This is a genomic window from Pseudomonas sp. R2-37-08W, assembly GCF_003851705.1.
Classification (GTDB): Bacteria; Pseudomonadota; Gammaproteobacteria; order Pseudomonadales; family Pseudomonadaceae; genus Aquipseudomonas.
The window spans coordinates 354688-412358 of sequence record NZ_CP027728.1; the positions used below are offsets into that span (position 1 = coordinate 354688).

Genomic DNA, 57671 nt, shown 5'->3' on the forward strand with positions numbered 1-57671 from the left:
TGAAGAAGCAGTACGTCAACGTCAACTATGTGCTGGCGCTGCCAGAGAAACAGTCGCTGACCTTTGACTTCAACGGCTACAAAACCAAGCTGGACCGCAGCTTCGCCCTGGAAAACCAGAAAGACGCCGACGCTCGCGACAACAAAATCTGGAGCCTGGGCGCTACCTGGGCCGTTGGCGCGCACAGCTTCACCATCGCGCACCAGCGCAGCACCGGTGACACCGGCTACCTGTACGGCGGCTACCGCAACGCTGGCGGCATTGGCGACGGCGGCAACACCATCTTGCTGGCCAACTCCTACTGGTCCGACTTCAACGGCAAGGACGAGCGCTCCTGGCAAGCGGGCTACGGCATCGACTTCACCACCTTCGGTGTACCGGGCCTGACCTACAACATTGCCTATGTACGCGGCACCAACATCGACGACGGCACTGGCCGTGGCGATGGCACCGAGCGTGAAATCTGGAACCAGTTCAAGTACGTGGTCCAGAGCGGCCCGGCCAAAGACCTGAGCCTGCGCGCTCGCGCCTCGTGGTTGCGCGTTTCCAACAACGCCAGCGAATATAATGTTGGCGGTAACGAAATCCGCCTGTTCGCCGACTACCCGATCAATGTTTTCTGATTGATCGCAGGTCGCGCCTGATGCCAGGCGAGAAAAACCCCGACTGGTTCGTAATGCTGTTCACTTAAGCATTTGAGTCCAAGCCGGGCTTTCTAGAGAATCCGATGTCAGACCCCTGGCATCGGATTTTTTTATGCCCATTCAGCAGCAGTTGCTCGACCTCGGCGATCTCTTCAATTTTTCTGACCTGAGCACCTTCACTCAGAACATCCCTATCGAGTGGGTAGCGAGTGCGCTGAACCTCTCGGCGCAAGCTACGATACGACGGCGCCGTTTGCCGAGCGATCAAGTTCTTTGGCTAGTTTTGGGCATGGCTCTGTTCCGCGATGAGCCTGTTCATGAGGTCGCCAGGCGTTTGAATATCTGCGCGCAAGGCTTGGCTTCTGATCAGTTGCTGGCCCGAAGCGGGGTAACTGAAGCTCGCAAAAGGCTGGGCGCTGACCCAGTTGAATCGCTGTTCCGTCAGACCGGTAAACATTGGGGCAACGAGCGCTACGAGGGAGATGACTGGAACGGTCTACAGGTCTTCGCGGTGGACGGTGCACTACTGCGAACTGCTGACTCACCTGAGCTCAGAGAACATTTTGGCTCCGGTAATACCGGCACCGACCGTCAGACCCCGTTTCCGATGCTGCGGCTCGTTGCGCTGATGAATGTCCGTTCGCATGTCATCCTCGATGCGCAGCTCAGCCCTTATCGGGGCAGTGAAATGCGGTTGGCCGGAACGTTTCTGGGGCAAATTCCGGACAATTCGATCACCTTGTTCGACAAAGGCTTCTGGGGCGCGGATCTACTGCTAAGCGTGGTGGGCGGCGGCGCGAACCGACACTGGCTGACACCTGCTCGCAAGAATTTGGTCATGGAGGAAGTAGAGCGCTACGGCGAGCACGACCGTCTCGTCCGGATGAAGGTTTCCCCTCAGGCACGTAAACGAAATCCTGAGTTGCCCCTGAGTTGGGAAGTGCGTGAAGTTAGCTATGAAAGCCATGGAAAAGTCAGATCGCTGCTTACCTCTTTGCCTGTCGAGGACTACGACACCGCAGCTGTGGCTGAGCTGTACCTGGAGCGATGGGAGATTGAGCTGGGCTTCAGGGATATCAAAAGCTCGATGCAACAGAACGCGGTAACGCTGCGCAGTAAGAAAGTCGAGCTGATTTATCAGGAGGTCTGGGGGCTTTTGCTGGCTTATAACATTATTCGTCGAGAGGCCAGCCAAGCCGCTGTAGCGTTCGGCCGCGCACCTTCGGATATACGGTTCAAGCCTGCCTGCCAGTACATAGCGGTGCAGTTGATAGTGATGGCAGCCGCTAATCCGGTATCGGCAACAGGAAGGAGGCTAAGCGAGCTGAGGGGAGGAGTAGGAGGAATGTTTCTGGATCACCGCCCAAGGCCGGGAAGGCCAAGGACGGTGAAGATTTCCAAAACCCGGTACCCAGTGGACCGTAAGGCTGCTCCGCTTAAGTGAACAGCATTACGACTGGTTCGGGGTTTTTTTATTTCTGACGACGAGCATTTCCCGCTAGGCGGTGAGCATCGAACGTCAGGCCTTGATCGGCGCGAGCTTCTTGCAGTTTTCCTTGCGTGTCGGGTATTGCTCACACTTGCGCAGCACGGTTTGCACCTGCTGCACATTCTGCAGTTGCTGGTTGGCCAACAGTTTTTCTGTGATGAACAGTTCCTCCGAGCCCAGATTGCGTTCGGCCTTGTCGATCATCTCCAGTGCCGATTGCCCGTCGCCCCGCTTGAGGTGGTAGCTGATCATCAAGTCATAGGTGGAAGGGCCGGCCAGGGACCAGTCCTTGATCGCTTGCAACTCTCTCACCGCCTCGCTGTTTTTACCCTGGGCCAGGCGCAGGGTATAGGCAGTGCGCCGAATGCTCGGTTGGTCCTTGACGGGCGAGGCCAGGGCCTTGCGAACAAACCTTTCGGCATCCGGTACCTTGTTTTTCTCCAGGGCATCGATTGCGAAGTACGCGTCTTTGTAGCCCTGCAAGGCCTCCGCCACTTTGGGCGTAGCCTTCATCTTCGACCAGCTTTGCGGGTTGACCCGGGCGCGGCGTTCCTGACGATATTCGCGCTGCAAGTATTGGCGCAGCTCGGTGTCGCGGTCCGTGGCCGACATATGCGAGCGGTTGAAGTACTGCGTGGTTGCGGTGATGCCGGTGGTCAAGCCGTCCTTGACCAGTACATCCAACTCCTTGGTGAACTGGTTGAGATTGAACTGTTGCAGCGAATCCTGCATGGCATTCTTACGCGCCGTGAGGAACCCAGTGAGCAAGGGTTTCTGTTTGCCCTGGAAGTCGTTGAGACGCTCCAGACTATGGGTGGCGGCGCGCGGCGCGTAGCCGGCGCGGATCATCAAGTCGGTGCCAAGCAGGTCGGCCTGGTCTTCCTGGCTACGGCCCCAGGCGGTGCTCCACACTTGGTCGGAAAAGGTATTGGCCAGCGCGGTGTACAGCACTGTGTTGCCGATGGTCTTCTGGGTACCGGCCGGGTCTTTGCTGAACAGCTTCATGGTACCGGCGCTACGGTCGACGCCAGTATCGGCAGCCATGGTAGCCAAGGCGACCGTGGAGGCGACGGTGGTAAACATGTCTTTCTGCTGCTGGAAGGCCGCCATGCGGTCATGGTGATGCAGCAGCACATGGCTCATTTCGTGACCAAGCATCGCCGCGATTTCGTCTTCGCTGGCAACGTTGTCCAGCATGCCCAGCGGTACGAACAGGTTGCCGTAAGGATCTGCCGACGGTCCGAACCCATAACTGTCGGTGATCTTCACCTGTAGCGGCGGCACTTCGCCCGGCCAGCCCTTGGACAAGCGCGTGACAATGCCCTGCAAGTAGCCTTGCAGCATAGGGATATCCACCAGGTTCTGCTGGCGCGCTTCGGCAGCGGGCACCGCCCGCCCGTCGTAGCTCAAGCGCTGTTGGCTCTGGCGTTGGGGGTCCAGCTTGTAGTACTGGCGCACGTCGATGTTGTCCACGTAGTGGCCTTGGATCCGCGACTGGGTCGACGGCCCTACCAGATTCAGGAACGCCTGGTCTGCGCCCTTCAAGGTGGCGCAACCACTGAGCACCGAACTGGCCAATAGGCTGGCTGCTACTAGATATTCCCTCACCGCAACGCTCCCTTTATTGATTGCAACCGGCACCAAAACCTATGGTGGAATTATTGCGGGCGTCCCTGGCCTGGCTTTTCGTCAGGCCAAGGCACGGCAGGTCGACCACGTTCAGCGGCGGTTCGATGCGCAGGTCCATGGTGTCCAGCCAGACTTTCTGGCCTGCCAGTTCTACCTGCACCAGGTCCAACGCCTGGTTGTACTGCAGCACCGGCATGGGCTGGGTAGGCGCATCTTTTTTCGCCAACTCGCGCTGTGGCTTGCCCTGCTCGTCGAGCACCGTCACCGGGTCGGCGAGGAACGCCTGAATACTGTGGGTTTCCGCCCAGGCACCCTGGGTGAAGAGGGCTGCGAGCAAGACGATGAGGCTTCTGTTCATCCTTGAGTTCCTTGAGACAAATGGCAAAGCGGCACGCTCAGCGATCGCGGTCGAAGAAGGCTTCGATCCGCTCGCTGAACAACACCAACGACAGCAATACAATGCCCAGCACGTTGACCGGGGTAATGTCATTGAGGCTCAGCAGCACACTGACCACCCCCAACATTGACATCACCAACAGCCACGATGGGCACGGCGAGGTAAAAAACCAGATTTCCTGGCGCCGCCACCGGCTCCAGGTGCGATGGCCCGCCAGGCGTCGTGCGTGCAGCGCCTTGAGCACAGCGATCAACGCCAGCAGCCCGAGCTCCAGCAGGTCCAGCCAATTGAAAGGCAGGTGGGGGAAGTCGGCGGGTTCATGGTCATAGTTCATACCTGCATTGATCAGGTTATCCAGGGCCATGGCGTGCAGGTAAACGCCGGGGAGCTGGCCGTGTACCGGCGACTCCACCAGGTCCCCCGTGGACGCGATATTGGCGCCGATCAGCACCAGGCGGTCGTGGAGTAACTCGGCGATCAAGGCTTGGTCGTCCGGGTCACTGACTTCCAGGTCACTGGCCGATAACGTCAGCGTATAAGGGCACTGCGCCTGGGCGGAGTCATCCAGCTTCCAGAACACGGCTTGGAAGAACTGTGCCACTCCGTCCAGAAAGAAATGCCGCGCCGCTGCGCAGTGGCGGATATCGGCAATACGCGCCTGGTCCGCTGCCAGCTTCAGCCCCCATTGCACGGCGATGGGCTGGCGCTGAGCAGCAGTTTGCGCATCCACTGGCGGCGACGTGCAGTCTTGCGTGGCACAGAACACCCGGTACAGTGCCAAGGCGGGGGTTTCCATCAGCCCGGCCTGTGTGTGCTTAGCCAGTGGGTACTTGTCGTCCACCCCTTCCCACGCCACCAGTGCTGGCCGGCTGACCTGCATAAAAGGCGCCAGCGTATTGGCCTGGCCCGCCTCTGCTCGCGTCAGCCCAGTATTGGCCAACCACAGCGGGATGCCCTGGCGTTGATAACGCTCAAATACATTTGCCAGCAACTGACTGCCCCGCGCTGGGTCGCCGAACGAGTGGTCGTGGCTGTAAAGCAAATCCACAAACACAGCCCGTGGCTTGTATGCCAGCAAACGCTTGAACAATTTGCTCTGGTCGCTGTACGGCATTGGCCATGGGCTGTCATTGCGCATCAGGTAGGCATCATCAATCAACACCACTGCCACCTGCTGCTGTCCGAGGCTTGGGTAGTGGCTGGCGAACATACGATTGAGCCACTGCGCCGACGCCTTGTCGCTGGAACTGGCCAGGCCGAAAGGATCAAGAATCGCCAGCAACACGATGATGGCCGCCAGCCAATAGCGGCGGTATTTGAACAGCGGGGGGTTGGACGACATCCATGTCTCGATTAAATGCATAGCAAGGCGGGGTTTTTAACGGAGTAGAGAAGGGGTGTCAATCAAAGAGATGGCTAAGTGCCACATTCTTCGTGCGCTTGGATCGCCTTTCGCAAAAAAACTATCGGAGCGTAATGGTGACCTTGCCTTTTGCTCTGCTCTGCTCGACGTACCGCAACGCCTCTGCGGTCGATGTAAACGGGAAGGAGCGATCAATGACCGGTTTGATGACGCCGGCCTCGATCAGCGAGGTGATTTTTTGCAGCTGTACCCCGTCGGCATGCATGAACAAAAACGCATAGCTCACCCCCTGTTTGCGGGCCTTTCTGCGAATGCCGCTGCTGAGCAGGCGCATGACCTGCCCCAGCACCCAGGGCAGGCCTTGGGCTTGGGCAAATTGCGCAGTCGGCGGCCCCGACAGGGAAATTAGCTGGCCGCCAGGCTTGAGAACCTTGACCGATTTCTCCAGTACATCAGTGCCGAGGCTGTTCAACACCACGTCGAAATCGCGCAACTCGTTGGCAAAGTCCTGCTGTTTGTAATCGATGACCACGTCCGCCCCAAGTGCTTTCACCCATTCGACATTGGGCGTGCTGGTGGTGGTGGCAACGAAGGCGCCGAGGTGTTTGGCGAGCTGGATGGCAAGCGTGCCGACACCGCCGGAGCCGGCATGGATCAACACCTTCTGGCCTTTTTTCAACTGGGCGGTTTCAACCAGCGCCTGCCAGGCCGTCAAGGCGGCCAAGGGGATGGACGCCGCCTGGGCCATGTCGAGATTCGACGGTTTCAGCGCCAGCGCGTCTTCGTTCACGGCGATCAGTTCAGCGAAGGTCCCGATCTGCGCGTCGGGAGGCCGAGCGTACACTTCGTCTCCCGGCTTGAATCGCGTCACCGCCGCACCCGTGCGAACCACCACGCCAGCCAGGTCATTGCCCAATATCAAGGGAAGTTTATAGGGCAGGATCAGTTTGAACGCCCCCGCCCTTATCTTCGAATCCAACGGGTTCACGCTCGTTGCATGCACTTGGACCAGCACGTCATGCACACCGACCGCAGGGTCGGGCACTTCGCCAATCATTCCGTTCTGCTTACCGTAGCGGTCGATAAAAAATGCTTTCATGGTGCAACTGCTCTTGTCGGTGGAATGAGCGAGGCGCGGCCCCGGCAACGTCAAGCCGTTCAGGCTTGAGTCAAATAGCGCTGCGCCACCGTGGACTGCTTGATCTGCCCCAACAACCCCCCACGCGCGGCTTGCAGCGCATCCCAACGCTCGCCTTCCTGCAGCGCAGGAATAGTCACCAATTCGCGTCGGTCGAAACCAAGCAGTGCCGCATCGACCAACTCACCCACTTCCATGATTTCGCTCAGGGTGTTGATGTCGATACCGGCGCGGTCCCAAATCTCCGTGCGGGTGGCGGCGGGCAGTACGGCTTGTACGTAAACACCCTGGGGCGACAGTTCCAGGCTCAGGCCTTGGGAAAGGAACAGCACAAACGCCTTGGTCGCCCCATAGACCGACATGCCGAACTCAGGCGCCAGCCCCACCACCGAACCGATGTTGATGATAGAGCCTTCACCTGCTTTGGCCAGGCGTGGCGCTATGGCGCTTGCGAGCCGCACCAGCGCGGTGGTGTTGAGGGCCACCAGTTGCGCAACGCTCTCGGTGCTTTGCTCGATGAACGTGCCGGATTGTGCGGCGCCGGCATTGTTGACGAGGATGCCGATGCGCGCGTCATCGCGCAGGCGCGCTTCAACGCTGTGCAGGTCGCTGAGTTGCGTCAGGTCGGCCTGAAGCACATCAATGGCGACGTTGTGTTCGTCCTGCAACTTCGCGGCGAGCGTTTCCAGGCGTGCGTGGTCGCGGGCGACCAGCACCAGATCATGCCCGCGTTGGGCGAAACGTTCGGCGTACACCGCGCCGATGCCAGTGGAAGCGCCAGTGATGAGAACAGTAGGGCGGGTAGTCATGATGTCAGCTCTTTATCAGGGATTGGGATTGAGGCACGCGTAGAACCAGGCTCGATCAGCCGACGCCTAGTTCGCGACAGCGCTTGATTCGGCAAGCGTCGGGTAGTCGATGTAACCTGCCGCACCGCCGCCATAGAGCGTGGCGGGGTCGAAGGCGGACAGTGGCGCGCCGGTCTTGAGCCGCTCTACCAGATCGGGGTTGCCGATAAATGGCCGACCAAAGGCGACCAGATCGGCCTTGTCATGCGCCACGCGTGCCTCGGCCAGGTCCAGGTCGTAGCCGTTGTTGGCGATGTAGGTGTTCTTGAAGCGCTGGCGCAAGGCCTCGAAATCAAAGGGCGCGACGTCCCGTGGGCCGCCGGTCGCGCCTTCGACGACGTGCAGATACACGATGCTCAGCGCATTGAGTTGGTCGACGACGTAATCGAACTGAGCCTGTGGATCGCTGCTCGATACACCATTGGCTGGCGACACAGGCGAAAGGCGAATGCCGGTGCGATCAGCACCAATCTCGTCGACCACGGCCGCCGTCACTTCCAGCAGCAGACGCGCCCGGTTCGCGATCGAACCACCGTAGGCATCCGTACGCTGGTTGGCGCCGTCCTTGATGAACTGATCCAGCAGATAGCCGTTTGCACCGTGGATTTCCACGCCGTCGAAGCCCGCCGCAATCGCGTTCGCCGCTGCCTGGCGGAAGTCGTTAACGATGCCCGGCAGCTCGTCGGCCTCCAGCGCTCGCGGCTCGGAAGCATCCTCGAAGCGGTTATTGACGAACACCTTGGTCGCGGCACGAAGCGCGGAAGGGGCAACCGGCGCTGCGCCTTGCTGCTGCAGATCCACATGAGACACACGCCCCACATGCCACAGCTGCAGGAAAATTTTCCCACCCTTGGCGTGCACAGCATCGGTCACCGTGCGCCATCCTTCTATCTGCGGCTGCGTGTAAATGCCCGGGGTGTCTTGATAACCCTGGCCCTGCTGCGAAATCTGCGAGGCTTCGGAAATCAACAAGCCTGCGCTGGCCCGTTGGCTGTAATAGGCAGCAGCAAACTCACTCGGCACAAAACCTTTGCCCGCGCGATTGCGTGTCAGTGGCGCGAGAACCACACGGTTCGCCAGCGTCAGATTGCCAAGTGTGTAGGGAGTAAACAGATTCAGATCGCTCATGGATGTTGGTTCCGTGGCCGTGGATAGAGGTCATGTCGCTTGCGATTAGGATGATGATCGAAATCTAAACTGTCAACGGTTTTGATTATGAACGACATCTATGTATCATCAGCCCATGAATTCAGCGGTAGAGAGGTAGCGAACATGCGCGTGTCCAAGGCCCAGGCCCAAGCAAACCGGGAGCACGTCGTCGAAACGGCTTCAGTGGTATTTCGCGAGCGCGGTTTTGACGGCGTCGGCGTGGCCGATCTGATGGCCGCCGCCGGCTTCACCCATGGCGGTTTCTACAAACATTTCGGTTCCAAGGCCGACCTGATGGCCGAAGCCTCGGCCTGCAGTCTTTCGCAGTCCCTGGCCAGCGCCGAAACATTGAGCGTGAAGGACTTCATCGACCTGTACGTGTCCAGGGCTCATCGCGACAACCGCGCCACGGGCTGCACCATGGCGGCGTTGTGCGGCGACGCGGCGCGTCAGTCGGGCGATTTGAAATCGACCTTCGCTGAAGGCATCGAGCAGATGCTGCAAACCCTTGGCGAAAAATACCCAACCGGCCCGGATGCGGCGCCGGATGCGGCGAGGGTAAAGATGATTGATCTGTTGGCAAGAGCGGTTGGTGCGATTGTGTTGTCGCGCGCTTGTCCAGAGGATTCGGCGTTGGCGGATGAGATTTTGGCGGTGTGTCGGGGAGAGATGACGGAGTCGTTGTCGGGTAAGGCTTAAAGAGGGTGGGGGCTGCCGCGCTGTGCAGGCGCGCATTCCCCACACACCAATCACTCGTTCAAGGCGCTGTTGAATAACTGGCTGTGCATAAAGTCTATGAAGACTCGCAGTCTCAACGAAAGATGTTTGCTGGAAGGCCACACCAGCCTGAATACTCCGGTATGGACCGTATAGTCCGCCAACACCTGAACCAATTCGCCGTTCTTGATCGACTGAGCCGTCATGAAGTCAGGCAGGCACGCAACTCCCAGGCCTGAGCGAGCCACATCGACAATCACCTCTGTCGTGTTGCACACCATGGTCTGAGGTAGCTCGAAATCCGGCTCCCCTGGTGCAATACGTAACGGCCAGGGCTCCACTTTTCCCGTCGAAGGAAACTTATGTAACAGGCATGAATGCGTGGCGAGATCCGCTGGGTGTTTGGGTATACCGTACTCTGCGAGATAGTCCGCAGACGCCACGATCTGGAGCTGGAAGCCTCCCAGTCGTTTGGAAATCAATCTCGAGTCAGTGGGCTCGCCTGTGCGTAATACGGCGTCAAACCCTTCCTCGATAACGTCGACCATGCGATCAGAAAAATCGATATCGAGTTCTATTTCGGGATAGGTGCGCATGAACTCGATGATGGCCGGCATGACGAGTCCGCTGACGAGAGGCAAGCTGATCCTCAATTTGCCCCGCGGTTTTTCACGCGCGTTGCTCAGCTCCATTTCTGCAGCTTCAAGCTCTGAAAGTATCCGTCGACAGCGTTCAAGAAACAGTGAGCCTTCCAGCGTCAGGGCGATACTTCGTGTATTGCGCTGGAAAAGGCGTACACCGAGCCTGTCCTCCAGCCGGCCAATACTTTTGCCGACGCCCGACGAAGAAATCCCCAGTCTTTTTCCCGCCTCGGTAAAGCTTCGAGTCTCAGCCACCAATACAAATAATGAAATGCTGCCAAGCGATTCCAATGGACGGACCTCACTGCGGACACCAGGGTCCGATATGTTCGGATTATAGGCCTGTTTTTGTTTGCCGACGCAAGCCCTAACCTCTCGATGGGCCGATCACCGCAGACAACTGTGCGCGAGGGACCACACCTGCGCACGCCAATGAAGGAACCATTCAGATGAACTCAACATATAGCGCTCAGACGGCTCCCCCGTTATTGAAGTGGATACAGCTTTTTGCAGCTTGCCTGACAGGCGTGCTCATCCCGCTTTGCTTTACCGGGCCTGCCGTAGTGCTCTCGTCCATCAGCGCGGCCATGGGTGGCTCTGCTGTGGAGCTCAGTTGGGTGGTCAACGCTTATATCCTCACCTATGGCAGCGCCATGATGGCGGCGGGAAGCCTGACGGATATCTATGGGCGTAAGCGGGTCTGGCTGATTGGCCTGGTCATCTTCGTGTTGTCTACCGTGGTTATTCCCTTTTCTTCGACTGTATTGCAGATCGATATCCTGCGCCTTGTGCAGGGGTTGGGCGGAGCAGCCGCATTCGCCGGCGCCATGTCGTCATTGGCTCAGGTATTCCATGGCGCAGAGCGCACCAAGGTATTCAGTCTGCTCGGTACGACTTTCGGCATTGGGCTAGCCTTCGGCCCACTGGCCGCCGGGGTGTTGGTCGACTCGGCAGGTTGGAAATGGACGTTCCACGCGACTGCATTAATAGGCATCGCGGGGTTCTTGCTCGTGTGCGTGAGTGCGACGGATTCCAAAGACCCGGCTAACAACGGTATGGATTGGCCAGGCGCTCTGAGTTTCACGGCCGCGCTGACGTTGTTCACTTATGGCATTCTCCTCGCGCCAGAGGATGGTTGGGCCAGCCCGGTCGTTTTGGGGAGTGTCGCCGCCGCGATCGTGCTGTTCATGATTTTCGTGATGATTGAGCGCCGTACCAGTAGCCCGATGCTCGACCTTTCGTTGTTTAAACAATCCAAATTCGTCGGCGTGCAGATCCTTGCAGCGAGCCCAGCATTCTTTTTCGTGGTCCTGATTATCATGCTGCCGGCGCGATTCATCGGGGTCGATGGGCTCAGTGCCATGCAAACCGGAAAGATGATGATTGCGTTGGCCGCGCCGTTGTTGTTCGTACCGTTCCTGGCGGCTCAGCTCGCGCGACACTACACCTCAGGGATGCTCTCGGCAGTCGGACTGGTGCTGGTGGCTGCCGGGTTGTTCTGGCTGGCCGTTGTGCTCGATAGCGGTGCCAGCAATGCCGTAATGCCCATGGCGCTGGTCGGCATCGGTATTGGCCTGCCGTGGGGGTTGATGGATGGCATGGCCGTCAGCGTGGTGGAAAAAGAACGTGCGGGTATGGCTACTGGCATTTTCAACGCAGTTCGCGTTTCTGCCGACGGGATAGCGATCGCCGTGGCCGGGGCATTACTGGCGACGTTCATTCAATGGGGGTTGTTCGACGGCGTCACCCATTTTGCAGCGCATCAGATAATGGAGGCCTCCAGCCGGGCAGCGCTCGGCGATTTGCAGAGCGCAGGCATTCAACTGCCAGGGCAGTCGGACCTGTTGCGCCTCGAGTACGCGAGTGCGTTTCGGCATCTGCTTTTCATCCTGGCTGCTGGCAGCGTGCTCACGGCCATTGCTGTGTACGCAACACTGGGTCGAGTCAGCGCGCATGATCATCAGCCGGTGGAAGCCGTTCGCCCGGTGATCGTCGGTGACGGAGAGTGATCGGGCGGACACGAACGGGCGACGATTCCTATCGAGCTCACCCGGCGTCGATGTTAGGTCTTGAGTAGGATCTATGTGCATCGAAAGTGTCGTATCGTAAAGGACAAAACTGTCCGATATTTTCGTGGGGCGCAACGTAGATCACCGAGATATGAAGACCGAGCGCTTACTTGGTTGCGCCACGTTTCGCTTTAGAACTAAAGACGACAAATTTCATTTTCTTATCCTACCGCCCCTCAATCAACGCCCGCTCCTCCAACCAAGTCTCCTGAACAAACTGATCCGTAATCGCGTAAATCCCATGCCCGCGCCGCATGATGATGTTCTCCGCCACCAGCGCAATCACCACGGGTTGAATTTCTTCAACCCGTACTTCGCGACCTACCGTTTTCGAATATTCCGCGGCTGCATCGGTAGAGAAAATCCCCCGAGCATCGCCTTCCGTAGCCGCGATCTTATTGAAAACCGCCTGAGCCAGGCTGCCCAGTTGTTCGACTTTTTCTAGCTCAATACTTGCCGCTGCTGAGCGTAAGGTACTGGCAATCACGGGGAGGAAAAGATCAGGCTCGCCGTCCTGCTGCAGTAACTGACGCAATGCCTTGAGCATTTCCTCAGGTCGATTGCCCAAGGTATTGAAGGCCTCGATGGCGGCTTCAAGTGAGGGGAGCTTTTCTTTCTTCACCGTCATTGCCAGTCGGTTGAGCAGGAATTCAACGTAATCACCCTTTAGCAGTGGATACGCGGCCGATGTCGCGCCGGAAAATGCTTGGTTACGTTTGGCGGTCAACTCGCTTACTTGGGCCCTGTGAGAGCCCGTGCCGATAAAGAGGAAGTAGCCCGGCGTATTCGGGCGTGGGTTGATTGCATCACGAGCAGCCTTGAGTGCCAGGAGCAGTTGGTTGCCATCGTCGGAGGAAATGGCGTGTTGCACCTCGTCGATGATCAGCACGAGATGGGTTTTCGCTTGGTCGACAACCTCTGTGAGTGCCTGCGCCAATGTGGGGCCGTCGGCGTTGCCGATGCTGTCGAGTTTGAAGCCGAACTTGAATCCTGCTGCACCTAGATCGACATGGCTGACTCGCGTGAGCGTTTCCAGGACTGAAGAGCCCGGCGTTTGCAGTTCTTTCAAGGTCTTGTGGATGGCGTTGTGCACGAGCGTTGCCGGGTTGGCCAGCGTGTCGCTCCAGAGGTCGACGTAAATCACCAATGCGCCTGCTGCCTCCAGGGCCGGGATGAGGTCGTTGCGCAAGAACGTCGTTTTACCTGTACGACGCAGTCCAGACAAAAAAAGACCCGAGCGCAGACCTTCATCTAATACGCCTGGGTTAAGAAGCTGGTTTGCCATCGATTCAGCCAATTCAGGACGCTGGAATATGCTGCTCATGCAATTACCCCTTTTTATGGATAAGCCATAATTATTGCCAATCCATAATTTAGCATAAAGAGTGAATCTGGAATCTGGGCGCGCAAAGAGGTGATTCAAAAGGAGAGGAGACTGGGGATGAATAGCCATGAGATCAACCCTGCAGCAATCGTGAAGGTCGATAAAGTCTCGGCCCCTGTCGAACGAGCCTTGTCTGATTCAGAGCTGAAGCAATTCTGGAAGACGGTTGAGGATACTGACGGGAAAAACGGGGTCAGACCCTGAGAAATCCCCACAAAAACTTCCTTGCAGGTCAGTCAGATAGCTTGAACTGGCCTGCATGAGTCGGGCAGTTTGGTAGTCGCCAAACAAACCAATCACCCGAGACTCATGCAGGCCGTACGATTCTTACACAAGGCATTTTCCCAAGCACTCCCCACTCTGCACCGCAAGCGCCTGAGCGCCCTGATGACCTGCGTCAGCGCTTTGCTGTAGGGGCGCCGTCTGACGCTGACCGATCTGGGCAGAGCTATGCCCAGCAGAGCTTACGTCAAGCATTCGATCAAACGTGTGGATCGCCTGCTCGGCAACGTTCAGCTGCAACATGAACGTCCGCTGTTCTACTGGAAAATGCTCACGGCACTGATTGGCTCCTTACGCCATCCCTTGATTTTGGTGGATTGGTCGCCGATCAATGCCGCTTCTGATCTTTACCTGCTGCGGGCGTCAATTCCGCTGGCTGGCCGAGCGTTCCCTATTTACGAAAGCGTGCATGATCGTGAAGGTTGCCCCAAGCAGCAGCGGCGGTTGCTCGATGCGCTTGAACTTATGCTTCCCGAGCAGTGCGTACTGATCCTGGTGACGGATGCCGGGTTTCGTCGTCCCTGGTTCCAGGCCGTCGAAGCCAAAGGCTGGTATTACGTGGGACGTGTGCGCAATCGTGATCTCTATCGTAACGAGCAAGGTCAATGGCAACCGATAAAGCAGCTCTACCGGCAGACAACATCGACCGCACGTTCGCTTGGCCAAATTGAGATGACGCGTAGCGCACCGTACCGGGTTGCGCTGTACGGCATTCACCAACCGCCCAAGGGGAGAAAACATCGGCGAGTGACGGGTAGCATCGCGCGCAGCAAACTCAGCCGACAGAACGCTCGCCGTGAACAAGAACCCTGGCTGCTCGCCAGCAATTTTCCGCAACCGCAATGGATGGCTCGGAAAATTGTCGGTATTTACCGCAAGCGGATGCAGATTGAGGAAGGTTTTCGGGACATGAAGAGTCTGCGTTTCGGCTTTGCCTTTGACCTGCATCGAACGCGCTGCCCACGGCGTATCGAGATCCTGCTGCTGATCGCCGCGTTGGCCTGTTATGCACTGTATCTGGCCGGTCTTCAGGCTCGAACGACAGGGCGGTCACGTCACTTCCAGAGCAACAGCATCAGGCATAAACCGGTGCTCTCACTCTGGCGTCTTGGCCTCGAATACTTGAGATGCTCCACCACCGGATTGTCCTGCTCGAGATTGGCGGATATGGAGCTATTGCTGCGCGATGAAGTGCACCGGCAAGCTCAGAGGCTGGAGTAGATTTGTGGGGATTCCTCAGGGTCAGACCACAACTTCCGTTATGAATTGAAAACATAATCTGCCCCAAAATCCGTCCCCTTTTTAGGGTTTGGGGATGTGGAGAAGATTGATCGGGTGTACACCAAAAATGAAATTTAGCCGATTAATCAACTGTTTCTGCAGGTTAATTATCACTTGCGCAGTGAGCGGCGGATTGAATGGCGAAAATTAAATGCTGAACGCTAGAAGGTTTCGGGCGAATAAAAACTATCGAGCTTATGCGAAATAAGTATTTGTACCTGTCAATTTTGACAGTTATGGAGAGGTTTGATTTAGTTTATATTCTAATATCATACACATCAGAGAGTAACTGATCATGGCTTCTAAAGCACTTTTAAAGATTTATTTTGGCATTGCACGATATGAGCTTTTGTCTCCATACAATAGAGCAAATGAGAATCTCAAAAGCCTAGGTGTGATTGGTGAAATTATCGATGTGACGAGCGGCGCGGCGAGTGATTTGCAAGTTCTAGGGGATCCTGTTGATGAGTTTTTTCAGGTGTTGAACGATGACGGCGTCATATTTGATTGGCAGTCCTTTTCTAGTAGCAACGCTTCAGCAACCAACAGTAAATTTGTGGAGAAGGCTGAGTCACTAAAAGAGGCAAAAATAAGTTCTCAAAAATTAATGAGGACTGAATCTCAAAAAAAATTCTATGCGATTATTATAACTTGTCCAGATAGCATCTCTAATAAAGCATACTTTGTAGATGGTACTTTTTATGAAGATCGCGATTCATTTGCAAAGTGGGCAAATGATTTTGTAGGGGTTTCGTAATTGTAGAAAACAATCATTTCTTAAACGTCCAATATAAAAGCTAATGCTGAATTGGTGGCTGGCCTTCGAGCAGGTGTTTGATAAATGTAGCAAACACCTGTTTCGCTTCCAAGTTTATCCCTCGATAACTTGCCTGCGGATGAGTCTTGCGCTGTCGGGGAGTATGCGGGAAAAGCGGCGTGGTCGACGTATAGAATGGAAGAAGTCGAAAAATCGTTTGCCTCTCCAGCGGCGCCGTTTTAGATGCCGCCCTTGGACGTTTCCGAGGTAAGGGCGTCGTACCGTCCACAAGGCGTACTGGCCGTCCCATCCAGCGCCACGACGAGGGTGCTTTTTCACTTATCGAAGCACCGGTGTGCCTGACCAGCGTGGAAACCATCTCAACAGGCAGCCGCTCTCTGGCTTTACAGTAGGCGCCCGTGCGAGTGCTATTGGGCTTCATGCCGCCACAAGACCGTTTGATGGACAAGTCATTGACGGCGTTCTGGCAGGAACGGTCGGCACTCATCGCTTGAGCCAGGAACATAGACAGCGTTGCAGTCGGCGAAAACAGATGCTCCCGATATTCTGGTAATACAGACTCGACGCGCTGTAACAGTTCGGGAGCGGTGAGAAGATTGAAAAACGCATAGGCATCACAGTTCGAAGCGTGTCGATGGAAACGTTGCTGTTGATGCTGGAGAATTTGACGTCTACGATTCATTGGGGCTGTGTCCTTGGTTCGTCGGTGTGTGTTCGCAACTATCACCGTAGACCAAGACCAGCCCTCTTCATTTTTGCTTTTAGCTCAAGTGGTTAGCTGCTAAGTAAGTGCCATTCTAATCTGACCCCTATTCCTCAAATAGATTTTACTCTGTGATGCTTACGAGTGAGTTGCGCAAGCCCGCGCCTTCTGTAAGCGCTCCATAAACCCCAGAAAAAGGGGAAGGACTTATTTTCTTGCAATTGCCACTATTCATTCAAACGCCAGATACCACAAAGCCCCGAGTTAAGGGGCTTTGTATTGTGGTGACGAGTCGGACCTACCGACTTGTAATCAGTTGGTCAGTTACCTGGGCGCTTCTGCTTATCAACGATCACCAGTCCTCCCGACGCTCTGAATGCTGGTGAAGAATCCGGAAGACCATCACGCGGTCACCCTGCAAGCTATAGGTCGCTCGATACGGGTACGTGGTGATAATCAGCTCTCGGCAGTCGGGCATTGGAGACGCTTTCCCTGCATTAGGAAAACGCTCCAGCATTTCCAGGCAGTTGAGGATGTGGAAGACGGCTGCCTCCCCCAATTCCGCGCCGACTAAACCTTCGTAATGCTCGTAAATTCCATCCAGGTCACTTTCCGCTTTGCTGCTTAACGCGATCTTCGGCACGTTTTACCCACTTAGCCTTTACGGCATCCAAATCGGTGACGTTGCCGGCATCAGCATCTGCGATGCCTTCCTGCACGGCTTTGAAATGCCAGGATTCATCGGCCAAATAGCGGCTCAAAGCCCGTTGCAGGTGGTATTGGCGGTCTCGGTCGGTCGCCTGCGCCAGTTGATCCAGCTCGCTGGCAAGTTCGGGCTTTACTCGGAAAGACAGAACGGGAGAGGCTGCCATAACGTTGCTCCATACATTTTTTGTATACGCTGTGTACACGGTATGCAAACGTTAGGCTTCGGCAGGTTGGCGGTCAATAGCGGTTAGTCGGTTTGGGGAAGGGTTTGCAGGCGAGCGACTGGGTGGTATTAACCCAAAAACAACAAAGCCCTCACATTTCTGCGAGGGCTTCGTTTTATATGGTGCCGGCACCAGGAGTCGAACCCGGGACCTACTGATTACAAGTCAGTTGCTCTACCAACTGAGCTATACCGGCGTGTTAGGGCGACGATTATAGCGATTGAAAAGGTTCTGTAAACCCCTGAATTCTGACTATTTTTGCAAACGCTGCGGTTTTTTGCAGTCGCCGTGTTTTTTGCCCAATGTCACTGCATGAAAACCTGCGTAGGCAGCACTCAGAAAAGAGCCATTAAATTGACTTTTTACCGTTCATCCAGAAAGCGCAAAACAAAAACATCAAAATAATGACACGCCCTACCCGTTGTCACAGAATGCCCAAACAAGGACGCCTATAATAAGACCTGCGGTAAGTACCCGCGCTTGCCGAGCTTCACGTCTTAACGCTGCGTCGTGAGGAGCAGGTTATGAGCCTTAGCAGAGAAATCTTGGCGTTGTTCGGCAAGGATGTCGCCCATGACGCCGATGGCATCAATGCGCGAATGCACTTTTTCGGCAGTGTCCCTGAACAATCCCATCTCCAACCGCTGGTTACTCCTGTGTTGCGTCCAAAAATAGTGGCGCTGGTGTCGATCAATGGCGGTGTCGGGCGCAGCACGCTGGTTACGGCGTTGAGCAGCGGTTTGCAGCGCCACGGTGAGTCGGTGGTGGCGTTGGACCTGGACCCGCAGAATGCCTTGCACCACCACTTTGGCGTCAGTTCCACCTTGTCGGGAATCGGGCGCACCAGTCTGGAGCATGGGCAATGGGGGCCGCTGCAGCAGGTGGGGTTTGCCGGTTGTCAGGTGATCACCTTCGGCGATGTCGATATTCAGCAGCAGGAGAATCTGGAGCGTTGGCTCAAGCATGAGCCCGATTGGCTGGCGCAGCGTCTCGCGTCGCTGGGCTTGAGCGAGCGGCAGACGGTAATTATCGACACCCCGGCCGGCAATAATGTCTATTTCCATCAGGCGCTGAACGTGGCCGATGTGGTGCTGCTTATCGTGCAGCCGGACGCTGCGTGTCTTGGTACGCTGGATCATCTGGACACACTGCTCGGCCCGTACCTCGAGGGCCAATGCCCACCGGCTGTGCACGTAGTGGTCAACCAGGTGGATGAAAGCAATGCGTTCAGCCTGGACATGGTTGAGGCATTCAAACATCGGCTTGGCACAGACCTGCTGGAGGTGCATCGCGACATGGCGATCAACGAGGCCTTGGCCTTCGCGGCCGACCCGTTGGATAACGTGACCAAGCGGCTCGCCAGTGACGATATCAATGCGTTGTGCCTGCTGCTGAAGGCGCCGAGGAAAACCGCGTGAAAGCGCGGTTTATACGGTTTACGCCAGATGCTTATGCACAATCGGTTGGTAACGGTGGTTACTGAACGGCCATTTTGTGGAGCCGTTCTCAATATGCTGCAACTGCCTGTTTTGCGTGCGTTTTATTGTGTGAACAAAAAATGACCAGCGCTGCTTTTGGTCTGTAGCGCTGATGGCTACAGCTTTGGCAAAGAATTCATCAACAGAGTTATCCACAGAGCGCGGTAGGAAGTTTTGCCCCTTAATCGCGCTCGGCGAGCACCATCAGGTTGCGTGGGGTGAGGGTGGGTTCACAGAAGCTGCCGAGCTTGACGCTGTAGCCGTGCTCCACCAGAAATAACGCGCGATCCAGTACCAGCCACATTTCCAGCGGGCGGCGAAACAGGCCTCGGACCAGTTCCAGGTTTCGCACCTCGGCCAAGCGGCGCCAGCCGTGTGCTTCCAGCGCGCCCCAATCCTGTTCACCGGTGGATAAACCCTTGAGGCTCGCCAGCTCCCGGCAATAGTCAGCGAAGGATTTACCCAGCCACTTCGTGGGCAGGGACGGTGTGGGCAGGTAGTCGTCGCAATCCCGCAGCTGCCGTTGCAGTCGGTCGAAGCCCAGGCGCCGGGCCATGGAGGTATCGCGTTGCTGGCGGACGCGGTTGCCGGCAGTGACGGTTTCGCTCAGCGGCAGGCCCAGATCCTCGATCGACAGCTGCAGGGCCGACGCGCGCCCGGTCGCGGACAGCGCTTGATAGCGGTCGGCGCCGATGCGGTTATAGCAGCACGGCGCCAGCGCGAGTTGCTTGCAGCCGGCAGCGCTGGCCAGTTGCAGCATGCGCACGTGCAGGTCGCCGCAGGCATGCAGGGCGACGGGTGTGTGCTCGGGGCTGATCGCCACATCCGCCATCACGTCTTGCAGGCGATGGGTGACGCGCAAGCCGTGGTGATCACTCAAGGCTGTGCCGGAGGCAATCAGGGCCGGGTCATATTCCAGGCAGGTCAGCTGTTGGCCAGGTTGCAGCAGGCGGCGGCCGAGATGGCCTTTACCGGCGCACCAGTCCAGCCAGTGGTGGGGCTCTGCGGCAAAATTCAGGGCGGCGCCGAAGGCTTCGATCTGTTGCCACTTGCGCCCCGGAACGTCGACATCCAGGCGATGGCGAGCGGGTGCAAGCGCGTGTGTCGGCAATTTATCCACGGCGCTGAGGCGCAGCGCCTGTGCGGCCAACTGTGGAAAAGGCGCGGGCGCCGGCAGGTCGTGGGGGTGATTGTGACTGGCTTCGGCGTCGTCCAGCGAGCGCTGGCGTAGCCACTGCGCTAGCGCGGGATGTTCGGTTTCCCAGGGCAATCGAAGCTGGGTAAAGGGCCGCGGTCGCCACAGCCCTTGGTGCTCGATCAGAAACGCATCCAGTGCCTGGAAGCGTGCCTCAACGTCCTTGGCACGCATCGACGCGCAGCCATTTTTCCAGCAGTTTGAAACCGCGCACCAGCACGTAGGCCATCACCAGGTAGAACAGCCCGGCCGCGAAGAAGATCTCCACCGGCAGGTAGGTACGGGCGATGATGGTCCGGGCCATGCCGGTCAGCTCCAGCAAGGTCACGGTACTGGCCAGGGCGCTGGCCTTGAGCATCAGGATCACTTCGTTGCTGTAGGCCGGCAGGCCGATGCGTGAGGCGCGGGGCAGGATGATGTAGAACAGTGTCTTGGGCCTGGACATGCCCAGGGCGCGAGCTGCTTCGATCTCGCCCGGGGGAATGGCCTGGATCGCGCCGCGCAGGATTTCAGCGATATAGGCAGCGGTGTGCAGGGTCATGGTGGCGGTGGCGCACCAGAACGGATCGCGCAGGTAGGGCCACATGAAGCTGCCACGCACGCTGTCGAATTGCGCCAGGCCGTAGTAGACCAGGAACAACTGCACCAACAACGGCGTGCCACGGAAGAAGAAAATGTAGGCATAGGGCAGGGCGCTCACGTACCAGCGGCGTGATGAGCGAGCGATGCCCAATGGGATCGCCAGCAGCAGGCCGGCAATCACGGCGATTGCCACCAGCTCCAGGGTCAGCGTCGCGCCCTGGGCCAATTTGGGCAGCCACTTGATGATCACGGCCCAGTTCAGGCCCAGGTCGAAATGCGACAGCCAGCTGTAATCACCGCTCATTGGGGGCTCCTTGCAAAGCCGCGGGCGGCGCGTTTTTCCAGGAAGTGCATGCTGGTCATGGCGAGCACGGTCAGGCCCAGGTACATGAAGGCGGCGACCATGAAGAAGGTGAACGGCTGCTTGGTCACGGTCACGCCGATCTGCGCGTGGCGCATGATTTCTTCCAGGCCGATCACCGATACCAGCGCGGTGTCTTTCATCAGGATCATGAACAGATTGCCCAGCCCCGGCAGGGCGATGCGCCACATCTGCGGCATGATCAGACGCGTGAAAATCCGAAATTTCGACAGCCCCAACGCCACACCGGCTTCACGGTGGCCCTTGGGAATGGCGAGGATCGCGCCGCGAAACACTTCCGTGGCGTAGGCGCCAAAGCACAGGCCCAGGGCGATGACGCCGGCGGCAAAGGCACTCAGGGAAAGGTCGGGGTTGCCGAAGAATTCCCCCAGGGCGCGCATCAGGTTGACGGTGCCGAAATAAATCAGCAGCACCCACAGCAACTCGGGAATACCGCGAACGATGGTCGAATAAGCACCGCCCAGCCATTGCAACGGCTTGTACGGTGAGGTCTTGGCCAAGGCACCGGCCAGGCCGAGCACCAGCCCCAGGCACAGGGCCGTGAGCGCCAGTTTGACGGTCATCAGCGCGCCGGCGGCAAGGGCCGGGCCGAATCCGTAGAGGTCGAAATTCATGGTGTTTTCATATCGCGGCAGGCATTGCTGGAAGCCGGCGCGCTCGGCTGAGCGCGCCGGTCAGGCCGTTCAGATCATTCGATGCTGAACGGGAAGTACTTGTCGTTGATCTTCTTGTAGGTGCCGTCTGCCTTGATCTCTGCCAGGGCTTTGTTCAGGCGCTCGCGCAGCGGGTCGCCCTTGCGCACGGCGATACCGATCTTGTCGCTTTCTACAACCGGGTCGCCCTTGAATTCATAGGCCGAACCGTCTTTGCTCTTGAGCCATTCATACTGCACGTACTTGTCGGCCAGGATGCCGTCCAGGCGGCCGGAAGTCAGGTCGAGGTAGGCGTTTTCCTGGGTGTCATACAGCTTGGCCTCGGTGTCCGGCAGCTTGTCTTCCAGGTAGGTGCCAGCCAGGGTCGCACGTTGTGCACCGATCACCTTGCCCTTGAGGTAGGCGGCGTCGGGCTTGAAGTCGGCGGTGGCTTTTGGCGCGATGAACTGCAGCTTGTTGGAGTAGTACGGGTCGGTGAAGTCGACAGCCTGCTTGCGCTCATCGGTGATCGACAGCGAGGACACCAGGAAGTCGAATTTCTTGGCGTTCAGGGCCGGGATGATGCCGTCCCAGTCGGACACATACACTTCGCACTTCTCGACTTTCATCTTGGCGCACAGGGCGTCGCCGATGTCTTTGTCGAAACCGACGACATTGCCACTGGCGTCTTTATTGTTGAAGGGCGGGTAGGCCGCTTCGATCCCCATTTTCAAGGTTTCTGCCATGGCCGTGGCGCTGAACGCCATCGAGACGGCCGCGGCCAGAAGGAATTTTTTATAGGTCTGCATGCATGTTGCTCCGTTAGCGGTTGCTGGACATGAATTGTTTGCAGCGCGCCGAAAGCGGGTTGTCGAACACCTGCTGTGGCGATCCTTGCTCTTCGACCAGGCCCTGGTGCAGGAACACCACCTCGCTGGACACTTGGCGGGCGAAGCCCATTTCGTGAGTGACCAGCAGCATGGTGCGGCCTTCTTCGGCCAGCGCGCGGATCACATTAAGTACTTCCTGGACCATTTCCGGGTCAAGCGCCGACGTTGGCTCATCGAACAGAATGACCTTGGGCTGCATCGCCAACGTACGCGCAATCGCTGCGCGTTGTTGCTGGCCGCCGGACAGTTGAGCCGGGTAGGCGTGGCGCTTGTCGGCGATACCGACCTTGGCCAGCAAGGCCTCGGCCACTTCTATCGCCTCGGCCTTGCTCTGGCCGAGCACGCGGCGAGGGGCCTCGATGATGTTGTCGAGGATGCTCATGTGCGGCCACAGGTTAAAGTTTTGAAACACAAAACCGATTTCGCTGCGCAGGCGGTTGATCTGCTTGCCGTCGGCGGCCATCAACTCGCCGTTTTTTGCGGCCTTGAGTTTGAGTTCTTCGCCGGCCACCAGGATCTGGCCCTGGTGCGGGTTTTCCAGCAGGTTGATGCAGCGCAGGAAGGTGGACTTGCCGGAGCCGGAGGAACCCAGGATCGAGATCACATCGCCGTCGCGAGCGGTCAGCGAGATACCTTTGAGTACCTCCAGCTCACCGTAGCGTTTGTGCAAGTTGCGGATTTCAAGCGCGGGCGCGGCCTCGGCCATGTGCGGTCCTCATTGTGTGCATTGCATTCCTGCTGTTGGGCCGCCTTCCTGGCGAGGCGCCAAGCTAGCATAGCGTTTGGATGACAGCCAACAGCGCTGCGGACGGTTAACAGGTGGTCTGCGGCAGGGTGTCGCATCGGCGCAGCAGCGTGTCGCGCCATCAACAACTAACAGACGTCTGGACCTGGCCAATCCACAGGCTTCGCGTAAAAAAGGGCGCGATGGTGCCAGCTTTGGCCGGGTGTTGGAAGGGTTAACCGGGTAAACGGTGCATATCGGCCCTTTTATAGAGCGCCGCCTACTTTTTGTGTGTGTTTTTGGTGCGCTCTTGCGCGGTGAAAATGGGTCGCTCGGTAACGCTATAGCGAAATGCCATTGTTCTCAATGACTTGCAACGACTGAGGAATTGTCCTACAGCCCGCGTCAATCCAGGCTTTGTAACATTTTGGCGCAAAACTTGCGTAAAAAATAAAGAACGCCCTGTTGGTTTCTTTTCACGAGAAAGACTGCGGGCCGGGCGAACCGTTTTCGCAATTCCTCCCAAAGGTGTGTCAATGAGTAGTACGCAAAGCTGCAATGACCTCGAACAGGGGCTTAAACCGCGTCACGTGACCATGCTCTCGATTGCCGGGGTGATTGGTGCCGGTTTATTCGTGGGCTCCGGCCACGCGATTGCCGCCGCCGGCCCCGCCGTACTGCTGGCGTATGCCGCAGCAGGTACGCTGGTGGTACTGGTGATGCGCATGTTGGCCGAAATGGCCGTTGCCTCACCGGACACCGGTTCGTTCTCTACTTACGCCGACCGTGCGATCGGCCACTGGGCCGGGTTTACCATCGGCTGGCTGTACTGGTGGTTCTGGGTGCTGGTGATTCCGTTGGAAGCCAACGCGGCCGCGACCATCCTGCATGCCTGGTTCCCGGGCGTAGCCATTTGGGCCTTTACCCTGATCATCACCTTGCTGCTGACGGCGACCAACCTGTTCAGTGTGAAGAATTACGGTGAGTTCGAGTTCTGGTTCGCGCTGATCAAGGTCGTGGCGATCGTGGGCTTTGTCATCCTTGGCCTGGCGGCGATTTTCGGCTTTTTACCCACCAGCCAGGTCAGCGGTGTGTCGCACCTGTTCGATACCCAAGGCTTTATGCCGAACGGCATGGGCGCAGTGCTGGCGGCGATCCTGACCACCATGTTCTCGTTCATGGGCACTGAGATCGTGACCATCGCCGCCGCAGAATCGAAGAACCCCGGCCAGCAAATCACCAAGGCTACCAACTCGGTGATCTGGCGGATTGGTTTGTTCTACCTCTTGTCGATCTTCATCGTCGTGTCCCTGGTGCCTTGGAATGATCCGACGCTGGCCGCGGTGGGTTCCTACCAGACCGTGCTCGAGCGCATGGGCATCCCGAATGCCAAGCTGATCGTCGACCTGGTGGTGTTGGTTGCCGTGACCAGCTGCCTTAACTCGGCGCTGTACACCGCCTCGCGCATGCTGTTCTCCCTGGGCCGTCGTGGCGACGCCCCGGCTGTGGCCAAACGCACGAATAAAAGCGGCACGCCTTACTGGGCCGTGTTGCTGTCCACGGGCGCTGCGTTCCTGGCGGTGTTTGCCAACTATGTGGCGCCAGCGGCGGTGTTCGAATTCCTGCTGGCCAGTTCGGGCGCCATTGCCTTGCTGGTGTATCTGGTGATTGCCGTGTCGCAACTGCGCATGCGTCAGAAGCGTACGGCAGCGGGTGAGAAGATTGTGTTCAAGATGTGGCTGTTCCCGGGCCTGACCTACGCGGTGATGGTCTTTATCGTGGGCACGCTGACCATCATGCTGTTCCAGGAAGCGCACCGCGTTGAGATCATCGCGACAGGGATCCTGAGCTTGCTGGTGGTGTTGGCGGGGCTGTTTGTTGCGAGTCGTCGCAAGGCCCAGAGAGTCGGTGCTGCTGTACTGAACTGAAAAATGTAGATCAAAATGTGGGAGGGGGCTTGCTCCCGATGGCAGTGTGTCAGTCACTTATTTGTTAACTGACCCACCGCCATCGGGAGCAAGCCCCCTCCCACATTTCGTATGTGTCAGTCTGCTGAATTTGTCAGCGTTTGGGATGCGGCTAAGTAGTCCGCCTGGAACTGCGGCGATTCGATCCACGCCAATGCGGCGGCCTCGTCATCGCTGTCAGTGGCCCATTGTCGATATTCAATCAGCGCGGCCAGGATAAAGTCGGTCGCTTCCTCTTCGCCTTCCTGCTCCAGCACCAGCGCCAGCAGCGGGTGCGCCAGGAATACCGCACACAGCGCCTGCTGGCTGATTTCGCCCGCCGTGCGCATTTCCACGAACAGCTCGGTCAAGTCCACCGACTCAAGGTCGATACGGCTGTCGTCGCCTGCGAACGCGTCCGGCTTGGTTGCAACGGCACGCTGGGAACGGTTTTGCTTGGCCTTGGTTTTTGCCCGCTGGGCGCGTTTTTGCTGCTTGTTTGGCGAGGCCATGGGCGTAACGTCCTTGGGTTTGGGGCAGGTATTGAAGCGCAGGTTGGGAGAAATCCCAAGAAGGTTCGGTCGCTCATCCAACTCGACCGCCAGGCAATAGATGAATAGGCTTGGCCTTCGCAACTTGCCAGAGCGTCTTCATGACCCGCGACACCCTCGAGCACAACCAGATTCCCGTCTACTTTGGCGCCATCCTGCTGGCCGCTCTGTGTGGCGTATTCGCGCCATCATTCGCGCAGGGCCTCAGCGTGCTGATCACGCCTGCCATTGCGGTGTTGATGTACGCGATGTTTCTGCAAATTCCTTTTCTGGATCTGCGCCGCGGCTGGGGCAGCAAGCGCTTTATGGCGGCGTTACTGCTGGCCAATTTCATCCTGGTGCCTTTGCTGGTATGGGCGCTGACCCGTGGCCTGCTGGGGCACCCTGCGCTGTTGGTGGGCGCGTTGCTGGTGTTGCTCACGCCGTGTATCGATTACGTGGTGGTGTTTACTCACATCGGTAAAGGCGACTCGCGGTTGGTACTGGCGGCCACGCCGTTACTGCTGCTGATGCAGTTGGCCCTGCTGCCGGTGTACCTGGGTTTGATGCTGGGCGCGCAGTCCGGGGTTGTGATCGCGGTTGGGCCGTTTATCGAAGCGTTCCTGTGTTTGATCGTGGCGCCAATGGTGCTGGCCGCGTTGACCCTGCTCCTTGCGCGCCGCTCAACACGCATGAGCCGGTGGAACAGCGCCTGGGCCTGGCTGCCGGTGCCGGCGATGGCGCTTGTGCTATTTGTGGTGATCGGCTCGCAGATCACATCAGTGATTCGCGACATCGGCGTACTGCTGCCAGTGCTCGCGGTCTACGCAGGCTTCGTGCTGCTGGCGCCGCTGATGGGAATGCTGGCCGCGCGGCTGTTTGCGCTGCCGGCGGCCACGGCGCGTGCGGTGACGTTCAGCGCATCCACCCGCAATTCGCTGGTGGTGCTCCCCCTGGCGCTGGCGTTGCCTGAAGGCGTGCGCGGGTTGGCCGCGACGGCGGTGATCCTGCAGACCCTGGTCGAGCTGGTCGCGCAGTTGATCTATATCCGCCTGATCCCGGCTCTGGTGTGGCCCGCCAGCCGCTGACGCGTGAATAATCAGGTTTGTTCAGGCGCTATTCAGGCAGGCGGTCGGCACCATAAGCCCGCGCTTCCCACCTGACAGGTCACCCGATGGATCATCGCAACCGCTTTCGCCTGGAGTCACTGGGCATCTTTCTGATCGCCTTATTGCTGTTCACCTGGGGTATCTGGGACCAGCAGCCCCAGGGCTTTGACGGACGTTGGGCGCTGTTCCTGCAGGAAATGTTTCGCCACGGCGCGAGTCTTTTCCCCACCACCTACGGCCAGCCCTACGCCGATTATCCCGGCACCGCGACGTTCCTGAGCTTCGTTTTCGCACGCTTGTTCGACGCGCCCAACCATCTGGCGAATGTGCTGCCCACCGCGCTGGCTTCGGCCGGGGTGATTGCCCTGATCTATCGCCTGCTGGCGCCGTCCAGCCGGCCCTGGGCATTCCTGACGGTGCTGCTGACATTGCTCACCACCCAGTTGCTCGAAAAGTCGCGCTCGGTGTGCCTGGACCAGATGATCGCGCTTTTGTGCATCGGCACTTTCTACCTGCTGCACAGTGGTGAGCGCCTGGGCTCGCGGTGCAGGCAACTTGCGGTGTTCCCCCTGTTTATCCTGGCTTTTGCGATTCGCGGGCCGCTGGGGTTGATCGAGGTGTGTGGCGTCGCATGCGTGTACTGGGCGCTGGGCCGGCCGGGGGAGCGGGTCAGGCAGGTGTTGATTCACGGCGTTGTCGGGTTGGTGTTGCTGGCGGCGTGCTGGTGGCTGTTGATGAAGCTCGCGCGCATCAGTGGTGGCGATGCCTTTGCCGATGAGGTGTTCAAGATGCAGGTCGGCGGGCGCCTCGATGAGTCCGGCGAGCCGTTCTACTTTTACTTCCAGTTGAGTCTGTACCGGTATTTCCCGGTGGTGCCATTGGCGCTGGCTACCTTGATTGCGCTGCGTCATCGCTGGGCGGAGCGCTGGGCCAACGGGGATGTGCAGTTATTGATACGGCTCGGCGCGTGCGGCCTGATGATTCTGCTCGGCCTGTCCGTGCCGCATTTCAAGCGTGCTTATTACATTCTGCCCATGGTGCCGATGTTTGCTGCGGTAGCGGCCTATGGGCTGCTCCAGGCACAAGGCTGGCTCGTTGGCGTGCGTCGCGGTTACGAAGGGCTCGTCGTAGCGTTGCCGGCGCTGTGCGTAGTGGTGCTGTTTGTGTGTCGGCATGCCTGGCACAAGCAGGGTTACTGGCCCGACGTGTCCATGCCGCTATTGATCGGCGTGCTGGTGCTTCTGCAGGTGGCGGCGATCCTTGCGTGGCATCGGGCTACGCGATTGGTGTGGCTCAGCGCAATCGCCCTGACGGCCCAGTGGTTGCTGCTGGTGAGCGTCATCGAGCCGGCCAAGGACCTTCAGTTCGATACCCGGCGGTTTGTCCGCCAGGTGGAAGCGTTGCGGGATGCGCAGCCGGGGCCTCTGGTATTTGTCGACCTGGCCCGGGACACTTGGGCGGTGCGCTACATGATGAACCTGGATCACGATGAGCAGCCGCTGTTCGTCGGGCGTAACGAGCTTGAGAAGCTCGTCACATTGCCCCGGCCATCCTGGGTGATTGTGCCGCGCAAGGACACGGCGCTGTTGAAGGGCTCGCCAGTGGAACCATTGGCGCCGAGCTTTCAGGGGCGATTGAATGACAATCCGTTGATGGTGTTTTTGCTCAACTGAGAAGCCCTTTTTAGAAAGCATCTGAGGCGACGCTCAGCGCGTTAGCGTTGCTCGTTCAGTTAGACCACCGCTACCGTCTATCGGAATCGCAACGCCAAATACTCTAACTTTATAATTTTTTATTTAAAAATCAGTTAGTTAAGATTTATTAACGCATCTGCCGATAAGACAGTCGGGATATTGGCTGACGCATGCTTCGATGTTAATTTGCCACCCTTTGTAAATCGACGGATCGAACATGTACTTTCTCCTGCCATGGACTCGGCTGCTGGGCGCCTGCCTGCTGACTTGCTTCGCGCTGAACACTGCATTCGCCGCCCCCACCCCCGGCGACCAGGACCTGATCCGCGACCGTCAAAACCGCCTGCTCGAAGAGCAGCAGCGGCGTTTGCAGGAGCTTCAGGACCTGCCCGGCAAAGCAGCCAAGCCCGAAGCCCCGGCCACCCCCGCCGATACGCGCTGCTTCCCGATCAACGACATCGAACTCAAAGGCGCCGACAGCCTGCCGGCCGCCGACCGTGAGCGCCTGCTCAAGCCATATATCGGCCAGTGCCTGGGCGTGTCCCAGCTCAACGAACTGCTCAAGGCCATCACCGACTACTACCTCGGCAAAGGCCGCGTCACCAGCCGTGCTTACCTGCCGCAGCAGGACCTTTCCAGCGGCCACCTGCAAGTGCTGGTGGTGGAAGGCAAGCTCGAGGCCCTGAAAAGCGCCGAAGGCAGCACGGTGACCGAGCGCGAATTGGCCATGGCCTTTCCCGGCAAGGTCGGCGAGGCGCTGAACCTGCGCGAGATCGAGCAACTGGTGGACCAGCTCAACCGCCTGCCGTCGAAACAGGCGCAGATGGAGCTGACCCCCGGCAGCCAGGTCGGCGGCAGCGACGTGGTGGTCAAGAACACCCCACAAAAGCCCTGGCGCGCCAGCCTGTCGCGCAATAACGACGGCCAGAAAAGCACCGGCGAACAGCAATGGGGCGCCGGCCTTGAGTGGGACAGCCCGCTCGGCCTGGGCGACCAGTTGATGCTGCGCGGCGGCCACGACGCCATCAGCGACCACCAGAAAACCTCGAAAAACACCCTGCTCTACTACAACGTGCCATGGGGCTGGTGGAACTTCAGCTACAGCTACAACGAGAGCGACTACCGCACCTACATCGTGGCCGATAACGCCAAGTACAAGCAGGACGGCGACAACCAGAACCACCAACTGCGCGCCGAGCGGGTGATTCACCGCGATGACGTGAGCAAGACCTCGGTCAACGTCGGCCTGGCGCACCTGCGCACCAACAACTACCTCCTCGACGTGCGCACCGCGCCCAGCAGCAACCGCCTCAGCGAACTGCAACTGGGCATCAACCACGGGCGGCGTATTGGCAGTGCCTTCGTCAACCTCGACCTGGGCATGCAAAACGGCATCGGCCTGCTCGACGCCCAGTCGCAGGAAGAGCGCGATGAGTCCGGCCGGCGCCAGCCGAATTCGCGCTACCGCAAATACACCGCCACCGTCAGCTACCTGCAACCGTTCAGCCTGTGGGGCGAGTCGTTCAGCTTCAGCAGTTTGGCCACTGGCCAACGCAGCGAAGACATCCTGTTCAGCCCGCAACGCATGAGCCTCGGCGGTTCGGCCTCGGTGCGCGGCTTCAAGGACCAATTATTGACCGGCGACAGCGGCGGCTACTGGCGCAACGAAGTGCGCTGGGCGCGCCCGGTGACCCTCGACTGGATGCGCCCGGCCTTTTTCGAATACGGCGCCAGCGTCGGCTACGACCAGGGCGTGATCAGCAACGACCGCTACAACGACAACTCGCATGGTCGGGTCTCCAGCAACTCCCTGGAACTGTTCGCCCGCGGCAAAAACGTCAGCACCAGCGTGACCTTTGCCCATTCGTTAGAAAGACCTGGGGTCGTGACCGAGCGCGAAGCGCCGATCTACTTCCGCATGGATTTCTTCCTGTAATTCAACGCCCCGCTGCAATGAGAACCTTACAATGGACGTTCGCCAATTCGCCTTCCTGGCCCGCCAACCTTCTGCCGCCCTGAAGCCGCGCAACGCGTTCTTCGGCCTGCCCAAGCGCGGGCTGGCGTTGATCCTGGCCAACGCGCTGTTCTGGCAGCCGCTGTTGGCCCAGGCCGAGGGCATTGTGGTCAGCGCGCCGGGTACCACGGTGGGTGCGGCGGGCAATGGCGTACCGGTGGTGAACATCGCCACGCCCAACGGCGCAGGTTTGTCCCATAACCAGTTCCAGCAGTACAACGTCGGCCCCAACGGCGTGATCCTCAACAACGCCACCGGCACCCTGGTCAACACCCAGCTGGGCGGCTACATCGTCGGCAACCCCAACCTCAAGGGCGGCGCAGCCAGCGTCATCCTCAACGAAGTCAACGGCGGCAGCGCCAGCCAGTTGCGCGGCTACACCGAAGTGGCGGGGCAGTCGGCCAAGGTCATCGTCGCCAACCCGTACGGGATTACCTGCAGCGGCTGCGGCTTTATCAACACGCCGAACGTGACCCTCACCACCGGCAAACCGGTGCTCGACCCGACCGGCCAGCTGAAAAGCTACCAGGTCGACGGCGGCGCCGTGACCATCGACGGCGAAGGCCTGAACGCCAGCAACGTCGACCGCTTCGACATCATCACCCGCTCGGCCAAAATCAACGCACAGATCAACGCTCGCGAACTCAACGTGATCGCCGGGCGCAACGACGTCGATGCAAAAACACTCAACGCCACGCCACGCGCCGACGACGGCAGCGCCAAGCCCGAGCTGGCGATTGACTCGTCCGCCCTGGGCGGCATGTATGCCGGCGCGATCAAGCTGGTGGGCACCGAGGCGGGTGTGGGCGTGAAGCTCGACGGCACGTTGGCCGCCAGTGGTGGGGATATTCAGCTCGATGCCAATGGGCGCTTGAGCATGGTCAATGCCAAGGCCAGCGAAGCGGTGGTGATCAAGGCCGACCAGCTTGACGCCACGGGCGCGATCTACGCGGGCACCCGAATCGATGCGCAAACCACCACAGGCTTGAGCAACCAGAAAAGCCTCGCCGCGCGCGACAGCATCAGCCTGACCAGCAGCGGGCAGGTGATCAACAACGGCATCATCGAAGCTGGCGTGAATGGCGATGAAAGCCGCAATGCCAGCGGCGACGTCAACCTGACCGCGGCGAGTGTGCAAAACACCCAAAGCGTGGTCGCCAGTCGCACCCTGACGGTGACCGCTGCGCAGACCCTGAATAACCAGGGCGGCACATTGAGCGGTGTGAACACCGTGGTCAGCGCAGGCCAGCTCGATAACCGGGGCGGCCGGGTTCTGGGGGCCGAGGCGCTCAAGGTCAACGCCACCGGCCTGGATAACCGCGCGGCTGGCTTGGTGCACAGCGATAACAGCACCGACGTTACGGTGACGGCTGCCCTGGATAACCAGAACGGCCGAGTGATCGGCCTCAAGAGCCTGACGCTCAACGCCGGGCAATTGACCAACGATAATGGCTTGGTCGCCAGCCAAGAGCAGGCCCAGGTAACCGCCGGAGTGTTGAGCAACCGAGCCGGCGAAATCTCCGCCCAGCAAACCACCCTAAGCGCCACGTCGCTGGATAACCGTTCCGGCAAACTGCTGGGCAGCCAACTCAACGTGACCGCCAGCGGCGCCATTGATAACCGCCTGGGGATTTTCTCCGCCACCAGCCTGCTGACGGTGCAAGCCGCGAGCCTGGATAACAGCGACCAAGGCTCCGTCGCCAGCCAGGGCAACCTGACCGCGACCATCGCCGGGCTGTTCGACAATCACAATCAAGGCAACCTGGTCAGCCAAGGGGCCCAGCAGGTTCGGGTCGGGCAGCTGAACAACGCCCAGGCTGGGCTGGTATCGAGTAAAACCACCCTGGCGCTGCACGGCGATACCCTGGCCAACCAGAGCGGCCAGGTGATCGCTGATGGGGCATTGACCCTGACCGGCGGTAGCGTCGACAACAGCAATGGCGGCCAACTGAGCAGTCATAGCGGGTTGACGCTCAATGCCAACCAACTCGACAACACCGCCGGTCGGATCAGTGCCAAGGGTGATCTGCAGGCCACCGTCGGCGTGCTCAACCAGCAAGCGGGTGAGCTGGTCAGCGAAGGCGCGCTGAGCCTTATTGGCACCTCGGTGGACAACCGCAACGGCGGTTTCATCGCCGCCACCAACGGCGTTGATTTGCGCAGCCAGAGCGTGCTCAACCAGCAAGGCGAGATCTCCAGCCAGGCCAAGGTGCTGCTGGTGGCCGACCAGTTGAACAACAACGCCGGCAAGGTGATTGGTGACAGCGGCTTGAGCCTGACCGTGCAACGCCTGCTCAACCAGAGCAAAGGCCTGCTGGCGGGGCGCGACGGCCTCGTGCTGAACGGCGGTCAACTGGATAACAGCCTGGGCGGCCGCATCACCAGCCAGAAAGACCTGAATATCAACCTGAGCGGCGACCTGCTCAACCATGATCAGGGCACCTTGCTCAGTGAAGGCACGTTAACGGTCAAGGCTGGCACGCTGGACAACCGCCAGGGCGGTATTCTGTCCGCCGCCAACGCCCTGTCGATCACAACGGACGGCCAACTGAACAATCAGGCGGGCAAGCTGCTGGCCGATGGCACGGCCACGCTGGTGAGCGCTGCGCTGAACAACAGCCAGGGCGGTGTGATCAGCGCCAAGCAACAGGTTGACGTGCGCAGTGCGGGGCTGGACAACAGCCAGCGCGGCAGCATCAGCAGTGACGCCGGCATCACCCTGAATGCCGGGCAACTGGACAACAGCCAGCAAGGTTCAATCTTTGCCAAGTCCACGGTCAAGGCCACCCTGACCGGACTGGACCAACATGATCGTGGCGAGTTGGTCAGCGATACCCACATCGATCTGGACTTGAGCCACGGGCAACTGATCAACCGCGACCACGGCCTGATTGCGACCCCCGGCCAATTGCTGCTGAGCAACCTGGGCAGCGTCGACAACAGCCAGGGCGGCGAGATTTCCAGCACCCAATCCTTCCTGTTGACGGCCGATGCACTGAACAACCGGGGCGGCAAAGTCATCAGTGGCGACAGCCTACAGGTACGCATCGCCAAGGCGCTGGATAACAGCGTTGAAGGTGTGTTGTCTGCCAAGAACCTCTTGCAGGTCGACGCAGGCAGCCTGGACAACCAGGCCGGCGGCGCCCTCGCCAGCCGTGGCGCGCTGGACCTGAAAGTCACCGGCCTTCTGGACAACCATAACCAGGGGCTGATTTCTGCCGCCACTGCCCTGAATGCCAGGTCGGGCGCATTGAACAACAGCGTCAAGGGCCGCCTCTCGGCCGGCACGTTCCACACCCTCAACACCGGCGCACTGGATAACTCCCAGGGCGGACAACTGGTCAGCGATGGCAGCCTGACAATCACCGCCGCCAATGTGGATAACCGCAGTGGCGTGATCGGCAGCCAGCACGCCTTGAACCTGACCGTCGCTAACCTCGACAACGCTGCGGGCCTGATCAACAGTCAAAACGACCTCACCTTGGCGGGCCAGCGCGTGGACTCAAGCCAGGACGGGGAAATCTCGTCCAAGGGCGACTTGAAACTCACGATCCAGAAGCTGATCCAGCGCCAGGGCCGCTTGATCGGCGAGCGCGCCGTGAGCCTCGATCTGCAAGGCGGTGATCTGGACAACAGCGCGGGCTTGATCAGCGCCAAAGGGCCGTTGACCTTCGCGCGCCTGGCCAACCTGACCAACCGCGAACAAGGCGAAATCTCCAGCCAGACGGCATTCAGCGTGGCCGCCAAGCGCATCGATAACGGCGATCGCGGGGTCATCCTCAGTGCCGATCAATTGCGTCTCGAAGCCGATACCGTGGTCAACGCTGACAAGGGTTTGATCTCTGGCTGGAATGGCCTGACCGTCGTCGGCGGCAGCCTGGACAACAGCGCCGAAGGTACGTTGTCGAGCAAGAGCGGCATCTTGCAAACCACGCTTACCGGCGCGCTGGATAACCACGCGGCAGGTGCGCTGGTCAGCCAGGGCAAGCAAACCATCAGCGCGGCCAGCCTGAACAATGATCAAGGGATCATTTCCGGCCAGGCGGATGTCAGCCTCACCGTTACCGGCCGCCTGGACAACAGCAACGGCGGCTTGATTTCCGCCGGTCAGCACCTGGGCTTCAACCATGCCCAAAGTGAAATCCTCAACCGTGGCGGCCAGATCAGTGCTGCCAACATCACCCTGGTTGGCCAAAGCCTGGACAACAGCGCCGGTCAACTGATCAGCCAGGGCACCCTGGAAGGCACCCTCAGCGGTGCGCTGATCAACGCCAACAAGGCCCGCCTGGCCAGTGGCGCAGCTTTGCTGCTGAACGCATCGAGCCTGGATAACCGGGGCGGCCAACTGGTCAGCCAGGACCGACTCGACCTGACCCTCGCCGACGATCTGGATAACCGCGACAAAGGCACCCTCGCCAGCCAGAAAGACCTGGTGATCAAGCTGTTGGCCGGTGACATCAACAACCAGCAGGACGGCCTGATTTTCAGCCAGAAGGGCAAGCTTGATCTGGCTGCGCGTACCCTGAACAACCAGAAAGGCACGTTGCAAAGCCAAGTCGATAACCGGCTACGTCTGAGTGGCGCCCTGAACAACCAGGGTGGCCGAGTCGACAGCCTCAGTGGCAACCTGGACCTGGAAGCAGCCAGTGTGGTCAACACCGCCGGCGGCATACTCAACAGCAGCAAGGGCTGGATCAAACTGGTCAGCGGCCTGTTCGACAACGGCAGCGGGATCACCCAGGCGCAATCGCTGGACATCACCGCCCACGGCGGCTTGCTCAACCAACTCGGGCACCTGTCGGCCCTGGGCGGTGAAAACCGCATCGTCACCAGCAGCTTTAATAACCAGGGTGGCGGTGTGTATGCCGACACCTTGCTCAAAGTCACGGCCCAGGATTTCGATAACCAGGGCACGGCTGCCGGCAACGGCGGCAAAGTCGGCGCGCGCACCATCGACTTCGGCCTGACAGGCACCCTGAGCAACCGCTTTGGCCTGATCGAAAGCGACGACACCCTAAGCCTCACCGCGCAAACCATCAGCAACGTGGGCGGTACCCTGCGGGCCATGGGCCGCAGCGGTTCCACCCGCATCAGCACACAGGGGCTGTTCGATAACCGCCTCGGTGCGCTGGAAAGCGCCAACGAAGAACTCAACCTGCAAGCGGCCAGCCTGGACAACAATGGCGGGCGCATCGTGCACACCGGCAGCGGCACATTCGACCTGACTTCCGACCAAGTCACCCGTGCCGGCGGCAGCTTCATCACCAGCGGCCAACTGGACATCACGGCCGCCAAGTGGACCAACAGCAGCGTGATTCAGGCCGCGCGCCTGAACCTCGACATCGGCGAGTTCACCCAGACCGCCAGCGGCCAGTTGCTGGGCGCACAAAGCCTGACCGGCATCGGCGGCACCTGGACCAACGAAGGCCTGCTGGCCAGCGATGGCACCCTCAACCTGACACTGACCGGTGGCTACAGCGGCAATGGTCGGGTCAGCAGCCTGGGCGCCATGAGCCTCACCAGCGCCCGCATGGACCTCGGTGATAACGCACGCATTGCCGGCGGCGCACTTACCCAGATCAACAGCACCACCCTGAACAATCGCGGACGCCTGACCGCCATCGGCGACCTGACCGTCAACGCCACCACCTTGAACAACTACGGCACCCTGGGCGGCGCTGGAAAGGTCCGCCTGAACGCCACTCACCTGCTCAACGACAAGGGCCTGATCTTCAGCGGCAACGACATGACGTTGCGTGTCAGTGATTTCAGCAACCGCTATGGCGACGTCTACAGCCTGGGCGGCCTGGACATCGCTCGCGACGACGCCAATGGGCGCAGCACCCTGATCGAAAACGTCTCCGGCACCCTGGAAAGCACCGGCAACATGCGTTTGCTGGCCGACACCCTGAGCAACCGTCGCGACCAGTTCAGCACCGAAATGAAACTGGTGTCGGGCAGCTTCGACACCTACTACGACGACTTCTGTGACGGCAAGGGCTGTGAAGTGCACTTCCGCTCGGTTGAGCGCTACGAGGATGTTGTCACCGGCAGTTCCCCCACGGCGTACATCTCGTCGGGCGCAGGCCTGACCGTAGGCGCGCAAACCGTCGACAACCTCTACAGCTCCATCTCGGCTGCGGGCAATATCCAGATCGATACCGGTGTACTGAACAACACAGGCGCAGCCGGTGGCGAGGATCGTCACTTCGACTCGGAGTTCTATACCCGCAACGACAGCGTCTACAACACGTTTATCACTCGCAGGGACCAGTTCAACCTCTACAACAACCCCAACTCGGCCGACTACCGTCCCGGCGAAATGACCATCGCCAAGCTGAGGGACGGGATCGGTAACTTCTACAACGATTCCAGCTATGTCGTCGCCACCGCCGGACGTGTGATTGCCCCCGCTGTTATTCAGGCGGCTGGATCAGTCACCGTTAACGCTACGCAGCAAATCAACAACAGCGTGATCCGCGCCAACGCCACGGATATCAATACGCCGGCGCAAAACCGCAATACCAACTCCGACGTGTTTGCCTCCACGGTCAAACCGGCGATCACCGCGCAACTGCCGCCGGACCTGGCCCAGCGCCAGGTCAACCCGGTGACCTTGCCGGGCTTCAGTTTGCCGACCAGTCAGAACGGCTTGTTCCGCCTCAGCGGCCAGGCCGCGAAGGCCGGCGCAGCGGGTAAAACCGCCACCGGCAGCGGTGACTTCAGCGTGAACGGGCGTGTGGTCAGCGCCGCCGAGCGCGAGAAAACCCTCGACTACAGCGCCGTGCAAGAGCGCGGCTTCAGCCTCGATGGCCAGCCTGCCAGCGGCGCGGTCAACGGCCAGGGCCCGCTGGTGCTGGACGGCCGCGCGCCTTCGGTCACCCGCGTGCAGGGTGTGCCGGACATTGCCCCGGTGGACAACAGCCACAAATACCTGATCGAAACCAACCCGGCGCTCACCGACCTCAAGCAGTTCATGAGCTCCGACTACCTGCTCGGCAAACTCGGCTACAACCCCGACGCCAGCTGGAAGCGTCTGGGCGACGGCCTCTACGAGCAACGCCTGATCCGCGAAGCCGTGGTGGCGCGTACCGGCCAGCGCTACATCAACGGCATCGCCAGCGACGACGCGCTGTTCCGCTATCTGATGGACAACGCCATCTCCTACAAGGACTCGCTCAACCTGCAACTCGGCGTGTCCCTCAGCGCCGAACAAGTCGCGGCGCTGACCCACGACATCGTCTGGATGGAAGAGGCCGAGGTCAACGGGGAGAAAGTCCTGACCCCGGTGTTATACCTGGCCCAGGCCAACAACCGCCTGGCGCCCAACGGTGCGCTGATCCAGGGCCAGGACGTCAGCCTGATCAGCGGCGGCGACCTGCACAACAGCGGCACCCTGCGCGCCACCAACAACCTGAGCATGATCGCGGGCAACATCGACAACAGCGGCCTGATGCAAGCCGGCAACCGCCTGGAAATGCTCGCCACCGACTCGATTCGCAACAGCCGTGGCGGCATCATCACCGGTCGCGACATCAGCGCCACGGCGGTGACCGGCGACATCATCAACGAGCGCACCGTCACCACCTTCAAGCGCGACGGCGAGAAATTCCAGCTGCGCGACGACGTGGTCAGCGATGCGTCACGCTTCGAAGCAACCGATACCTTGAGGCTTAATGCCGGCCGGGATGTGCTCAACGTAGGCAGCAATCTCAAGGCTGGCGGCAACGCCAGCGTGACCGCCGGCCGCGACGTGGTGATCGCCAGCCAGACCGAAGAAGACAGCGCCGCCTACCAGCGCCGCCGGGTCAAGAGCACCGAGCAAACCCTACTGCAACACGGCTCCAGCGTGGAGGTGGGCGGCAACCTCGCCATCGACGCCCGACGCGACATCGCCGTGGTCGCCAGCACCGTCAGCGCGGCCAAAGACCTGAGCGTCAAAGCCGGCGAAAACCTGACACTGGCCGCTGCAGCCAACGAACAGCACGACTACTCCAAAGGCAAAAAAGGCGACACCAAAACCACCACCCAACTGGATAACGTCACCCAACAAAGCGCCGAACTCAAAGCGGGTGGCGACCTGATCGCCGTGGCCGGCACCGACCTGACCCTGGTCGCCAGCAAAATCAGCGCGGGCAACGAAGCCTACGTGCATGCCGACAACGAACTGCAACTGCTCGCCGCGCAAGACAGTAACTACTCGCTGTATGACATGAGCAAGAAAGGCGGGTGGGGCAGCAAGAAGACCCAGCGGGATGAAGTGACCGATGTGAAGAATGTCGGGAGCGAGATCAAGACGGGGGGTGACCTGACGCTGGAAAGTGGTGGGGATCAGAAGTATCAAGCGGCGAAGCTCGACAGTGGCGGGGATATTGCGATTGTCAGTGGTGGGGCGGTGACGTTTGAGGCGGTGAAGGATTTGCACGACGAGAGCCACACCAAGAGCAAAGGTGACTTGGCGTGGACGAGTTCCAAAGGCAAAGGCAACACCGACGAGACGTTACGCCAAACGCAGATGATTGCAGAAGGCAGCGTCGTGATCAAAGCCGTCGATGGCTTGAAGATTGATATCAAACACATCGATCAGAACACGGTTAGCCAGACGATTGATGTGATGGTTAAAGCCGACCCGCAACTGGCTTGGCTGAAAGAAGCTGAGAAGCGTGGAGATGTGGATTGGCGCCAGGTTAAAGAGCTGCATGACAGTTTCAAATATAGCAATTCAGGCTTAGGCGCCGGCGCACAAATCATCATTGCGATCATTGTTACGTACTTCACGATGGGGGCCGCCAGCGGCGTAATTGCCTCTGCGGGGGTGGGGACGTCGATGGCTGGTGCCACGGCTGCTTCTACCGCCGTGTCTGCTGCAGGCTGGGCCAATGCTGCGGGCAGCGTCATAGCGGGTGGCATGGCGAGTAACGCTACGATCAGCGCCATCAATAACCGGGGCAACCTGAGTACCGTCTTGAAGGATGTCACTTCCAGCGACGCGATGAGGGGCTATGTGGTGTCCGGCGTCACTGCAGGCTTGACCGCTGGTGTATATGACAAGTGGACCGGCACTCAGACTGGTACTTCCACTGCCATACCCAACTCAGGTGCGGTTGCGACCGTGAGTCCATTGAGCACTTGGCAAGGCGTGGGGCAGTTCACGGCCAATCAAGTACTGCAAAACGGAACATCAGTTTTGGTGGACCGTGCGCTCGGGGGCGAAGCCCGTCTTGGGGACGCGTTGCAGAATAGTTTGGCCAATGCATTCGCTGCCTACGGTTTCAACCTGATTGGCGATAACACCAAAGGTCACTTGGCCGATGGGGGCATCGCCAAGATCGGGCTACATGCAGTGATGGGCGGGTTGGCGGCTGAGGCCTCGGGAGGGGATTTCCGCACGGGCGCCCTGGCAGCTGGCGTGAATGAGGCATTGGTAGATAGCCTCTACAAGAACTACGCCGACATGCCTGATGACCAGAAGAAACGTTTACTGGTCATGAATTCGCAGGTGGTCGGTGTGCTAGCGGCGTCGGTACAGAGCGGTGCTGACGCTGAAAGTCTGCAAACTGGGGCGTGGGTGGCGGGTACTGCAACGCAGTACAACTACCTGGGCGACCATCAAAAGGCTCAAAGAGAGAAAGAACTGGCAGAAAGCGAAAATCCCCTAGAAAGACTCAGGATCAACACGAAGTGGGAATTGATCGACGCCGGGCAGGACGCCAGCTTTGCGGGTGGTGCAGTGGTTGGGGTGCCGGAAGGGGTACTTGATACGATCAAGGGCATCATGGAAGCTGCCGGCAGCCCGATAGAGACGTTTCGGGCATTGAAATCCGTGTTTGAAAGCGGCGATGTGCTAGCTAATGTCTCGGACGTCATGAGGCAGTCCTACGTCGCACGAATTGACAATCTGGAAGCGGAGTATGAGAGAGCCGGGGCGAGTGGATCATTTAACGCAGGGCGTGAAACCGGAAAGCTGATAAGCGAGGTGGTGGCGCTTGGGACGGGAGTTGGGGGAGCGCTAAAAAGCGGAGCCTTGCTCGTCGAAAAGGTCACTGCTAAGGTTGCTAAAGTGGAGTTGGCGGCTGCAAAAGGGGCGGGCGCAGGAAAGGCGCCATACACCTCGACTGTCTCGACGGATGCTGAGGCTGGCATGCCGTATACGCGCCCGATAAAGGAGGCTGGTGCAAAAGACGCAGGCAGCGCCACACTTCATGCGGCTGATGATATTCGGTTTTCACAGAATAGCGTTTCATTCAATAAAACTGACCGAGTAACGGGTACAAATTACACATACGATGATTTGGTTCAAAGCATGCGGACTAATGGTTGGAAAGGTGATCCAGTTGACGTCGTTAAAATGCCTGATGGCAAGCTAACTAGCATGGATAATACGCGAATTGCCGCAGCCAGAGAGGCGGGGATTGACGTTAAAGCCAGCGTTCGTGGATTTGATGATCCATTGACGCCAGCTATTCAAGAGGCTAGGGGATGGCAGAGTTTTAATACTTGGGGAGAGGCCATTACTGGTCGTATAAACAAACAGTCAGGCGGATTTTCTACTTCCAATCCTCACGGTTCAACAGAACCACCACGTATTTCTGGAGGTGGTAGATAATGAAGGCTTTTTTGTACAATCTTCCAATTTTACCTAGTGGTTTTAAATTCCCTATTGATTATTTAGATGTGGTTTTAGCTGATGAGATTTTAGATATAGAGCCTTGGCGGTTTCTATCGAAAGATATGGCGACATCTCTTTTCTATTATAGCTCTATGCTTTTGAGGTTTCCGGGCGCGGCGCTAGTTCCCTTTGCAATTATTCAGGATGAGTCAGGGCTGTATAATGATGGATGGGTTGTTCTTGCTTGTTTTGATGGGGAAGGCAAGGAAGGCAGTTCATGTGTGCGGATTTATGATTATTCAAAGCCGACGTTAAGTCCTTGGGATAATTTGGCTTACTCTGGTTTCTCGGAATGGTTTAGCGCTGCCAAAGAAGAGTCTTTCCGCTATAAAGCTGAGCGAGTCGAAGACAAAGGCTATTCTTGATGTATGAAAAAGTTGGGGACACGGTCCGTTAACCATACGTCATTCTCAGCCTGAAAAAACTTGAAGCCCTGTTGGTGCATTTTCAGGGCTTCAACTTTTAGCGCCTCAGGCGTTCCATATCGCTGTCCGACAGCTACGGCTGTGGCCATGTCTTGTGATAAATGCACATGGTGGCGAGAGCCTGCAATTAATCCTTGTTGCCGAATTGACTCTAGAAAGCGAGTTGCAGTTCCATGGTACAAAAACTCGGGGGCTCTTTCTCAATATGTTGGAGGTCTACACTTTCGGTTGAGTGCCCCTGCACAGCTCGAATGTATTGCGCATCATTAGAAATAGAAAAACGCTTTTTATCGCTGCTGCTAATAATAGATAGAATTAACTCTCGATCTAAAATTCGTCCTTCATTAGCTGCGCCCGCAATTAAACAATCAATTTTTGCCCAGCCTTCCGTGTCCAGCTGAAGTCCAATGGACTGCGGCTCATGTCGCAAGATATAACTTAGAAACTCGCTTGTTTCGTTCAACTGCTTGTTATTCATGATTGTCCTGCATTCATTTTTCGATTTTTCAGGATTTATTTGCCTTGGCTGATATCCGGTGCACTCTTGCGCCAGTATTTTCAGTTGCTGTTGCCCCTACATGCACCTTGATTGCACTCTTTTTGCATCCAATTTGCAACCTTTCTGCACTCAAGTTGCATCCCTTTTTTACCCCACCCTGACGACAGTCTTGGCTGTAGGCCACGCCGTTCCTGTGTTTGAGAGACTACAGGCTGTATTCGGCTGTCGTCATGACTCTTTTCCTTTAGCTGCTGGCCCTGATGCACGGGCGATGGCGCTGGCTACCTGGTGTTCGCAATAACCGCATCGAACAGTCCACGTCCCAACTCCTGCTCTTCCATCGGCATGCGTGAAATCGCTTCGAACTGGTAGCGCAGACGCAGATGATTGCAGAAGGCAGCGTCGTGATCAAAGCCGTCGATGGCTTGAAGATTGATATCAAACACATCGATCAGAACACGGTTAGCCAGACGATTGATGTGATGGTTAAAGCCGACCCGCAACTGGCTTGGCTGAAAGAAGCTGAGCGGAAAAATGGGGTCAGACCACTATTCTTCTGGCGGAGCACTAAACGTGGTCTGACCCCTGTTTTTCCTGATTTGGCTAGGTAGACCGGTGATGGAACTCCGGTGGTTGTCCGCATTGTTGATAACACGAAAGGTACTGACTTTTCCCATTTTGTTGTGGTGGATGGGGTTACAATTAGAAATGGAATCTCCGTTGTAGCTATTCGCGATCCGCATGGGACCCAATATTTTAGTCCCATCAGTGCCTTTCAAAGAAATTTTTCAGGTGAGGTTGTTGTTCCTCTGGGTGCACTAAGTGAAATTAAATATCGACTTCCCTGAAAACATGATCACGGATGAATTACTCGGGCAGGAACGAATACCCTGCTTTTGCAAGGTTTCAAAAGAATTTGAGATTTCGTTTTCGGATACTGTTCCTGAGTCATCGGGGGTGGTATCAGAATGGGATCGTAGAGAGCTGGAGTTAAGAGCCGTTGCAGGGGCGGGCGGTCGATATACGCATTTTGCTAATGGTTTGATTACATTGCAGAAAATTAATGAAGGCATTTACAAGATCCTTGATCTTGATATGTTTTATAGAAGTTACGGCTGGTGCGCTGTCTTACGTGGTGGGGAGTATGCGCCTCCCGGAAACTTTTGGGATGAAGAGTAACTTTGTACCACGCTAACACCTGCCTTGGAAAAATGGGGTCAGACCGCTATTCTTCTGATGGAGCACTAAACGTGGTCTGACCCCTATTTTTGAATATTCAAATGGCCACAATAGGCTTGAGGTATTTAAGATGAAAGAATGGTCATCGCTGTGCAAGTCAAAGGTTGGGGACACCGCTGATGTACGGGAGCAATGCGTTATCGCTATGGACGACGGTGCATACAAAATTTCAGACGATCAGTATTTTTTAGCTGACGCTTTTTCTGATGAGGGAGAGAAAAAACTTGGTTTGCTATCCCTCTACTGGGCCTGCAGTGAGCCTGCATTTAGAAGAGCCTACTACAGGGATGTTGAAAATGATGACATGGCCGTATGCCGGCCGCCGCCTGAATTGCTTCCAGTTGGGGCGGGGGGACCTATAGTCAGATTAAAAATGCTCTTAGCTCTCTTGGTTCTGACAAATTTATGGAGTACGCTTCTTATCGTGTTATGTCTGATGGTGCGTTTGTTCATAAGGGCTTAGAAAGCTCATTGGCTGTTTATTATTTTCGCTCGTCTGATATTGTTGATGATGAGCTGCCTTACGCGATACTGTGGAAGCTTTCTACTGTGTGATTTAATAAGAAACAACGTCCTGTTGCCGGGTTAAAGCGGTGCAAAAGGACCAGGGCAGGTTATCCCTGATGCAATCAGCCCACCCAAGATCAGCCGGGTTCAAGACCTGTTTGGGCAGACATTTGAAAGTATCCCGCTGTCGCACCTTCCCAATTGGAAGACCGGTTCGCTTGTAAATGATGGGGTGTTGGGCGAGCAACTGGATTAGTTTTGTTACAGACTACAGAGTTCCCTTAGAAGATGCGCCAGAACAAGTTATCAAGTTCATATCAATACATGACTGGTCTTTTCGATAAGAATAGTGGGCGGATCACGTTTTTAAAAAGCCCATCAAAATAAATTTGCCAACCAGAGCAGAGCTAAAGAGTTGGGGCAACGATGAGCATGGAAGACGTGGTGGCTGACAGGCTTGGAAGAATCGCTGCGGATGGGTTTGATATTTTTAAAGTATCAAAAGAAGCGCATGATATTTATCAAGATCCTAATTTTTTACTTACAAAAAAATTAGATCTTGCGTTGTTGTCACTAATGGTAATGATCGAGGGGCCAGAGTATGAGATGACAGAAAAAGAGTTTCATGAACTTTTATCTGATATTCGCCAAATGTAGTCTCTTCAATATACCTATGACAGGCGTTATCGACACCGGCCTTGCGCTAGTGTTTTTCACTTGCGCCAGGCATGGCGCACTGCGCGCAAGCGCAACCAGCTTGGCTGTGGTGGCCTCGCTGGTGACTGACAGTCCTCTACATACCCGGCAAGCCCATCCGAATGTCCTTAGAAAACCCTTCTACTTACAACGAAACCCCTCCGGCATCGTAACGGTGTAATTACGCTGCACCCGATCCTGAAAATTCAGATTGCGCAGTCCCTGCTCCACCAAAAAGGCTTCCACCTTCGCGGGCTGGCAGTCGTCGTTGTAGGACGATGCCCGCAGCAGATACACCGCGCGCTTGCTCGTTTCATCCCGGGCGGTGGCCCTGAAGGTGGTGAGGGTGGTGTAACCGGTGCGTTCAGAGGTGCCTACGGGGCCGTAGGTGGTGTTTGGGGTGCTGGTGCAGGTCAGCTGGTCGGTTTTCTTTTTGTTCTTCTTGCACTGGGTGGTGGTGCTGTTTGCCACTTGGCCGTATTCGGTGGCGGTATAGCGGTAGGTGACTTGCTTGCTGTCGACGTCCAGGGTGACGGTCATTTTGATCGGGGTGTGGTTTTTGGGCAGGGTGGTGTCGGTGAAGACATTCTGAAAGCCCTGGTCCTTCATGGCGCTGACCATGTCGCGCAGGTAGTAGCGGGCGTTGAGTGCGTTTTCGTCGCTGCCGCCGGTGGATGTCACCAGTACCGTGGCCTGGCGGTCGAAGTGGTAGTCGGGATCAGGCGTTGCGTTGATCGCTACGTCCATTTGCGTGGCGCATCCACTGAGCATTGCGGTCAGTAGCACTAGCGTGCAGAGCAAGAAGCGGGTCATGAAGGAAACCTTACAGCGGCGAATTGGGTAAAGGCTGAACGATTGGGCCCAGCGAAAAATAACCCTCAATCGTCCTGCTGCGACACCGTGACGCCGGTCGCCATCAAATCGCAGGCAATAAAAAACCCCAAGGAACATTGTTCTTTGGGGTTTTTCGGTATTTTGGTGCCCAGAGACGGAATCGAACCGCCGACACGGGGATTTTCAATCCCCTGCTCTACCGACTGAGCTATCTGGGCAACGGGGCGCATTAAACGGGTTTTTCAGGGGGTCGTCAAGCAAGTTTTCAAAAAATATTTAATTATTACCGTCGCTTACGTGCCGACCCCGGTTTTTGATCAATTATTGAGCAGGCGGAACGTAACCTTCGGCTTGGGCGTATTCCTCGCCGGAAAAGAACTTGTCCATTTCGCCCTGCAGGTATTTGCGGTCTTCGGCGTTCATCATGTTCAAGCGTTTTTCGTTGATGAGCAGGGTCTGGTGTTTCTGCCAGTCGCCCCAGGCTTTGGCGGAGACGTGGTCGTAGATGTCCTGGCCCTTGGCACCCGGAAAAGGGGCGCGGTCGAGTGCGGGCAGTTCTTCTTTGTACTTGCGGCACATGATGGTGCGGGTCATGACGACTCTCCTGCGTTCAATACTTCAGCCGCGCGCTTCAGCAATTTTTTTACCGGGGCGGCAAGGCCCAGGCGCGGCGGGGTGGCGAGGTTATACCAGAGCCAGTCGGCCTCGGCCACGTGATGGGCGCTTTCCTCGACCTGGACCAGCCAGGGTTCGATGGCCAGCTGGAAATGGCTGAAGGTGTGGATCAGCCCTGGCAGTTCCTGGTGCTTGCCCAATGCCAGTGCGTGCTGGTTGGCCAGATGATCTAGGTCTTCCAGGTCGTCCAGCTCCGGCAGGCTCCACAAACCGCCCCACAAGCCCGTGGACGGGCGACGGTAAAGCAGGATCGCGCCTTCGGCATTGGTCAGCATCGGCATCAGTGTGCGTTTCTGCGGGATGGTCTTGCGTGGCTTGGGGATCGGGTAGCGCGTTTCCAGGCCGAGCATGTGCGCTTCGCAGCCTTTTTCCAGCGGGCACAGCAGGCAGCTGGGTTTGCTGCGGGTACAAAGGGTCGCGCCCATGTCCATCATCGCCTGGGTGTAGGCGTTGACGCGGTCATGGGGCGTGAAGCGCTCTGCGGTGGCCCACAGCTGCTTGGCGACCTTGGGTTCGCCTGGGTAGCCCTCTTGCGCGGTAAAGCGTGCCAGCACGCGTTTCACGTTGCCGTCGAGGATCGGCGCGCGCAGGCCCATGCTCAGGCTGGCGATCGCTCCGGCGGTGGACAGGCCGATGCCGGGCAGCTCGGTGAGCTTTTCGACATCCCTGGGAAACTCGCCACCGTAGTCGGCTACCACGATCTTTGCGGTCTTTTGCAGGTTACGCGCCCGGGTGTAGTAACCCAGGCCGGTCCACAGGTGCAGCACTTCGTCTTCCGGCGCGGCGGCCAGGGCTTCGACCGTCGGCAGGGACGCCATAAACCGGTCGAAGTAATTGAGCACGGTGCTGACCTGGGTCTGTTGCAGCATGATTTCCGACACCCACACCCGGTAAGGCGTGATGCCTTGTTGCCAGGGCAGGTCGTGGCGACCATGGCGGTCGTACCAGTCGAGTACCGCCGCTGAAAACTGCTCGTTTCTCATCGGTTGAACAAGCCTTTCAGTGCGTCTTTGAGCTTTGGATTCACTTTGTCGAGCTTCTCTTCGAGCTTCTCGTTAAGACGGTTGCCCGCCGCCTTGATGGCGACCTGGCCAAGCCCGTCCTTGTCCAGGCGGCAGGCCTTGGCGCCCAGTTCCAGCGGGCCACGGCAACGCAGCGGCACTTCGATGCCCTGGAAGTTGGCTCCGACCTGGCAGGCCGGGTCCGGCACGTCGCGCTGGTCGCCTTCGACGATGATGCCCACGCGGTAGTCCATACCCAGCACGCGCAGGTCGACATCGCCATCGCCGTTGAGCGTCAGCCCCGGAATGCGCACCTTCAGGTCAGGGTTACTGGCCACGCCATTGCGGAACGTCAGGTTGCCGCGCAGTTCCTGGAAGGGCGTGTCCCTGCCTTGTGGCGTGGTGCTCAGGGTCTTGCGGTTGAGCAGGGCGATACCGGTACACAGTTGTTGCTCGATGTTGGCATTGAGCAACACGCCGTTGTTGATGACGATGTTGGCGGTGCCGTTGAGGCTGTCGATCAGGGCCTTCTGGCTGTTGCCTCGACCACTCAGGTTGCTGTCGAGGGTGATCAGGCCTTTGACCGGCGGGGTTTTCCCCTGGGCCTGCAGGATGCGTTCGACGGGCACCTGCTTGATATGGCTTTGCAGCGCCAGCAGCGGGATGTCCTGGCGCACGTCGAGGCTGCCGTTGGCCTGGAATGTACCGTTGTAGAGGCCGCCGCTGAGGCTGTCGAGCTTGAGCTGGCCGTCGATGCCGGAGGCTTTCAATACTGCATTCTGGATTGGCAACTGGCTCAAGGTCAGCTGACCAAAGGCGAGGTCTGCGTTCACATCCAGGCTGCGCAGGCGGGTCAGCGGCAGCAGTTTGTCACTGCTCCAGGCACCCTTGGTCGGCGCTTCCGGCAGCGGTGTGGTGCCGCCGGCGGCCATCGCCCCGGCTTCGCTGCTCTGCACTTCGGCCTGGCGTGCGGCGGTGGCGCCTTTGGCGGCTTCGGATTTGGCCGGCAGGTAATTGTCGGCGTTGAAGGTATCGCCCTTGAGCTGCACGCGCAGGGACTGCTTGGCGAAATCATCCACGGCGACGCGACCGGTGAAGGTGCTGCCGTCGAGTTTCAGGGTCAGGTCTTCCAGCGCAACGCTGGTCGGCGTGCCCTGGACGCGGCTGACCAGTTCGACTTTGCTCAGGCTGCCCGGCGCCATGGCCGGCAGTGGGTGGCCGACGCTCTCCAGAAACTTGGCCAGGTCGAACTGGGCGACCGACAACGCGCCGCTGACCTGCGGGGTTTTGTCCAGGTCATTGACCCGCAGTTCGCCGAGGGCGCGCAATTGGTTGGCCGAGAGTTTCAGGTTGGTCCATTCGGCAAAGTTGGCCGCCAGGTCCACCAGCACTTGACCCTGGGTGGAGAAGGTCAGGGTCTTGCCTTGCAGCGGCTCGCCGGTAGCTTCGCCACTCAGGCGCATGTCTTCGAACTGGTAGCGCTTGAGGGCGCGTTGGATGCGCAGATTGCCGTTCAGCTCGGTCTTGAGCCGCATGACCGGCTGGTTGCTGCCCAGGAACGCGGTGAGTTTCAGCGGAATGTTGGCGCCTTCGTGGATCGCGCCGGCACTGAGCTGGATGCTTTCGGCGCTGAACTGCTTGCCGGTCTGTTCATCGTTGTATTCAACGCGGGCGTTGTTGATGGTCAGGCTGTCGATGTCCAGGCGGATCGGCTGCGGCGGTTTTTCCGGCTTGGTTTCGGCCACCGGCTCGACTGGCGCGGGAGCGGGGGTGCCCGTGGGTTCATCGGGCAGGTTCTTGCCGATGTCTTCCCAGTTGCCGTGGCCGTCCTTGTCGCGGTTGAGGCGCAGGTTCAGGCCTTCGACGCGCACATCGCTCATCTGCACTTCGCGGCGCAGCAGCGGCAGCACGCGTACCGACAGGCCGAGCATCTGCAGGTCGGCGAACGGTTGGGTCGGGTTGGTCAGGGTCGCCACCCCGGCTTCGTGCAGCTCCAGGCCCAGCCAGGGGAACAGGCTCCAGCCGATGTCGCCATTGAGCGTCAGCTCGATGTGGGCCTTGTCGCGGGCAATCTGGCGAATTTCTTCTTTGTAGTCGTTGGGATCGAAGAGATGGGTCAGGGCAAAGCCGAGAGCCACAATGATCAGCAACAGCCCGAGAAATACCAGACCCAGGATTTTGCCGAACGCTTTCATGGGCGAGTCCTTGTATGTCGATTTCAAAATTTAGCCGCAGAGTATAACGCCCGACGGCCTGCATCAGTTCGTGGATCGTTACATTGTATCTACGACCGCCGAAACAAGATTCTGGCGTCAAAAAAAACCGATTTGCTGAAAAAAGTGATGTCACTTTGGTTTTTCTCACGTCCGCAAGTGCTAATCTCTGCGCGTTCGTCCGCCTTCTGCGACGTATCGTCGCGCCAAAATGGAGTTTCACCCAAAAAAACGGTCACGCTTTGCGTGCAAGGCCGAGGGGGAGAGCGCCTGACGGACGCATACCAATAACTGGGGGAAACACCAATGAGCACTAGCACTGCGGCCGATATCCACGCCGCACCGCCTGCGTTCCTGTCCAAGGAACGCATTATCGCCAAGCCCGGCTTCAACCGCTGGCTGGTTCCGCCGGCCGCCCTGGCCATTCACCTGTGCATCGGCATGGCCTACGGTTTCTCGGTGTTCTGGTTGCCGCTGTCCAAGGCGCTGGGTATCACTGCGCCGGTCGCCTGTGCGCCGGACATGGGCTTCATCGCCCAGGTCTTTTCGTCTCAATGCGACTGGCCCATCTCCATGCTGGGCTGGATCTACACCCTGTTCTTCATCTTCCTGGGCTGCTCGGCAGCAATCTGGGGCGGCTGGCTGGAACACGCCGGGCCACGCAAGGCCGGTGTCGTGTCGGCACTGTGCTGGTGTGGTGGCCTGCTGATCTCGGCCTTGGGTATCTATACCCACCAGATCTGGCTGATGTGGATCGGTTCCGGGGTCATTGGCGGTATCGGCCTGGGCCTGGGTTATATCTCGCCGGTATCGACCCTGATCAAGTGGTTCCCGGACAAGCGCGGCATGGCCACCGGCATGGCGATCATGGGCTTTGGTGGCGGCGCGATGGTCGGTGCACCGCTGGCCGCAGCACTGATGGGCCACTTCGCTTCGCCGACCAGCGTGGGCGTATGGCAGAGCTTCCTGGTGATGGCGGCGATTTACTTCGTGTTCATGATCGGCGGCGCACTCTCGTATCGCGTGCCGCCGACCGGCTGGAAGCCTGAGGGCTGGACCGCGCCGGCGAAAAAAGCCAGCAACGCGATGATCACCCACCGTCATGTGCATGTGAACGTGGCGTGGAAAACCCCGCAATTCCGTCTGGTATGGCTGGTGCTGTGCCTGAACGTGTCGGCCGGCATCGGCATCCTCGGCATGGCGTCGCCACTGTTGCAGGAAGTATTCGGCGGCAAGCTGCTGGGTGTGGATGTGCCGTTTGGTCAGCTGGATGCCGGGCAACTGGCGTCGATTGCAGCCATCGCTGCAGGCTTCACCGGGTTGTTGAGCCTGTTCAACATCGGTGGCCGGTTCTTTTGGGCGTCGTTCTCCGACTACCTGGGCCGTAAAAATACCTACTTCGTGTTCTTCGCCCTGGGCTTTGCCCTGTACGCGCTGATCCCGAACCTGGGGCACCTGGGCAACGTGGCACTGTTCGTGGCGGCGTTCTGCATCATCCTGTCGATGTACGGCGGTGGTTTTGCGACGGTGCCGGCTTACCTGGCCGACCTGTTCGGTACGCAAATGGTCGGCGCGATCCATGGTCGCCTGCTGACCGCGTGGGCTGCGGCCGGCGTGCTGGGCCCGGTGTTGGTGAACTACCTGCGTGAATATCAGTTGAGCATCGGCGTCGAACGCGCTGCGGCCTACGACATCACCTTGTACATCCTCGCCGGCCTCCTGGTGCTGGGCTTTATCTGCAACCTGCTGGTGCGTCCGGTGGCCGACAAGTACTTCATGACCGACGCGGAACTTGCCGCCGAACAGGCGCTGGGCCATGACAAAGGTGCTGATGCCAGCACTTCCCTGGAGTGGAAAGCGGCTCCCGGCACCGTGCCCATGGCGATCGCCGCCTGGCTGGTGGTGGGTATTCCGCTGGCGTGGGGTGTGTGGGTGACCCTGCAGAAGACGGCGGTGTTGTTCCACTAACACTGCAAAACCCTTGTGGGAGGGGGCTTGCTCCCGATAGCGGTGTGTCAGCCCCTGTTGTGCTGGCTGATCCATTGCTATCGGGAGCAAGCCCCCTCCCACATTGGGTACTCAGCGCTTGCCAAGGCTGGGTCCCACTTGTACGCACATGTCTATCCCCGACACTCCATCAGTCTTATCCCCTCCGATGTTTCTGTTTAGCGCCCGCGCCCCTATAATGGCTGCCTTTTTCGCCCAATGATTTGCGGAGCTGGTGATGGTCGAACGTATGGCGTCCGTCGAGCGCGACACTCTGGAAACCCAGATCAAAGCCTCGATCAACCTGGATGGCACCGGAAAGGCCCGATTTGATATCGGTGTCCCTTTTCTTGAGCACATGCTGGACCAGATCGCCCGTCACGGGCTGATTGACCTGGATATCGTCAGCAAGGGCGACCTGCATATCGACGACCACCACACGGTGGAAGACGTAGGCATCACCCTCGGCCAGGCATTTGCCAAGGCCATCGGCGACAAAAAAGGCATCCGTCGCTACGGCCACGCCTATGTCCCGCTGGATGAAGCGCTGTCGCGCGTAGTCATCGACTTCTCCGGCCGCCCAGGCCTGCAGATGCACGTGCCCTACACCCGCGCCACCGTGGGGGGCTTTGATGTCGACCTGTTCCAGGAATTCTTCCAGGGTTTCGTCAACCACGCACTCGTCAGCCTGCACATCGACAACCTGCGCGGCACCAACACCCACCACCAGATCGAAACCGTGTTCAAGGCCTTCGGCCGCGCGCTGCGCATGGCCGTCGAGCTCGATGACCGCATGGCCGGGCAAATGCCGTCGACCAAGGGCGTTTTGTAATGCAGACGGTCGCGGTTATCGATTACGGCATGGGTAACCTGCACTCGGTGGCCAAGGCCCTCGAGCACGTCGGGGCCGGCAAGGTGCTGATCACCAGCGATGCCAGCGTGATTCGCGAAGCCGACCGCGTGGTGTTCCCAGGCGTGGGCGCGATTCGCGACTGCATGGCCGAGATCCGCCGTCTGGGCTTTGACAGCCTGGTGCGTGAAGTCAGCCAGGACCGCCCGTTCCTCGGCATCTGCGTAGGCATGCAAGCCTTGCTCGACAGCAGTGAAGAGAACGATGGCGTTGACTGCATCGGCCTGTTCCCAGGCCAGGTGAAGTTCTTTGGCAAGGACCTGCATGAAGACGGCGCCCACCTGAAAGTCCCGCACATGGGCTGGAACGAAGTGCGCCAGAGCATGGATCACCCGCTGTGGCACGAAGTGCCGGACATGGCGCGCTTCTACTTCGTGCACAGCTACTACATCGCCGCCGGTAAACCCGAGCAGGTGGTGGGTGGCGGGCACTACGGTGTCGACTTCGCCGCCGCGCTGGCCGACGGTTCGCGCTTTGCCGTGCAGTTCCACCCGGAGAAGAGCCATACCCATGGCCTGCAGTTGCTGCAGAACTTTGCCGCGTGGGACGGTCGCTGGTAAATGGCCAAGAAGCCCAAGCCGCCGATCTTGAACCTCACGCCCGAGCAGGAGCGTGAGGCTACCGACAAGATCAAGCGTTTCATGGAGGACCGCTTCGAGCTCAAGCTGGGCTCGTTCGAGGTCGCCGAGATTCTTGAGCTGTTCACCACCGAAGTGGCGCCGCACTATTACAACAGGGCGATTTTCGATACGCAGACGCTCCTTAAAGAAAGGTTCGAAAGCATCGAAAGCGACTTGTGGTCGCTTGAGAAACCCTGATTTCCCAAGCATTGCTGAATATCGAATAAGGTTTGCCAGATGCTGATTATCCCCGCTATCGATCTCAAGGACGGCGCCTGCGTACGTCTGCGCCAAGGCCGCATGGAAGATTCCACCGTGTTCTCCGATGACCCGGTGAGCATGGCTGCCAAATGGGTGGAAGGGGGCTGCCGTCGTCTGCATCTGGTGGACTTGAACGGTGCCTTCGAAGGCCAGCCGGTCAATGGCGAGGTGGTCACCGCCATCGCCAGGCGCTACCCGAACCTGCCGATCCAGATCGGCGGCGGCATCCGTTCCCTGGAAACCATCGAGCACTACGTCAAGGCCGGCGTGAGCTACGTGATTATCGGCACCAAGGCCGTGAAAGACCCGGCCTTCGTTGCCGAAGCCTGCCGCGCCTTCCCAGGCAAAGTGATCGTGGGCCTGGACGCCAAAGACGGCTTCGTCGCCACCGACGGCTGGGCTGAGATCAGCACTGTGCAAGTGATCGACCTGGCCAGGCAGTTCGAAGCCGACGGCGTGTCCGCTATCGTTTATACCGACATCGCCAAAGACGGCATGATGCAGGGCTGCAACGTGCCGTTCACCGCAGCGCTGGCGGCGGCGACGAAGATTCCGGTGATTGCGTCCGGTGGTATCCACAACCTGGGCGATATCAAGTCGCTGCTGGACGCCAAGGCGCCTGGCATCATCGGCGCCATCACCGGCCGCGCGATCTACGAAGGTACCCTGGACGTCGCCGAAGCCCAGGCTTACTGCGACGCCTACAACGGCTGAGGACTGACCATGGCGCTGGCCAAACGCATCATCCCTTGCCTGGACGTCGACAACGGTCGCGTGGTCAAGGGCGTCAAGTTCGAGAACATCCGGGATGCCGGCGACCCGGTGGAAATCGCCCGTCGCTACGATGAGCAAGGTGCCGACGAAATTACCTTTCTCGACATCACCGCCAGCGTCGACGGCCGCGACACCACCTTGCACACCGTCGAGCGCATGGCCAGCCAGGTGTTTATCCCGCTGACCGTGGGCGGCGGCGTGCGCACCGTGCAGGACATCCGCAACCTGCTCAATGCCGGCGCGGACAAGGTCTCGATCAACACGGCGGCGGTGTTCAACCCGGAGTTCGTCGGCGAGGCCGCGCAGCACTTCGGCTCGCAGTGCATCGTGGTTGCCATCGACGCCAAGAAAGTCTCCGGCCCTGGCGAAACCCCGCGCTGGGAGATCTTCACCCATGGCGGGCGCAAGCCCACCGGCCTGGACGCGGTGGAATGGGCGATGAAAATGGAAGGCCTGGGCGCCGGTGAAATCCTGCTGACCAGCATGGACCAGGACGGCATGAAAAACGGCTTCGACCTGGGCGTGACGCGCGCCATCAGCGACGCGCTGGGCATCCCGGTAATCGCTTCCGGCGGGGTCGGCAACCTGCAGCACCTAGCCGATGGCGTCATCGAAGGCCACGCCAGCGCGGTGCTGGCGGCGAGTATTTTCCACTTCGGCGAATACACGGTCCCCGAGGCCAAGGCCTACATGGCCGCGCGCGGTATCGTCGTTCGCTAAACGCTGGACACCATGGCAGGCTCGCGGCACTCTCTGCGCTTGCCATGGATTCCGGTAGCCTTCATGTTCAAACACCTGCTGCTCGCCCTCGCCAGTTCCTCCATGCTCATGGTGGCTACGGCACACGCCGAAGAATCGTCCGACGCCTCCCTGGTGTTACTGACGGAAAATTTCCCGCCCTACAACATGGCGAAGAACGGCAAGAATTTCGCCAAGGACGAGAACATCGAAGGCATCGCCGTGGACATCGTGCGGGAAACCTTCAAGCGCGCCGGCATTTCCTACAATCTCACGTTGCGGTTTCCTTGGGAGCGAATCTACAAACTCGCCCTGGAAAAGCCTGGCTATGGCGTGTTCGTCATGGCGCGTTTGCCGGACCGTGAAGCCTTGTTCAAATGGGTCGGGCCCATCGGCCCGGACGACTGGGTGCTGCTGGCCAAGGCTGACAGCAAGATTCAGCTCGACGGCCTTGAGCAGGCGCGCCGCTACAGGATTGGCGCCTACAAGGGTGATGCCATTGCCCTGAGCCTGGACAAGCAGGGGCTCAAGCCGATTGTCGCCTTGCGTGACCAGGATAATGCGCAAAAGCTCATGGAGGGTCAGATAGACCTGTGGGCCACCGGCGATCCTGCTGGGCGTTACCTGGCGCGGCAGGTGGGGGTGAACGGGCTCAAGACGGTGTTGCGGTTCAACAGTGCGCAGCTTTACTTGGCGTTGAACAAGGACGTGCCGGATGAATTGGTGGCCAGGCTTCAGGCCGCGCTGGATGAATTACGCAAGAGCGGCCGAGTAGACGAAATCATGGCGCGTTACCTCTAAAGGTTGCAGTTCCCATGTGCAGCGCAGGGGAATCAGCAGAATAAACGCGCTCAAAAATGTGGGAGGGGGCTTGCTCCCGATGGCGGAGTGTCAGTCAATACATTAGGGGCTGGCCCACCGCATCGGGAGCAAGCCCCCTCCCACATTGGATCTTCGCAGCCTTCATTTAGCGGTAAATGCCGTCTTTGCCGTGCCCGGCCATCGCCCGGTTACTGCGCACGCTGATCATCAACTTGATATCAATCCACTCCACGCCCTGGGCCTTGAGCTTGGGCAGCTCGCGCTCGAGTACCGCCAGCGTTTGCGGATAAGGATGCCCGATCATCACCGCCGACCCCTGCTTGTGCGCCAGCTTGATTGCGGTTTGCAACTGCGTAGTAATCGCCGCCTCGGTGCGTTCGTCATCGAGGAATACATCCCGCGAAACATGCGCCAAACCAATCTTCTGCGCCTCGGCCGCAGCCACCGTTTGTGCGCTGGTACGGCTGTCCACAAAGAACTTGTGGCGCCGTTGCAGCTCGCCCATCAACCACGCCATCGCTGCCGGCTGCGCGGTCATGCGGCTGCCCATATGGTTGTTGATGCCAGCAGTGTAGGGCACCGCCTGGAAGGCCGCGTCCAGGCGCTTGCCCAGCTCTTCGATCGACAGCTCAGGGTGCCAGGCAAACGGCCCGGTGGCCGGGTCCATGGGCATGTGCAGGATGACAATCTTGCCGGCCTTGTGGGCTTCGCGGGCGAATTCGGCGGCGTGAGGGGTGTCTGGCATGATCGCGGTGGTGACCGGCCCAGGCAGGGCCAGCACGCGACGATCCCTGGGCAGGTTTTGCCCCAGGTCGTCGATGATCAGGGTCAGGTAGGCTTTGTGCGGCTCCCCGGCCGGCGTCGCTTGGGCGAATCCGGCCAGGCTGCACAGCACGGCGATAATCAGTGCAACACGCATATCAACGGCTGCGCGTGATGCTCAGGCCCTTGAGCAGGCTCAGCGCCTGGGCCAACTGGTAGTCGTCGTCCTGCGGCATCGGCTTGGCTTTGGCGCCGCTGCCGGTCGGCTGGTCGGCCCCGCCGTTGCCATTGCCCAGGTGGCCTTGCAGATCGGCTTCCTTGTAGTACTCGCTGTCGATCTCGTTGGTGATCTTGGCCCTGCGCACTTCGATGTCCGGCACGATGCCCTGGGCCTGGATCGAGCGCCCATTGGGCGTGTAGTACAGCGCCGTGGTGATCTTCAGCGCACGTTCGTTATTGAGCGGCAGCACCGTTTGCACCGAACCTTTACCGAAGCTGGTGGTGCCCATCAGCACGCCGCGCTTCTGGTCTTGCAGGGCGCCGGCGACGATCTCCGATGCCGAGGCGCTGCCGCCGTTGATCAGCACGGCCAGCGGCACGTTCTCGCTGAGGTCGTTGCCGGTGGCCGAGAAGCGCAGCTCGGAATTGGCGATACGGCCCTTGGTGTAAACGATCAGGCCCTTGGTGATGAAGTGATCGACCACTTCCACCGCCGACTGCAACACGCCGCCTGGGTTGTTGCGCAGGTCGAGCACGATGCCGTTGAGCTTCTTGCCATTGTCCTTGCGCAACTTGGCCAGGGCCTTGGCCACTTCGTCGCCGGTCTTGACCTGGAACTGGGTGATGCGGATGTAACCGTAGCCCGACTCCAGCAACTGGCTCTTCACGCTCTTGACCGTGATGGTCGCGCGGGCCAGGGTCACGTCGAACGGGTTGCCGCCGTCGCGCACGAGGGTCAGGGTGATTTTCTGGCCGAGCTTGCCGCGCATCTTGTCGACGGCTTCGGTCATGGATTGGCCGCGGGTCGGCTGGCCGTTGATCTTGACGATCAGGTCGCCGGCCTGGATGCCGGCCTTGGACGCAGGGGTGTCGTCGATGGGCGAGACCACTTTGATCTGGCCGTCTTCGGAGCCGACTTCGATGCCCAGGCCACCGAACTCACCGCTGGTGCTTTCCTGCAGTTCGGCGAAATCTTCCGGGCCCAGGTAGGCGGAATGCGGGTCGAGGTTGCTGAGCATGCCCTTGATGGCATTTTCCAGCAGGGTCTTGTCGTCTACGGGTTCGACATAGGCTGCCTTGATCCGGTCCATGACCTCGGCAAAGGTACGCAGCTCGTCCAGCGGCAACGGCGCCTTGGTGGTCGCGGCCATAGCGGCGGGCGCAGCCGGTGCGGCCTGGTCGGCGAAAGCCAGAGGCGCGC

General features: G+C 58.8%; 45 protein-coding genes, 2 tRNA genes and 5 pseudogenes (2 of these 52 only partly in view). 26 read left to right on the forward strand and 26 right to left on the reverse strand.

Annotated elements, in window-relative coordinates; translation table 11 throughout:
* Both C4J93_RS01485 and C4J93_RS01490 read left to right on the forward strand, forming a co-directional pair.
* On the forward strand, positions 1-623 hold the 3' portion of the coding sequence (locus C4J93_RS01485) for an OprD family porin (protein WP_124369236.1). 664 nt of this gene lie to the left of the window's left edge; 623 of the gene's 1287 nt are visible here — the last part of the coding sequence; its start codon lies off the left edge, out of view; its stop codon occupies positions 621-623.
* 133 nt (positions 624-756) lie between these two features.
* On the forward strand, positions 757-2088 hold the full coding sequence (locus tag C4J93_RS01490) for an IS4 family transposase (RefSeq protein ID WP_372238146.1): 1332 nt from the start codon (positions 757-759) through the stop codon (positions 2086-2088).
* A 75-nt stretch (positions 2089-2163) separates the two neighbouring features.
* Here the strand turns inward: C4J93_RS01490 and C4J93_RS01495 are convergent, their stop codons facing one another.
* From C4J93_RS01495 to C4J93_RS01520, 6 genes are all read right to left on the reverse strand, one after another.
* On the reverse strand, positions 2164-3741 hold the full coding sequence (locus C4J93_RS01495; RefSeq protein WP_124406031.1) for a M48 family metallopeptidase: 1578 nt from the start codon (positions 3739-3741) through the stop codon (positions 2164-2166).
* Between the two features lie 13 nt (positions 3742-3754).
* Positions 3755-4120 (reverse strand): hypothetical protein, encoded by a 366-nt coding sequence (locus tag C4J93_RS01500; protein ID WP_124406032.1) that lies wholly within the window; start codon positions 4118-4120, stop codon positions 3755-3757.
* Positions 4121-4157: 37 nt separating this feature from the next.
* On the reverse strand, positions 4158-5501 hold the full coding sequence (locus C4J93_RS01505; RefSeq protein WP_124428412.1) for a CHASE2 domain-containing protein: 1344 nt from the start codon (positions 5499-5501) through the stop codon (positions 4158-4160).
* Positions 5502-5622: 121 nt separating this feature from the next.
* Positions 5623-6621 (reverse strand): NADP-dependent oxidoreductase, encoded by a 999-nt coding sequence (locus C4J93_RS01510; RefSeq protein WP_124428413.1) that lies wholly within the window; start codon positions 6619-6621, stop codon positions 5623-5625.
* Between the two features lie 59 nt (positions 6622-6680).
* Complete coding sequence (locus C4J93_RS01515) at positions 6681-7469, reverse strand: SDR family oxidoreductase (RefSeq protein ID WP_124428414.1); 789 nt, start codon at positions 7467-7469, stop codon at positions 6681-6683.
* Between the two features lie 66 nt (positions 7470-7535).
* Positions 7536-8636, reverse strand: a complete 1101-nt coding sequence (locus C4J93_RS01520) for an alkene reductase (RefSeq protein ID WP_124406036.1) — start codon at positions 8634-8636, stop codon at positions 7536-7538.
* Positions 8637-8780: 144 nt separating this feature from the next.
* Here C4J93_RS01520 and C4J93_RS01525 point away from each other — a divergent pair, with 144 nt between their 5' ends.
* Positions 8781-9356, forward strand: a complete 576-nt coding sequence (locus tag C4J93_RS01525; protein WP_124428415.1) for a TetR/AcrR family transcriptional regulator — start codon at positions 8781-8783, stop codon at positions 9354-9356.
* 50 nt (positions 9357-9406) lie between these two features.
* On the opposite strand, the gene C4J93_RS01530 is transcribed toward C4J93_RS01525, so the two are convergent.
* On the reverse strand, positions 9407-10306 hold the full coding sequence (locus C4J93_RS01530) for a LysR substrate-binding domain-containing protein (protein ID WP_124428416.1): 900 nt from the start codon (positions 10304-10306) through the stop codon (positions 9407-9409).
* 158 nt (positions 10307-10464) lie between these two features.
* Between C4J93_RS01530 and C4J93_RS01535 the strand changes: the two genes are divergently transcribed.
* Positions 10465-12024: an MFS transporter gene (locus C4J93_RS01535; RefSeq protein ID WP_124428417.1), complete on the forward strand. Its 1560-nt coding sequence runs from the start codon at positions 10465-10467 to the stop codon at positions 12022-12024.
* A gap of 226 nt (positions 12025-12250) precedes the next feature.
* Here the strand turns inward: C4J93_RS01535 and C4J93_RS01540 are convergent, their stop codons facing one another.
* A complete protein-coding gene (locus tag C4J93_RS01540) occupies positions 12251-13408 on the reverse strand; it encodes an AAA family ATPase (RefSeq protein ID WP_124428418.1) in 1158 nt (385 codons plus the stop codon).
* Between the two features lie 117 nt (positions 13409-13525).
* On the opposite strand from C4J93_RS01540, the gene C4J93_RS27055 reads away from it, so the two are divergent.
* The 4 genes and pseudogenes from C4J93_RS27055 to C4J93_RS01555 all read left to right on the forward strand — a co-directional run bounded on the left by C4J93_RS27055 (position 13526) and on the right by C4J93_RS01555 (position 15788).
* Complete coding sequence (locus tag C4J93_RS27055) at positions 13526-13672, forward strand: hypothetical protein (RefSeq protein ID WP_164485225.1); 147 nt, start codon at positions 13526-13528, stop codon at positions 13670-13672.
* A gap of 105 nt (positions 13673-13777) precedes the next feature.
* Positions 13778-14971, forward strand: a pseudogene (locus C4J93_RS01545) (IS4 family transposase).
* An 84-nt stretch (positions 14972-15055) separates the two neighbouring features.
* Positions 15056-15196: pseudogene (locus C4J93_RS27265) on the forward strand (phage portal protein); the annotation flags it as partial.
* A 130-nt stretch (positions 15197-15326) separates the two neighbouring features.
* Positions 15327-15788 (forward strand): hypothetical protein, encoded by a 462-nt coding sequence (locus tag C4J93_RS01555; protein WP_124428419.1) that lies wholly within the window; start codon positions 15327-15329, stop codon positions 15786-15788.
* A 274-nt stretch (positions 15789-16062) separates the two neighbouring features.
* Here C4J93_RS01555 and C4J93_RS01560 read toward each other — a convergent pair.
* From C4J93_RS01560 to C4J93_RS01575, 4 genes and pseudogenes are all read right to left on the reverse strand, one after another.
* Positions 16063-16491, reverse strand: a pseudogene (locus C4J93_RS01560) (IS4 family transposase); the annotation flags it as partial.
* Positions 16492-16864: 373 nt separating this feature from the next.
* Entirely contained in the window at positions 16865-17155 is a 291-nt protein-coding gene (locus tag C4J93_RS01565; protein ID WP_124428420.1) for a type II toxin-antitoxin system RelE/ParE family toxin, read from the reverse strand.
* Positions 17118-17384: a CopG family ribbon-helix-helix protein gene (locus C4J93_RS01570; RefSeq protein WP_124408838.1), complete on the reverse strand. Its 267-nt coding sequence runs from the start codon at positions 17382-17384 to the stop codon at positions 17118-17120. The genes C4J93_RS01565 and C4J93_RS01570 overlap by 38 nt, the downstream gene beginning before the upstream one ends.
* Positions 17385-17564: 180 nt before the next feature.
* Positions 17565-17640: transfer RNA gene (locus tag C4J93_RS01575), tRNA-Thr, on the reverse strand.
* Between the two features lie 328 nt (positions 17641-17968).
* Between C4J93_RS01575 and bcsQ the strand changes: the two genes are divergently transcribed.
* Positions 17969-18862 (forward strand): cellulose biosynthesis protein BcsQ, encoded by an 894-nt coding sequence (bcsQ, locus tag C4J93_RS01580; RefSeq protein ID WP_124428421.1) that lies wholly within the window; start codon positions 17969-17971, stop codon positions 18860-18862.
* A gap of 241 nt (positions 18863-19103) precedes the next feature.
* On the opposite strand, the gene C4J93_RS01585 is transcribed toward bcsQ, so the two are convergent.
* From C4J93_RS01585 to C4J93_RS01605, 5 genes are all read right to left on the reverse strand, one after another.
* A complete protein-coding gene (locus C4J93_RS01585; RefSeq protein ID WP_124428422.1) occupies positions 19104-20291 on the reverse strand; it encodes a methyltransferase in 1188 nt (395 codons plus the stop codon).
* Entirely contained in the window at positions 20272-20961 is a 690-nt protein-coding gene (locus tag C4J93_RS01590; RefSeq protein WP_124365093.1) for an ABC transporter permease, read from the reverse strand. Before C4J93_RS01590 ends, C4J93_RS01585 begins: the two co-directional genes overlap by 20 nt.
* A gap of 38 nt (positions 20962-20999) precedes the next feature.
* Complete coding sequence (locus C4J93_RS01595) at positions 21000-21695, reverse strand: ABC transporter permease (RefSeq protein WP_124428423.1); 696 nt, start codon at positions 21693-21695, stop codon at positions 21000-21002.
* A 74-nt stretch (positions 21696-21769) separates the two neighbouring features.
* Positions 21770-22522, reverse strand: a complete 753-nt coding sequence (locus C4J93_RS01600; RefSeq protein WP_057725474.1) for an ABC transporter substrate-binding protein — start codon at positions 22520-22522, stop codon at positions 21770-21772.
* A gap of 13 nt (positions 22523-22535) precedes the next feature.
* Positions 22536-23309, reverse strand: coding sequence for an ABC transporter ATP-binding protein (locus tag C4J93_RS01605; RefSeq protein ID WP_124365477.1), 774 nt, complete (start codon positions 23307-23309; stop codon positions 22536-22538).
* 554 nt (positions 23310-23863) lie between these two features.
* Between C4J93_RS01605 and gabP the strand changes: the two genes are divergently transcribed.
* Positions 23864-25255, forward strand: a complete 1392-nt coding sequence (gabP, locus tag C4J93_RS01610; protein ID WP_124428424.1) for a GABA permease — start codon at positions 23864-23866, stop codon at positions 25253-25255.
* A 116-nt stretch (positions 25256-25371) separates the two neighbouring features.
* Here gabP and C4J93_RS01615 read toward each other — a convergent pair whose 3' ends face one another.
* A complete protein-coding gene (locus tag C4J93_RS01615; protein WP_124428425.1) occupies positions 25372-25785 on the reverse strand; it encodes a hypothetical protein in 414 nt (137 codons plus the stop codon).
* Between the two features lie 140 nt (positions 25786-25925).
* On the opposite strand from C4J93_RS01615, the gene C4J93_RS01620 reads away from it, so the two are divergent.
* From C4J93_RS01620 to C4J93_RS01640, 5 genes are all read left to right on the forward strand, one after another.
* On the forward strand, positions 25926-26891 hold the full coding sequence (locus tag C4J93_RS01620) for an arsenic resistance protein (protein WP_124428426.1): 966 nt from the start codon (positions 25926-25928) through the stop codon (positions 26889-26891).
* 86 nt (positions 26892-26977) lie between these two features.
* Complete coding sequence (locus C4J93_RS01625; RefSeq protein WP_124428427.1) at positions 26978-28585, forward strand: glycosyltransferase family 39 protein; 1608 nt, start codon at positions 26978-26980, stop codon at positions 28583-28585.
* 238 nt (positions 28586-28823) lie between these two features.
* The gene (locus C4J93_RS01630) at positions 28824-30542 is read left to right on the forward strand and encodes a ShlB/FhaC/HecB family hemolysin secretion/activation protein (RefSeq protein ID WP_124428428.1); all 1719 of its coding nucleotides are present in this window, start codon (positions 28824-28826) and stop codon (positions 30540-30542) included.
* Positions 30543-30573: 31 nt separating this feature from the next.
* On the forward strand, positions 30574-41226 hold the full coding sequence (locus tag C4J93_RS01635; protein ID WP_124428429.1) for a filamentous hemagglutinin N-terminal domain-containing protein: 10653 nt from the start codon (positions 30574-30576) through the stop codon (positions 41224-41226).
* Complete coding sequence (locus C4J93_RS01640; RefSeq protein WP_124428430.1) at positions 41226-41654, forward strand: hypothetical protein; 429 nt, start codon at positions 41226-41228, stop codon at positions 41652-41654. The genes C4J93_RS01635 and C4J93_RS01640 overlap by 1 nt, the downstream gene beginning before the upstream one ends.
* Here the strand turns inward: C4J93_RS01640 and C4J93_RS01645 are convergent.
* Positions 41645-42192: pseudogene (locus tag C4J93_RS01645) on the reverse strand (RNA 2'-phosphotransferase). The gene C4J93_RS01640 and the pseudogene C4J93_RS01645 sit on opposite strands and share 10 nt — an antisense overlap.
* A gap of 374 nt (positions 42193-42566) precedes the next feature.
* On the opposite strand from C4J93_RS01645, the pseudogene C4J93_RS01650 reads away from it, so the two are divergent.
* The 4 genes and pseudogenes from C4J93_RS01650 to C4J93_RS01665 all read left to right on the forward strand — a co-directional run.
* Positions 42567-42785 (forward strand): annotated as a pseudogene (locus tag C4J93_RS01650) (hypothetical protein); the annotation flags it as partial.
* Between the two features lie 250 nt (positions 42786-43035).
* The gene (locus C4J93_RS01655) at positions 43036-43392 is read left to right on the forward strand and encodes a hypothetical protein (protein ID WP_164485226.1); all 357 of its coding nucleotides are present in this window, start codon (positions 43036-43038) and stop codon (positions 43390-43392) included.
* Positions 43393-43522: 130 nt separating this feature from the next.
* Positions 43523-43915 (forward strand): hypothetical protein, encoded by a 393-nt coding sequence (locus C4J93_RS01660; protein WP_256660124.1) that lies wholly within the window; start codon positions 43523-43525, stop codon positions 43913-43915.
* A 470-nt stretch (positions 43916-44385) separates the two neighbouring features.
* On the forward strand, positions 44386-44616 hold the full coding sequence (locus C4J93_RS01665; protein WP_124360849.1) for a hypothetical protein: 231 nt from the start codon (positions 44386-44388) through the stop codon (positions 44614-44616).
* Positions 44617-44796: 180 nt separating this feature from the next.
* On the opposite strand, the gene C4J93_RS01670 is transcribed toward C4J93_RS01665, so the two are convergent.
* The 5 genes from C4J93_RS01670 to C4J93_RS01690 form a co-directional block, all read right to left on the reverse strand.
* Positions 44797-45468, reverse strand: coding sequence for a hypothetical protein (locus C4J93_RS01670; RefSeq protein ID WP_124428432.1), 672 nt, complete (start codon positions 45466-45468; stop codon positions 44797-44799).
* A 163-nt stretch (positions 45469-45631) separates the two neighbouring features.
* A tRNA-Phe gene (locus C4J93_RS01675) sits at positions 45632-45707 on the reverse strand.
* Between the two features lie 103 nt (positions 45708-45810).
* Entirely contained in the window at positions 45811-46083 is a 273-nt protein-coding gene (locus tag C4J93_RS01680) for an oxidative damage protection protein (RefSeq protein WP_124369258.1), read from the reverse strand.
* Positions 46080-47147, reverse strand: a complete 1068-nt coding sequence (mutY, locus tag C4J93_RS01685) for an A/G-specific adenine glycosylase (RefSeq protein WP_124428433.1) — start codon at positions 47145-47147, stop codon at positions 46080-46082. Before mutY ends, C4J93_RS01680 begins: the two co-directional genes overlap by 4 nt.
* Positions 47144-49360, reverse strand: a complete 2217-nt coding sequence (locus C4J93_RS01690) for an AsmA family protein (RefSeq protein WP_124428434.1) — start codon at positions 49358-49360, stop codon at positions 47144-47146. Before C4J93_RS01690 ends, mutY begins: the two co-directional genes overlap by 4 nt.
* 324 nt (positions 49361-49684) lie before the next feature.
* On the opposite strand from C4J93_RS01690, the gene C4J93_RS01695 reads away from it, so the two are divergent.
* The 7 genes from C4J93_RS01695 to C4J93_RS01725 all read left to right on the forward strand — a co-directional run bounded on the left by C4J93_RS01695 (position 49685) and on the right by C4J93_RS01725 (position 55468).
* Positions 49685-51346 carry an OFA family MFS transporter gene (locus C4J93_RS01695; protein WP_124428435.1) on the forward strand — a complete coding sequence of 554 codons (1662 nt, stop codon included), beginning with the start codon at positions 49685-49687 and terminating at the stop codon, positions 51344-51346.
* Between the two features lie 256 nt (positions 51347-51602).
* Positions 51603-52196 carry an imidazoleglycerol-phosphate dehydratase HisB gene (gene hisB, locus C4J93_RS01700; RefSeq protein ID WP_003237513.1) on the forward strand — a complete coding sequence of 198 codons (594 nt, stop codon included), beginning with the start codon at positions 51603-51605 and terminating at the stop codon, positions 52194-52196.
* Positions 52196-52834: an imidazole glycerol phosphate synthase subunit HisH gene (gene hisH / locus C4J93_RS01705; protein ID WP_124402789.1), complete on the forward strand. Its 639-nt coding sequence runs from the start codon at positions 52196-52198 to the stop codon at positions 52832-52834. The genes hisB and hisH overlap by 1 nt, the downstream gene beginning before the upstream one ends.
* Complete coding sequence (locus tag C4J93_RS01710; protein ID WP_005783916.1) at positions 52835-53092, forward strand: DUF2164 domain-containing protein; 258 nt, start codon at positions 52835-52837, stop codon at positions 53090-53092.
* Between the two features lie 39 nt (positions 53093-53131).
* Entirely contained in the window at positions 53132-53869 is a 738-nt protein-coding gene (hisA, locus tag C4J93_RS01715) for a 1-(5-phosphoribosyl)-5-[(5-phosphoribosylamino)methylideneamino]imidazole-4-carboxamide isomerase (protein WP_027605077.1), read from the forward strand.
* A 9-nt stretch (positions 53870-53878) separates the two neighbouring features.
* Positions 53879-54649: an imidazole glycerol phosphate synthase subunit HisF gene (hisF, locus tag C4J93_RS01720; protein ID WP_003171107.1), complete on the forward strand. Its 771-nt coding sequence runs from the start codon at positions 53879-53881 to the stop codon at positions 54647-54649.
* A 63-nt stretch (positions 54650-54712) separates the two neighbouring features.
* Positions 54713-55468: an ABC transporter substrate-binding protein gene (locus C4J93_RS01725; protein WP_124428436.1), complete on the forward strand. Its 756-nt coding sequence runs from the start codon at positions 54713-54715 to the stop codon at positions 55466-55468.
* A 166-nt stretch (positions 55469-55634) separates the two neighbouring features.
* Here C4J93_RS01725 and C4J93_RS01730 read toward each other — a convergent pair whose 3' ends face one another.
* Both C4J93_RS01730 and C4J93_RS01735 read right to left on the reverse strand, forming a co-directional pair.
* Positions 55635-56408: a divergent polysaccharide deacetylase family protein gene (locus tag C4J93_RS01730; protein ID WP_124428437.1), complete on the reverse strand. Its 774-nt coding sequence runs from the start codon at positions 56406-56408 to the stop codon at positions 55635-55637.
* A 1-nt stretch (position 56409) separates the two neighbouring features.
* A protein-coding gene (locus C4J93_RS01735) for a S41 family peptidase (protein WP_124365488.1) crosses the window boundary here: on the reverse strand, positions 56410-57671 show its 3' portion. It continues 55 nt past the right edge of the window; only the last 1262 of its 1317 coding nucleotides appear in the window; its start codon lies beyond the right edge, outside the window — the gene reads right to left on this strand; the stop codon is at positions 56410-56412.

Coding starts and splice junctions, on each gene's coding strand:
- C4J93_RS01490 (WP_372238146.1), top strand. CDS start 757: ATGCCCATTCAGCAGCAGTTGCTCGACCTCGGCGATCTCTTCAATTTT.
- C4J93_RS01500 (WP_124406032.1), bottom strand. CDS start 4,120: ATGAACAGAAGCCTCATCGTCTTGCTCGCAGCCCTCTTCACCCAGGGT.
- C4J93_RS01505 (WP_124428412.1), bottom strand. CDS start 5,501: ATGTCGTCCAACCCCCCGCTGTTCAAATACCGCCGCTATTGGCTGGCG.
- C4J93_RS01510 (WP_124428413.1), bottom strand. CDS start 6,621: ATGAAAGCATTTTTTATCGACCGCTACGGTAAGCAGAACGGAATGATT.
- C4J93_RS01515 (WP_124428414.1), bottom strand. CDS start 7,469: ATGACTACCCGCCCTACTGTTCTCATCACTGGCGCTTCCACTGGCATC.
- C4J93_RS01520 (WP_124406036.1), bottom strand. CDS start 8,636: ATGAGCGATCTGAATCTGTTTACTCCCTACACACTTGGCAATCTGACG.
- C4J93_RS01525 (WP_124428415.1), top strand. CDS start 8,781: ATGCGCGTGTCCAAGGCCCAGGCCCAAGCAAACCGGGAGCACGTCGTC.
- C4J93_RS01535 (WP_124428417.1), top strand. CDS start 10,465: ATGAACTCAACATATAGCGCTCAGACGGCTCCCCCGTTATTGAAGTGG.
- C4J93_RS01540 (WP_124428418.1), bottom strand. CDS start 13,408: ATGAGCAGCATATTCCAGCGTCCTGAATTGGCTGAATCGATGGCAAAC.
- C4J93_RS27055 (WP_164485225.1), top strand. CDS start 13,526: ATGAATAGCCATGAGATCAACCCTGCAGCAATCGTGAAGGTCGATAAA.
- C4J93_RS01555 (WP_124428419.1), top strand. CDS start 15,327: ATGGCTTCTAAAGCACTTTTAAAGATTTATTTTGGCATTGCACGATAT.
- C4J93_RS01570 (WP_124408838.1), bottom strand. CDS start 17,384: ATGGCAGCCTCTCCCGTTCTGTCTTTCCGAGTAAAGCCCGAACTTGCC.
- bcsQ (WP_124428421.1), top strand. CDS start 17,969: ATGAGCCTTAGCAGAGAAATCTTGGCGTTGTTCGGCAAGGATGTCGCC.
- C4J93_RS01585 (WP_124428422.1), bottom strand. CDS start 20,291: ATGCGTGCCAAGGACGTTGAGGCACGCTTCCAGGCACTGGATGCGTTT.
- C4J93_RS01595 (WP_124428423.1), bottom strand. CDS start 21,695: ATGAATTTCGACCTCTACGGATTCGGCCCGGCCCTTGCCGCCGGCGCG.
- C4J93_RS01600 (WP_057725474.1), bottom strand. CDS start 22,522: ATGCAGACCTATAAAAAATTCCTTCTGGCCGCGGCCGTCTCGATGGCG.
- C4J93_RS01605 (WP_124365477.1), bottom strand. CDS start 23,309: ATGGCCGAGGCCGCGCCCGCGCTTGAAATCCGCAACTTGCACAAACGC.
- gabP (WP_124428424.1), top strand. CDS start 23,864: ATGAGTAGTACGCAAAGCTGCAATGACCTCGAACAGGGGCTTAAACCG.
- C4J93_RS01615 (WP_124428425.1), bottom strand. CDS start 25,785: ATGGCCTCGCCAAACAAGCAGCAAAAACGCGCCCAGCGGGCAAAAACC.
- C4J93_RS01620 (WP_124428426.1), top strand. CDS start 25,926: ATGACCCGCGACACCCTCGAGCACAACCAGATTCCCGTCTACTTTGGC.
- C4J93_RS01625 (WP_124428427.1), top strand. CDS start 26,978: ATGGATCATCGCAACCGCTTTCGCCTGGAGTCACTGGGCATCTTTCTG.
- C4J93_RS01630 (WP_124428428.1), top strand. CDS start 28,824: ATGTACTTTCTCCTGCCATGGACTCGGCTGCTGGGCGCCTGCCTGCTG.
- C4J93_RS01635 (WP_124428429.1), top strand. CDS start 30,574: ATGGACGTTCGCCAATTCGCCTTCCTGGCCCGCCAACCTTCTGCCGCC.
- C4J93_RS01640 (WP_124428430.1), top strand. CDS start 41,226: ATGAAGGCTTTTTTGTACAATCTTCCAATTTTACCTAGTGGTTTTAAA.
- C4J93_RS01660 (WP_256660124.1), top strand. CDS start 43,523: ATGAAAGAATGGTCATCGCTGTGCAAGTCAAAGGTTGGGGACACCGCT.
- C4J93_RS01665 (WP_124360849.1), top strand. CDS start 44,386: ATGAGCATGGAAGACGTGGTGGCTGACAGGCTTGGAAGAATCGCTGCG.
- C4J93_RS01670 (WP_124428432.1), bottom strand. CDS start 45,468: ATGACCCGCTTCTTGCTCTGCACGCTAGTGCTACTGACCGCAATGCTC.
- C4J93_RS01680 (WP_124369258.1), bottom strand. CDS start 46,083: ATGACCCGCACCATCATGTGCCGCAAGTACAAAGAAGAACTGCCCGCA.
- mutY (WP_124428433.1), bottom strand. CDS start 47,147: ATGAGAAACGAGCAGTTTTCAGCGGCGGTACTCGACTGGTACGACCGC.
- C4J93_RS01690 (WP_124428434.1), bottom strand. CDS start 49,360: ATGAAAGCGTTCGGCAAAATCCTGGGTCTGGTATTTCTCGGGCTGTTG.
- C4J93_RS01695 (WP_124428435.1), top strand. CDS start 49,685: ATGAGCACTAGCACTGCGGCCGATATCCACGCCGCACCGCCTGCGTTC.
- hisB (WP_003237513.1), top strand. CDS start 51,603: ATGGTCGAACGTATGGCGTCCGTCGAGCGCGACACTCTGGAAACCCAG.
- hisH (WP_124402789.1), top strand. CDS start 52,196: ATGCAGACGGTCGCGGTTATCGATTACGGCATGGGTAACCTGCACTCG.
- C4J93_RS01710 (WP_005783916.1), top strand. CDS start 52,835: ATGGCCAAGAAGCCCAAGCCGCCGATCTTGAACCTCACGCCCGAGCAG.
- hisA (WP_027605077.1), top strand. CDS start 53,132: ATGCTGATTATCCCCGCTATCGATCTCAAGGACGGCGCCTGCGTACGT.
- hisF (WP_003171107.1), top strand. CDS start 53,879: ATGGCGCTGGCCAAACGCATCATCCCTTGCCTGGACGTCGACAACGGT.
- C4J93_RS01725 (WP_124428436.1), top strand. CDS start 54,713: ATGTTCAAACACCTGCTGCTCGCCCTCGCCAGTTCCTCCATGCTCATG.
- C4J93_RS01730 (WP_124428437.1), bottom strand. CDS start 56,408: ATGCGTGTTGCACTGATTATCGCCGTGCTGTGCAGCCTGGCCGGATTC.